The sequence below is a fragment of the Alteribacillus sp. JSM 102045 genome (genome assembly GCF_041949975.1).
Lineage (GTDB): Bacteria > Bacillota > Bacilli > Bacillales > Marinococcaceae > Alteribacillus.
In genome coordinates, this window is the sequence record NZ_JBHFQG010000020.1 from 1 (window position 1) to 57671 (window position 57671).

The 57671-nt window shown below is 37.8% G+C and carries 64 protein-coding genes and 3 pseudogenes (1 of these 67 running past the window's edge); 51 read left to right on the forward strand and 16 right to left on the reverse strand.

The features are described from left to right. Positions 1 to 263: 263 nt before the first annotated feature. The 7 genes and pseudogenes from mltG (at position 264) to ACE1TI_RS13615 (ending at position 6399) form a co-directional block, all read left to right on the forward strand. Positions 264 to 1394, forward strand: coding sequence for an endolytic transglycosylase MltG (mltG, locus tag ACE1TI_RS13585; RefSeq protein WP_375008126.1), 1131 nt, complete (start codon positions 264 to 266; stop codon positions 1392 to 1394). Between the two features lie 132 nt (positions 1395 to 1526). Continuing rightward, complete coding sequence (locus ACE1TI_RS13590; RefSeq protein ID WP_375008127.1) at positions 1527 to 2168, forward strand: O-methyltransferase; 642 nt, start codon at positions 1527 to 1529, stop codon at positions 2166 to 2168. 19 nt (positions 2169 to 2187) lie between these two features. Then, positions 2188 to 3132: pseudogene (locus ACE1TI_RS13595) on the forward strand (peptidase U32 family protein). Between the two features lie 287 nt (positions 3133 to 3419). Continuing rightward, positions 3420 to 4048: pseudogene (locus ACE1TI_RS13600) on the forward strand (peptidase U32 family protein); the annotation flags it as partial. A 159-nt stretch (positions 4049 to 4207) separates the two neighbouring features. Next, a complete protein-coding gene (locus ACE1TI_RS13605) occupies positions 4208 to 4414 on the forward strand; it encodes a U32 family peptidase C-terminal domain-containing protein (protein ID WP_375008195.1) in 207 nt (68 codons plus the stop codon). Positions 4415 to 4601: 187 nt separating this feature from the next. Beyond that, positions 4602 to 5078, forward strand: a complete 477-nt coding sequence (greA, locus tag ACE1TI_RS13610; protein ID WP_375008128.1) for a transcription elongation factor GreA — start codon at positions 4602 to 4604, stop codon at positions 5076 to 5078. 616 nt (positions 5079 to 5694) lie between these two features. Beyond that, positions 5695 to 6399, forward strand: coding sequence for a YrrS family protein (locus tag ACE1TI_RS13615; RefSeq protein ID WP_375008129.1), 705 nt, complete (start codon positions 5695 to 5697; stop codon positions 6397 to 6399). Between the two features lie 132 nt (positions 6400 to 6531). Here ACE1TI_RS13615 and ACE1TI_RS13620 read toward each other — a convergent pair whose 3' ends face one another. Next, positions 6532 to 6756 (reverse strand): DUF2536 family protein, encoded by a 225-nt coding sequence (locus ACE1TI_RS13620; RefSeq protein ID WP_375008130.1) that lies wholly within the window; start codon positions 6754 to 6756, stop codon positions 6532 to 6534. 103 nt (positions 6757 to 6859) lie between these two features. Between ACE1TI_RS13620 and mtnN the strand changes: the two genes are divergently transcribed. Both mtnN and ACE1TI_RS13630 read left to right on the forward strand, forming a co-directional pair. Beyond that, entirely contained in the window at positions 6860 to 7555 is a 696-nt protein-coding gene (gene mtnN / locus ACE1TI_RS13625; protein WP_375008196.1) for a 5'-methylthioadenosine/S-adenosylhomocysteine nucleosidase, read from the forward strand. 99 nt (positions 7556 to 7654) lie between these two features. Beyond that, a complete protein-coding gene (locus ACE1TI_RS13630) occupies positions 7655 to 7876 on the forward strand; it encodes a YrhC family protein (RefSeq protein WP_375008131.1) in 222 nt (73 codons plus the stop codon). A gap of 30 nt (positions 7877 to 7906) precedes the next feature. Here ACE1TI_RS13630 and ACE1TI_RS13635 read toward each other — a convergent pair whose 3' ends face one another. Further along, positions 7907 to 8548: an NUDIX hydrolase gene (locus ACE1TI_RS13635; protein ID WP_375008132.1), complete on the reverse strand. Its 642-nt coding sequence runs from the start codon at positions 8546 to 8548 to the stop codon at positions 7907 to 7909. 139 nt (positions 8549 to 8687) lie between these two features. On the opposite strand from ACE1TI_RS13635, the gene ACE1TI_RS13640 reads away from it, so the two are divergent. Next, a complete protein-coding gene (locus ACE1TI_RS13640) occupies positions 8688 to 8864 on the forward strand; it encodes a hypothetical protein (RefSeq protein ID WP_375008133.1) in 177 nt (58 codons plus the stop codon). Between the two features lie 62 nt (positions 8865 to 8926). Here ACE1TI_RS13640 and ACE1TI_RS13645 read toward each other — a convergent pair whose 3' ends face one another. Beyond that, positions 8927 to 10918, reverse strand: coding sequence for a S9 family peptidase (locus tag ACE1TI_RS13645; RefSeq protein WP_375008134.1), 1992 nt, complete (start codon positions 10916 to 10918; stop codon positions 8927 to 8929). Between the two features lie 343 nt (positions 10919 to 11261). Next, the gene (locus ACE1TI_RS13650) at positions 11262 to 11555 is read right to left on the reverse strand and encodes a HesB/YadR/YfhF family protein (protein ID WP_375008135.1); all 294 of its coding nucleotides are present in this window, start codon (positions 11553 to 11555) and stop codon (positions 11262 to 11264) included. A 428-nt stretch (positions 11556 to 11983) separates the two neighbouring features. Between ACE1TI_RS13650 and sigK the strand changes: the two genes are divergently transcribed. Continuing rightward, the gene (gene sigK, locus ACE1TI_RS13655; protein ID WP_375008136.1) at positions 11984 to 12721 is read left to right on the forward strand and encodes an RNA polymerase sporulation sigma factor SigK; all 738 of its coding nucleotides are present in this window, start codon (positions 11984 to 11986) and stop codon (positions 12719 to 12721) included. Between the two features lie 96 nt (positions 12722 to 12817). On the opposite strand, the gene ACE1TI_RS13660 is transcribed toward sigK, so the two are convergent. The 8 genes from ACE1TI_RS13660 to ACE1TI_RS13695 form a co-directional block, all read right to left on the reverse strand. Continuing rightward, positions 12818 to 13090, reverse strand: coding sequence for an HU family DNA-binding protein (locus tag ACE1TI_RS13660; protein WP_091587116.1), 273 nt, complete (start codon positions 13088 to 13090; stop codon positions 12818 to 12820). 252 nt (positions 13091 to 13342) lie between these two features. Further along, entirely contained in the window at positions 13343 to 13708 is a 366-nt protein-coding gene (gene mnhG / locus ACE1TI_RS13665; protein WP_375008137.1) for a monovalent cation/H(+) antiporter subunit G, read from the reverse strand. Beyond that, a complete protein-coding gene (locus ACE1TI_RS13670) occupies positions 13689 to 13970 on the reverse strand; it encodes a Na(+)/H(+) antiporter subunit F1 (protein ID WP_375008138.1) in 282 nt (93 codons plus the stop codon). The genes mnhG and ACE1TI_RS13670 overlap by 20 nt, the downstream gene beginning before the upstream one ends. Continuing rightward, positions 13970 to 14446, reverse strand: a complete 477-nt coding sequence (locus ACE1TI_RS13675; protein WP_375008139.1) for a Na+/H+ antiporter subunit E — start codon at positions 14444 to 14446, stop codon at positions 13970 to 13972. Before ACE1TI_RS13675 ends, ACE1TI_RS13670 begins: the two co-directional genes overlap by 1 nt. A gap of 5 nt (positions 14447 to 14451) precedes the next feature. Continuing rightward, entirely contained in the window at positions 14452 to 15936 is a 1485-nt protein-coding gene (locus ACE1TI_RS13680; protein WP_375008140.1) for a Na+/H+ antiporter subunit D, read from the reverse strand. Next, positions 15929 to 16270: a Na(+)/H(+) antiporter subunit C gene (locus ACE1TI_RS13685; protein WP_375008141.1), complete on the reverse strand. Its 342-nt coding sequence runs from the start codon at positions 16268 to 16270 to the stop codon at positions 15929 to 15931. Before ACE1TI_RS13685 ends, ACE1TI_RS13680 begins: the two co-directional genes overlap by 8 nt. Continuing rightward, the gene (locus tag ACE1TI_RS13690; protein WP_375008142.1) at positions 16270 to 16692 is read right to left on the reverse strand and encodes a Na(+)/H(+) antiporter subunit B; all 423 of its coding nucleotides are present in this window, start codon (positions 16690 to 16692) and stop codon (positions 16270 to 16272) included. The genes ACE1TI_RS13685 and ACE1TI_RS13690 overlap by 1 nt, the downstream gene beginning before the upstream one ends. Continuing rightward, positions 16689 to 19097 (reverse strand): Na+/H+ antiporter subunit A, encoded by a 2409-nt coding sequence (locus ACE1TI_RS13695; RefSeq protein ID WP_375008143.1) that lies wholly within the window; start codon positions 19095 to 19097, stop codon positions 16689 to 16691. Before ACE1TI_RS13695 ends, ACE1TI_RS13690 begins: the two co-directional genes overlap by 4 nt. A 200-nt stretch (positions 19098 to 19297) precedes the next feature. Between ACE1TI_RS13695 and ACE1TI_RS13700 the strand changes: the two genes are divergently transcribed. Continuing rightward, the gene (locus ACE1TI_RS13700) at positions 19298 to 19504 is read left to right on the forward strand and encodes a hypothetical protein (protein WP_375008144.1); all 207 of its coding nucleotides are present in this window, start codon (positions 19298 to 19300) and stop codon (positions 19502 to 19504) included. A gap of 87 nt (positions 19505 to 19591) precedes the next feature. Here ACE1TI_RS13700 and ACE1TI_RS13705 read toward each other — a convergent pair whose 3' ends face one another. Continuing rightward, a complete protein-coding gene (locus ACE1TI_RS13705; RefSeq protein ID WP_375008145.1) occupies positions 19592 to 19744 on the reverse strand; it encodes a sporulation histidine kinase inhibitor Sda in 153 nt (50 codons plus the stop codon). 421 nt (positions 19745 to 20165) lie between these two features. Between ACE1TI_RS13705 and ACE1TI_RS13710 the strand changes: the two genes are divergently transcribed. Genes ACE1TI_RS13710 through ACE1TI_RS13745 form a run of 8 tightly spaced genes read left to right on the forward strand, consistent with a single transcriptional unit; the run spans position 20166 to position 25237 of the window. Then, a complete protein-coding gene (locus tag ACE1TI_RS13710) occupies positions 20166 to 20687 on the forward strand; it encodes a YqeG family HAD IIIA-type phosphatase (protein ID WP_375008146.1) in 522 nt (173 codons plus the stop codon). Then, a complete protein-coding gene (gene yqeH, locus ACE1TI_RS13715; protein WP_375008147.1) occupies positions 20684 to 21793 on the forward strand; it encodes a ribosome biogenesis GTPase YqeH in 1110 nt (369 codons plus the stop codon). The genes ACE1TI_RS13710 and yqeH overlap by 4 nt, the downstream gene beginning before the upstream one ends. Next, entirely contained in the window at positions 21793 to 22650 is an 858-nt protein-coding gene (gene aroE, locus ACE1TI_RS13720; protein WP_375008148.1) for a shikimate dehydrogenase, read from the forward strand. Before yqeH ends, aroE begins: the two co-directional genes overlap by 1 nt. Before the next feature lies 1 nt (position 22651). Further along, positions 22652 to 22942, forward strand: a complete 291-nt coding sequence (gene yhbY, locus ACE1TI_RS13725; protein ID WP_375008149.1) for a ribosome assembly RNA-binding protein YhbY — start codon at positions 22652 to 22654, stop codon at positions 22940 to 22942. 16 nt (positions 22943 to 22958) lie between these two features. Then, complete coding sequence (locus ACE1TI_RS13730; protein WP_375008150.1) at positions 22959 to 23534, forward strand: nicotinate-nucleotide adenylyltransferase; 576 nt, start codon at positions 22959 to 22961, stop codon at positions 23532 to 23534. Next, positions 23527 to 24111, forward strand: coding sequence for a bis(5'-nucleosyl)-tetraphosphatase (symmetrical) YqeK (gene yqeK, locus ACE1TI_RS13735; RefSeq protein ID WP_375008151.1), 585 nt, complete (start codon positions 23527 to 23529; stop codon positions 24109 to 24111). Before ACE1TI_RS13730 ends, yqeK begins: the two co-directional genes overlap by 8 nt. A gap of 8 nt (positions 24112 to 24119) precedes the next feature. Further along, positions 24120 to 24473, forward strand: a complete 354-nt coding sequence (rsfS, locus tag ACE1TI_RS13740) for a ribosome silencing factor (protein WP_375008152.1) — start codon at positions 24120 to 24122, stop codon at positions 24471 to 24473. Positions 24474 to 24481: 8 nt separating this feature from the next. Then, entirely contained in the window at positions 24482 to 25237 is a 756-nt protein-coding gene (locus tag ACE1TI_RS13745) for a class I SAM-dependent DNA methyltransferase (protein ID WP_375008197.1), read from the forward strand. A 45-nt stretch (positions 25238 to 25282) separates the two neighbouring features. On the opposite strand, the gene comER is transcribed toward ACE1TI_RS13745, so the two are convergent. Beyond that, on the reverse strand, positions 25283 to 26119 hold the full coding sequence (comER, locus tag ACE1TI_RS13750) for a late competence protein ComER (protein WP_375008153.1): 837 nt from the start codon (positions 26117 to 26119) through the stop codon (positions 25283 to 25285). Between the two features lie 108 nt (positions 26120 to 26227). Here comER and ACE1TI_RS13755 point away from each other — a divergent pair, with 108 nt between their 5' ends. The 3 genes and pseudogenes from ACE1TI_RS13755 (at position 26228) to ACE1TI_RS13765 (ending at position 30634) form a co-directional block, all read left to right on the forward strand. Then, positions 26228 to 26854, forward strand: coding sequence for a helix-hairpin-helix domain-containing protein (locus ACE1TI_RS13755; RefSeq protein ID WP_375008154.1), 627 nt, complete (start codon positions 26228 to 26230; stop codon positions 26852 to 26854). An 83-nt stretch (positions 26855 to 26937) separates the two neighbouring features. Continuing rightward, positions 26938 to 28223, forward strand: a pseudogene (locus tag ACE1TI_RS13760) (homocysteine synthase). An 86-nt stretch (positions 28224 to 28309) separates the two neighbouring features. Next, positions 28310 to 30634 (forward strand): DNA internalization-related competence protein ComEC/Rec2, encoded by a 2325-nt coding sequence (locus tag ACE1TI_RS13765; protein WP_375008155.1) that lies wholly within the window; start codon positions 28310 to 28312, stop codon positions 30632 to 30634. Positions 30635 to 30692: 58 nt separating this feature from the next. On the opposite strand, the gene ACE1TI_RS13770 is transcribed toward ACE1TI_RS13765, so the two are convergent. Beyond that, positions 30693 to 30830: a YqzM family protein gene (locus tag ACE1TI_RS13770; RefSeq protein ID WP_158735043.1), complete on the reverse strand. Its 138-nt coding sequence runs from the start codon at positions 30828 to 30830 to the stop codon at positions 30693 to 30695. Between the two features lie 369 nt (positions 30831 to 31199). On the opposite strand from ACE1TI_RS13770, the gene holA reads away from it, so the two are divergent. Continuing rightward, the gene (gene holA, locus ACE1TI_RS13775; protein WP_375008156.1) at positions 31200 to 32258 is read left to right on the forward strand and encodes a DNA polymerase III subunit delta; all 1059 of its coding nucleotides are present in this window, start codon (positions 31200 to 31202) and stop codon (positions 32256 to 32258) included. A gap of 16 nt (positions 32259 to 32274) precedes the next feature. Here holA and rpsT read toward each other — a convergent pair whose 3' ends face one another. Beyond that, the gene (rpsT, locus tag ACE1TI_RS13780; RefSeq protein WP_375008157.1) at positions 32275 to 32541 is read right to left on the reverse strand and encodes a 30S ribosomal protein S20; all 267 of its coding nucleotides are present in this window, start codon (positions 32539 to 32541) and stop codon (positions 32275 to 32277) included. Positions 32542 to 32707: 166 nt separating this feature from the next. Here rpsT and gpr point away from each other — a divergent pair, with 166 nt between their 5' ends. From gpr to recO, 27 genes are all read left to right on the forward strand, one after another. After that, entirely contained in the window at positions 32708 to 33823 is a 1116-nt protein-coding gene (gene gpr, locus ACE1TI_RS13785; protein WP_375008158.1) for a GPR endopeptidase, read from the forward strand. 172 nt (positions 33824 to 33995) lie between these two features. Further along, complete coding sequence (spoIIP, locus tag ACE1TI_RS13790) at positions 33996 to 35156, forward strand: stage II sporulation protein P (protein ID WP_375008159.1); 1161 nt, start codon at positions 33996 to 33998, stop codon at positions 35154 to 35156. Position 35157: 1 nt separating this feature from the next. Next, a complete protein-coding gene (locus ACE1TI_RS13795) occupies positions 35158 to 35451 on the forward strand; it encodes a hypothetical protein (RefSeq protein WP_375008160.1) in 294 nt (97 codons plus the stop codon). Positions 35452 to 35670: 219 nt separating this feature from the next. Beyond that, on the forward strand, positions 35671 to 37497 hold the full coding sequence (lepA, locus tag ACE1TI_RS13800) for a translation elongation factor 4 (RefSeq protein ID WP_375008161.1): 1827 nt from the start codon (positions 35671 to 35673) through the stop codon (positions 37495 to 37497). A gap of 141 nt (positions 37498 to 37638) precedes the next feature. Continuing rightward, on the forward strand, positions 37639 to 38787 hold the full coding sequence (gene hemW, locus ACE1TI_RS13805; RefSeq protein ID WP_375008162.1) for a radical SAM family heme chaperone HemW: 1149 nt from the start codon (positions 37639 to 37641) through the stop codon (positions 38785 to 38787). Positions 38788 to 38908: 121 nt separating this feature from the next. Further along, entirely contained in the window at positions 38909 to 39943 is a 1035-nt protein-coding gene (hrcA, locus tag ACE1TI_RS13810; protein WP_375008163.1) for a heat-inducible transcriptional repressor HrcA, read from the forward strand. 106 nt (positions 39944 to 40049) lie between these two features. Beyond that, positions 40050 to 40646, forward strand: coding sequence for a nucleotide exchange factor GrpE (gene grpE / locus ACE1TI_RS13815; RefSeq protein ID WP_375008164.1), 597 nt, complete (start codon positions 40050 to 40052; stop codon positions 40644 to 40646). Between the two features lie 36 nt (positions 40647 to 40682). Next, entirely contained in the window at positions 40683 to 42527 is a 1845-nt protein-coding gene (gene dnaK / locus ACE1TI_RS13820; RefSeq protein ID WP_375008165.1) for a molecular chaperone DnaK, read from the forward strand. 257 nt (positions 42528 to 42784) lie between these two features. Beyond that, entirely contained in the window at positions 42785 to 43900 is a 1116-nt protein-coding gene (gene dnaJ / locus ACE1TI_RS13825; RefSeq protein ID WP_375008166.1) for a molecular chaperone DnaJ, read from the forward strand. 395 nt (positions 43901 to 44295) lie between these two features. Then, entirely contained in the window at positions 44296 to 45234 is a 939-nt protein-coding gene (gene prmA / locus ACE1TI_RS13830) for a 50S ribosomal protein L11 methyltransferase (protein WP_375008167.1), read from the forward strand. 22 nt (positions 45235 to 45256) lie between these two features. Further along, positions 45257 to 46003, forward strand: a complete 747-nt coding sequence (locus ACE1TI_RS13835; protein WP_375008168.1) for a 16S rRNA (uracil(1498)-N(3))-methyltransferase — start codon at positions 45257 to 45259, stop codon at positions 46001 to 46003. A 6-nt stretch (positions 46004 to 46009) separates the two neighbouring features. Next, on the forward strand, positions 46010 to 47344 hold the full coding sequence (mtaB, locus tag ACE1TI_RS13840) for a tRNA (N(6)-L-threonylcarbamoyladenosine(37)-C(2))-methylthiotransferase MtaB (RefSeq protein ID WP_375008169.1): 1335 nt from the start codon (positions 46010 to 46012) through the stop codon (positions 47342 to 47344). 31 nt (positions 47345 to 47375) lie between these two features. Continuing rightward, positions 47376 to 48044 carry a deoxyribose-phosphate aldolase gene (gene deoC, locus ACE1TI_RS13845; RefSeq protein WP_375008170.1) on the forward strand — a complete coding sequence of 223 codons (669 nt, stop codon included), beginning with the start codon at positions 47376 to 47378 and terminating at the stop codon, positions 48042 to 48044. Positions 48045 to 48270: 226 nt separating this feature from the next. Next, a complete protein-coding gene (gene rpsU / locus ACE1TI_RS13850; RefSeq protein ID WP_375008171.1) occupies positions 48271 to 48444 on the forward strand; it encodes a 30S ribosomal protein S21 in 174 nt (57 codons plus the stop codon). Positions 48445 to 48460: 16 nt separating this feature from the next. Continuing rightward, on the forward strand, positions 48461 to 48904 hold the full coding sequence (locus ACE1TI_RS13855) for a GatB/YqeY domain-containing protein (RefSeq protein ID WP_375008198.1): 444 nt from the start codon (positions 48461 to 48463) through the stop codon (positions 48902 to 48904). 334 nt (positions 48905 to 49238) lie between these two features. After that, positions 49239 to 50450, forward strand: a complete 1212-nt coding sequence (locus ACE1TI_RS13860) for an NfeD family protein (protein ID WP_375008172.1) — start codon at positions 49239 to 49241, stop codon at positions 50448 to 50450. 32 nt (positions 50451 to 50482) lie between these two features. Next, positions 50483 to 51490 (forward strand): flotillin-like protein FloA, encoded by a 1008-nt coding sequence (gene floA, locus ACE1TI_RS13865; RefSeq protein WP_375008199.1) that lies wholly within the window; start codon positions 50483 to 50485, stop codon positions 51488 to 51490. Between the two features lie 31 nt (positions 51491 to 51521). Next, positions 51522 to 52079: a hypothetical protein gene (locus ACE1TI_RS13870; RefSeq protein WP_375008173.1), complete on the forward strand. Its 558-nt coding sequence runs from the start codon at positions 51522 to 51524 to the stop codon at positions 52077 to 52079. Between the two features lie 79 nt (positions 52080 to 52158). Beyond that, on the forward strand, positions 52159 to 52467 hold the full coding sequence (gene yqfC / locus ACE1TI_RS13875; RefSeq protein WP_375008174.1) for a sporulation protein YqfC: 309 nt from the start codon (positions 52159 to 52161) through the stop codon (positions 52465 to 52467). Then, entirely contained in the window at positions 52460 to 53641 is a 1182-nt protein-coding gene (gene yqfD, locus ACE1TI_RS13880; protein ID WP_375008175.1) for a sporulation protein YqfD, read from the forward strand. The genes yqfC and yqfD overlap by 8 nt, the downstream gene beginning before the upstream one ends. 5 nt (positions 53642 to 53646) lie before the next feature. Beyond that, complete coding sequence (locus tag ACE1TI_RS13885) at positions 53647 to 54651, forward strand: PhoH family protein (RefSeq protein WP_375008176.1); 1005 nt, start codon at positions 53647 to 53649, stop codon at positions 54649 to 54651. A 15-nt stretch (positions 54652 to 54666) separates the two neighbouring features. Further along, complete coding sequence (ybeY, locus tag ACE1TI_RS13890; protein WP_375008177.1) at positions 54667 to 55128, forward strand: rRNA maturation RNase YbeY; 462 nt, start codon at positions 54667 to 54669, stop codon at positions 55126 to 55128. Further along, complete coding sequence (locus ACE1TI_RS13895) at positions 55112 to 55507, forward strand: diacylglycerol kinase family protein (RefSeq protein ID WP_375008200.1); 396 nt, start codon at positions 55112 to 55114, stop codon at positions 55505 to 55507. The genes ybeY and ACE1TI_RS13895 overlap by 17 nt, the downstream gene beginning before the upstream one ends. Before the next feature lie 18 nt (positions 55508 to 55525). Then, entirely contained in the window at positions 55526 to 55930 is a 405-nt protein-coding gene (locus ACE1TI_RS13900; protein WP_375008178.1) for a cytidine deaminase, read from the forward strand. Beyond that, positions 55923 to 56825, forward strand: a complete 903-nt coding sequence (era, locus tag ACE1TI_RS13905; protein ID WP_375008179.1) for a GTPase Era — start codon at positions 55923 to 55925, stop codon at positions 56823 to 56825. Before ACE1TI_RS13900 ends, era begins: the two co-directional genes overlap by 8 nt. A gap of 103 nt (positions 56826 to 56928) precedes the next feature. Then, positions 56929 to 57075 carry a YqzL family protein gene (locus ACE1TI_RS13910; protein WP_375008180.1) on the forward strand — a complete coding sequence of 49 codons (147 nt, stop codon included), beginning with the start codon at positions 56929 to 56931 and terminating at the stop codon, positions 57073 to 57075. A 30-nt stretch (positions 57076 to 57105) separates the two neighbouring features. Further along, positions 57106 to 57671 carry the 5' portion of a DNA repair protein RecO gene (gene recO, locus ACE1TI_RS13915; protein ID WP_375008181.1) on the forward strand. The gene runs 181 nt beyond the window's last position, so the window shows 566 of its 747 coding nt (coding positions 1-566); it begins with the start codon at positions 57106 to 57108; its stop codon lies off the right edge, out of view.

Consider the following 57671-nt stretch of genomic DNA (forward strand, 5'->3'; position numbering starts at 1 on the left):
GGCTTCAAGCGTTATGATCGTTTAAGGTTACGTGTCTTATTACATCACCAATATAAAATAACGGAATTTCAAGTAGGATAAAGGAGTAGGAGTAAGGCACTCCTACCCCAACATTTGACATAGAACCGTTTTTATTAGTGAGATTATATTCCCCTTTTCCAAACGCAGAAACAGCATTGTCACTAATAATAAAAATAATATGAAGCAGGTCGAATATTGACAAATGTTGTATAATGAAAGCGGTGGAAAAGGGGGAGGCTTGTATGAGTAAAGATAATTCAAAAGACCCGCTGGAAGAACGGGTCAAACAAGCAAAAATTATTAGAAAAATTGTCCTAATTGTTATTGCAGTAATAGCGCTGGTTATTATTGGAGTCGGTATTGGGGGGTACATATACATAACTTCATCGCTAAAGCCAGTGGATGAAGGAAATGAGGAAACAGTAGAAGTGGAAATACCAATTGGCTCTAGCAGTTCTTCTATCGGGCAGATTCTAGAAGAAGAAGGAGTTATTAAAAACGGTACCATTTTCAGGTATTATGTAACTTACAAAAACGAAAAAGGATTTCAAGCGGGGACGTATGAACTCTCTCCTTCAATGGATATAAATGAAATTATACGTTCATTAAAAGAGGGAACGGTCATACAAGAGCCAGAATTGACGTTCATTATACCAGAGGGCACGTGGTATGATGACATTATTACCAGAATTGCTAAAGAAACTCCCTATGAAGAAGAAGAAATAGAAGAACAGCTTGAAGATGAAGAGTATCTAAAAGAGTTAATAGAACGCTATGAAATTTTAGATGAAGACATACTTCAATCAGATGTGCGTTATCCGCTTGAAGGTTATTTGTTTCCAGCAAGGTATGATTTCGAGGAAGAAAAACCAGCGATCTCTGTGATTATTGAACAAATGATTGAACGCATGGAGGAAAATGTGGTAAAATTCTCAGAACAACTTGAAGCCAGTGATTATTCTGTACATGACTTATTAACGTTGGCTTCCATTGTCGAAAGAGAAGCCCAGCGTCAAGAAGATCGGCCTATCATTGCTGGTGTGCTATTTAACCGGTTAGAAGAAGGAATGAGGTTAGAGGTCGATCCTACTGTAGCTTATGCTATTGGCGAACATAAATATATGACATCTTTCGAGGATTTAGAAACTGACTCTCCATATAATACTTACAGATATGAAGGATTACCGCCTGGTCCAATAGCAAGTCCAGGAGCGGACTCTATAAAAGCAGTAATGATTCCAAATGACAATGATTATATCTATTTTTATGCAAGACAAAACGGAGAGGTTATATATAATGAAGATTATGATGAACACAGGAAAACGCAAGAAACATATAGGAGCGAGTGGGAAGAAGCTGAAGAAACAGAATAATCGATAAGGTTTGTTTCTTTTGTTATAAAACCTATAAGTAAAACTCCAGCGGCTTTCCTGAGAGATGGGAAGCCGCCTTTTATACGTAAATCTTAATAAAGATTACAAAATTTCGAATATAGGTGAAATAAAATGTACGACCAACCGGAAATGAAAAAATATATACGCCAGCTTAACAAAGAACCAGGTCATTTGTTTTATGAGATGGAAAAATATGCAGAGATTAATAATGTTCCTATAATAGAAACGGAAGCTTTAGAGGTGATGTTGCAAATATTAGAAGCACACAACAGTAAACGTGTGATCGAAATTGGAACAGCAATAGGATACTCTGCGCTATGCATAGCAAATCATCTTCCTGAAGCGAAGGTGGTTTCTCTAGAAATAGATGAAGAGCGCTACAATACAGCTCTTTCGTTTAGAAATAAAAGTGATTTAGTGTCTCAAACGGAATTCATTCTTGCAGATGCATTGGATGATACTCTTTCTCTTGATGACCATCCCTTATTTGATGTATTATTTATTGATGCTGCAAAAGGAAAATATGAGAAATATTTTAATAAATATACACCTTATCTAAAACAAAATGGTCTCATTATTACAGATAATGTCTTTTTTAAAGGTTTCGTTATCAATCCTGAAAAATCTCCTAAACGTATACGACCGATGGTTCGAAAAATACATTCATACAATGAATGGCTGGCTGATCATCCGTCTTTTTCTACAAGGTTTCTTTCTGTAGGAGATGGACTGGCTGTTAGTAAAAAAGTATAACTAAAGCAGGTGAAAAGATATGGTAAATAAACCTGAACTGCTCGTTACTCCTCATCAGGCAGCAGACATTCCTGAATTGGTTTCTGCTGGGGCTGATGCCTTTTTAGCAGGTGAAGAAACTTTCGATTACGGCTTGCGGCTTGCAGGGGAGTTTAAGAGAACGGAGTTAGAAAGAGCAGTACAATTGGCTCATGAAAGAGGGGCGAAAGTTTATTCAGCTGTTAATGCTATATTTCATAATGATAATATAAGTAAGCTGCAAGAATATATTAGATTTTTAAAACAAATTAACGTAGACGCGATTGTCTTTGGGGACCCGGCTGTCCTTATGATTGCAAAAGAAACGGCCCCAGCTATACCACTGAATTGGGATACAGAAACCACAGCAACGAATTGGTATTCTGCCAATTATTGGGGTAAGCAAGGAGCAAAGCGAGTGGTGCTTGCCCGTGAAATAAATATGGATTCCATCGTAGAAACCAGTGAAAATGCCGATGTAGAAATAGAGGTGCAGGTTCATGGGATGGGATGGGATGTATGTTTCAGTCTAAACGGAAACTGATTGGAAATTACATGGAATATCAGGCAAAAATTTAAAAGTGGAACGAAGAGACAAAGAACGCAGTATACATTTATATGATCCTGAACGTGACGCTTTATATCCAATTTTTGAGGATGAAAATGGTACGCACATTATGATGAGTCCAAAAGATATGTGTATCATTGATGAACTAGATGAATTGATTGAGAGCGGAGTAAATGCATTTAAATAGATGGTATTTTAAAGGATAAAGAATATCTTAAAGGAATTACTGGTCTTTATAAAGAAGCTATAGAAATGTACGGCCAGCACCAATCGCTGTATAACCAAAAAAGAGATGAGCTGTTAGAAAAAGCCAGGCGGCTGCAGCCAGGTTTTCGGGATATTGACACTGGCTTTTTCTTTAAAGAAACAGTATATTAAGGGGGGGTAAAAAGTGCAGGCTCTTGCTGAAAAAATACAGACAAAGAGACAATATCCTGCCTTGAAAAAACCGGAACTGCTCCTGCCTGCTGGAAATCTCGAGCGAGAAACTAAAAATAGCTGTGCATTATGGCGCAGATGAAGTATATATTGGCGGCCAAGAATTTGGCCTTCGCTCTAATGCCGGTAATTTTTCTGTACAGGAAATGAAAGAGGGAGTGGCTTTTGCTGAAAAATATGGAGCAAAAGTATACGTTACAACAAATATATATGCCCATAATGAAAATATGGAAGGACTCAGTGAGTATTTACAATCGGTTGAAGAAGCGGGAGTAACCGGGATTATTGCAGCGGATCCTTTAATCATAGAAACTGCTAAAAAATTGGCTCCTCTTCTAGAGGTGCATTTATCCACACAATAATCTCTGGCTAATTGGATGGCAGCTAAATTCTGGAAAGAACAGGGGCTGGAAAGAGTCGTATTGGCAAGGGAAGTAAGCCTGGAAGAAATGCTGGAAATAAAGAAACATGTGGATATTGAAATTGAAACATTTATTCATGGAGCAATGTGCATATCTTACTCAGGAAGATGTGTATTAAGCAATTATATGACAGCAAGGGATTTTAATAGAGGCGGCTGCTGCCAATCCTGCCGATGGAATTATGATATTTTGGAAACAAATGGAAATGAAAAGAAATCCCTGCAAACGAATAATAAGGCACCTTTTTCTATGAGTCCAAAAGACTTAACCTAATTCAATCGATTCCTAAACTAATTGAGGCAGGAATTGACAGCTTAAAGGTTGAAGGCAGGATGAAATCTATTCATTATGTAGCAACTGTTGCATCCGTGTACCGCAAAGTAATTGATGAATACTGTAATAATCCAGAACATTTTCACATAAAAAAGGAATGGTTAGAAGAGCTTGGAAAATGTGCGAATCGGGACACAGCACCTACCTTTTTTGAAAACGTGCCAACATACAAAGAACAATTGTGGGAAGAAACCAGTAAAAATACTTCTTATGATTTCACGGGGTTGGTGCTCGATTATGATACGTCCACCCAAATGGTTATGGTTCAACAAAGAAATCATTTTAAACCAGGTGATGAAGTAGAATTTTTCGGACCTGAGGGGAATACCTTTAAACAAACGGTTTATGAAATATTTGATGAAGACGGAAATAAATTAGATGCTGCCAAACATCCGCTGCAAATTGTTTCCTTTCAGGCAGCTCAAGAAGTAAAGCGTTGGGATATGATGAGAAAAAATAAAAAGTAAAAATGGTTTGTATTTTTTCCATACGATGCGTATGATAATGGCAGTAAGAAAATATGTAACATTTAACCAAAGGAAGGCCTGTTCCTTAAAACCTTCGAAAAAATATGCTTAGGAACAGACCTTTCTCATATCTATTATGTGTAGGTAAATTATATGGTAATTATCAGTTAGAGGAGTGACAAATAAAATGGCAGAAGAAAAACAGCATTATATGACAGAAGAGGGAAAGCACAAATTGGAGGAAGAACTTAACTATTTAAAGACAGAGCGTCGGCAAGAAGTTGTTGAACGTATTAAAATAGCAAGAAGCTTTGGAGACCTCTCTGAAAACTCCGAGTATGATGCAGCCAAGGATGAACAAGCTTTTGTAGAAGGAAGAATTAATCAGATTGAAAAAATGCTCAAAAACGCTGTCATTATTGAAGAAGATTCTTCTAATAATACAGAAGTAGCTCTTGGTAAATCCGTTAGGTTTAAGGAGCTTCCAGATGGGGAAGAAGAAGTGTATACCATTGTAGGAAGTGCAGAATCAGACCCGCTTGAAGGAAAAATTTCAAATGATTCACCAATGGCTCAGAGTCTGCTGGGAAGAAAAGTAGGAGAAGAAGTAACGGTTAATACACCTGGCGGCGACATTGATGTAGAAATAATAGAAGTAAATTAGGGTCAAATGGCAATATAAATTTTTAAGCAGCGAGCTGGCTCGCTGCTTTTTTACTGTTTAGGAAATTATGTTTTTACAAGTTGTGGATTATCCGCGTCTAGCTTCAGCGCCCAGCCTCTCGGAGGCCCAAGACGGTTTAAGGAACTTTTGCTAGAATTGCGAACATCGTGTTCGCAATTCTAGCAAAAGTCAGCACATCCTGTGCAAGCTAGTTCGACGTTGGTGACGTTCTTAGTTGAACATCCTTTAGGACCCTTCTGCTAAATACGCACACGTCGACGCACAGGACGTGGCGTTTTTGGCGACGAAAGTGCAACGCAGAAGTCACTACATCCTGTGGAAGTAAGAGCGCCTTTCATGACTGAAGAACATTTACCTGTCGAGGCTGAACAGGGCGCTTGCGCTTTTGTTCTTGTTTAGGAAATTATATTTTTACGAGTTGTGGATAAATATGCGGTAGAATATCCATTTGTTCCTTTCATATAAAAAAATCTATTGATTTGTGTAAAATACTGAAAAAACCACAAAACCCTCTCGATAATCCCTAAAAAATCTTATATTATAAAATAGAGAATGGATCTCACTATGTGCTGAAAGGAATTGCAGGTGATGAAAGGTGAAAAACAATAATAATCGCGGTTTCGGGGAAGATACTCGATATGAAATGCGAAAAAGAAAACGAATGAATCGAATTTTAAACGCTTCGATTGTCGCAGTAGGTGCTCTTATAATATTTTTTGCTGTTCAATTATTTTTTTCCGGTGATGACCAGGCTGTAGAAGAGGAAGAAACAGAAGATGTCGCACAAGAGACGGATACGGAACCAGTTGAAGAGGAATCTTCTCCTGATGATACACCTGAAACGGATACGAATGATTCAGAGGAGAGCGATGATAATAGAGATACTCAAGATAATGAAGAAACAGAAGAAACCCAACAAGATAGAGAAGAGGAAGAGTCAGCTGAAGAAGAGAATGAACAGGATGGTCCTCAAATTCCTGAGGGAGACGGTGAGAATGGAGAATGGGAGCCGATTGGTACAGAGCAATCTGGATCTTTTAGTCACAACTTTTCTGAAAACAGCCAGAACTGGGAAGAAATGCAAATGGCTTTACGGTATGCAACAGGTCTCGATGAAGCAGATGAAGATGATATAATTTACTGGCGGATAGAAAATGGTGGGGACAGCCATACTGTTGTGGGAGTAGTAAGTGATAAAGATAATAAAAATAATCCTTATCAAGTAACAATGGAATTTGTTGAAAATGAAGGTTGGAAACCTCTTGAAGTAGAAGTGCTCGATTCTAACCCTTATAACTAATGAGTGAGAGATGAGCTTCTGTTACACCTTAAAAGTGACAGAAGCTTTTTTGTAAACTCAAAGACAAGATCCCGGTTTTGTCCAGGAAATGTTCCTTCCCCCTTTGGAGCTAGATATTCTTTGTTGAGGAGCTTATTGGGTATTTCCAGGCTGTTTCCCTTTGAAATGTACAACAGCTGTATAAACAGGCATTGATGTGGAAGGGTCATAATGAACTTGATGCTGTACACTGTGTACATTAAGAAGAATAGCTTCGTTATGTTCAATTTTTTTATTAATTTTTTCTTCTAATTTTTGAAGTGATTCCGCTTCAAATAATTCTATTTTGTCTCCTATAGGCTGTAGTTGTATACTCAAAATGGTTCCTCCTTTATGTAATCCTTTCTCTAACCGTGATAGTATTATAATATAAGGAAGGCAGCATGTGAAGAAACTGATAAAACAGAAAGGAATTGTTAGAATGAAAATAGCAGTAATAGGAGCAATGGATGAAGAAGTAGAATTGTTAAAAGATCAGCTAAAAAACCGTAAGGATGAAGAAATTGGCGGGAGTTTTTTTCATATTGGCTACATAAAAGAACAAGAAGTTATACTGGTGAAATCAGGTATAGGAAAAGTAAACGCAGCAATTAGCACGACTGTTCTTCTGCAAAAGTTTAAACCTGATGCCGTTATAAATACAGGTTCAGCTGGCGGGTTCAATCCAGCTTTGGATGTAGGCGATCTGGTGATTTCTAAAGAGGTTCGCTACAATGACGTTGACGCTACCGTATTTGGCTATGAATTTGGCCAGGTGCCTCAGATGCCAGCAAAATATGAAGCGGATGATCAACTTGTACAGGTGGCAGAGAAATGTGCAGCACACGAAAACTTAACAGCATTAAAGGGGCTGATCGTATCTGGAGACTCTTTCATGAGTGACGATACGAGGGTTTCTTTTTTAAAAAATACGTTTGTAGAACCTCAGTGTGCTGAAATGGAAGCTGGAGCTATAGCCCAGGTATGTTATAGGTTTAACGCTCCTTTTGTCATTATCCGTTCTTTGAGTGACATTGCCGGACAGGACGCTAAACTGTCATATGACCAGTTTTTAGAAAAAGCTTCTGTTCATTCTGCAAATCTAGTTCTTTCCATGTTAGAAGAGTTAAACAGATAACTGTACAGCATCTGTCAGAATTGGTTTAAGTCTCCTAATTATACCTCTCATCACCTATGATACAATCACTTATAAATGGGCAGAGAGAGGGGAGAGACGATGGAACAGCATACAGACAAACAGCAGAAGCTGGCCCAGGACTATATTACCTTCAGTAAAATTTTATTAACTTTGGCTTCTTTTTTAAGCTTAGGTTATTTTTTACCAGAAACGTTTTCTGAGCAAAAAGAGACAGCTGCTCTTATAATAATAGGTATACTGTTATCAGTATCAATATTCTTCCATCTGTTTGCGAAAAGAATAAAAGATAAGTCAGCATAGGATGGCCGCGTCTCTAATGGAAAGGCGCGGTTATTTTTCTTTTTTTTCTTTTATATTTAATTCTTCGATAAAATGCTTAATAATCCTCGCCGTTAACCCCCAAATTACATATTGGTTGTAAAAGTAAAAATACTCAGGAATGACCCCTTTTCTCCATGGATAATTTTCTCCTCCCGGTATGTATTTAAATGGAAAAGAAGAAGCCGGTTCTACTTTTAAATAGACGTCGTGACGTTCAGGTGAGGTGTTGAGAAAAAAAGAAACCGGGACGGTAAAGAGTTCATCTACCTCTTCTTGATTTGGTGTCATTGGTGCGGTATCCTCTATAAACCCTACGTATGGGTAAATGATCTGATTAAAAGGTGATATCATTCTATCTAAATTTCCCGTTAAGGTAACATATTCTTTTTCTACACCTACCTCTTCACACAATTCACGAACTGCAGCATCAGCAGGAGAAGGGTCAGAAGAATCAACCATACCTCCAGGAAAACAAATTTCTCCAGGCTGACGGTTCATATGCTTTGCTCTCACTTCAAATAACATATGTAATTCATCATCTAATTCAATCAAAGGAATCAAAACAGCGTAACGGCGCATAAGATTTTCATCAATAATTCCTTGTTGTCTATTCGAAAAGCTTTTAAATACTTTCTGTTTATCTACACTCACTTATTTTATTTCCCCCTTTAACTCCTTTTTTTTATGATAGCAGACAATACTAATTAACTCATCATTAAGGCATTCTGTTTTCACATTTTAGCTTTGTGGTATATACAATAATAACAAGAGAAAGAAGGAGCCTTCATTGATGCCTGAAAATAGAAATAATAATCGAAATAAATCTATGAAGACAGAAAAGGATACGCCGCCAACTGCCCATGAAGACCCAGTACCATTAGAAGATTTAAAATTGGAAGAAAAAGAAATGAAGCAGAAAGATAAAACGAAAGATTCGTCCTCCACTGAGAGAAAGGAGACAAAATAAGCAGCCAGAGATATTTAATGTTCTGGCTGCTTATCAATCAGGAATTAATTTCGTCCTGAGTTTTAGGAGGTAAGGTGTTCTTGGAACCATTCTACCATATGATTCAGACGCTCAAGGCGAAGAGATGGAGGACCGCTCCTGCTTAGCTCATGATTGGCTTCAGGAAAGCGTAAAAATTTAACCTGTTTCTCTAAATATTTTAACGTAATGAACAATTGTTCGCCTTGTTCAATTGGACACCGGTAATCTTTTTCTCCGTGCATAATGAGTAAAGGGGTATTAATGTCACGGGCATATTTAATTGGAGAATGATGCCACAGCTTCTCAGGGTCATCCAAAACATTAGCACCAAGTTCCCAATCAGTAAAAAAGAATCCAATATCACTTACGCCATAAAAGCTGGTCCAATTTGAGATGGAACGCTGTGTGACGGCAGCTTTAAAACGATTAGTATGACTGACAATCCAATTGGTCATAAAACCGCCATAGCTACCGCCGGTGACTCCTAAACGCCTTTCATCAATAAAGTCATACTGCTCAAGAACATGGTCCACGGCGTTCATCAAATCAGAATAATCTTTTCCGCCATAATCATTCCGGCAAGCATTCACAAAGGTTTGGCCGTATCCGTGACTCCCTCTTGGATTTGTATAAAGTACCACATAGCCTTTAGCCGCAAGCAGCTGAAACTCATGAAAAAACGTGTTTGCATACATAGCATGCGGTCCACCATGAATTTCGAGAATCATTGGATATCGCTGACCTTCTTCAAAATTAGCCGGCCTCATAATCCACCCGTGAATTTCCCATCCGTCTTCTGCCTTTGTAACAATCGGTTCTGGAATAGAAAGGTGGATTTCTTTTAAAAATTCTGTGTTTACATCAGTTAAACGTACTTTCCCTTTTTCTCCACGCTTTATCTTGAAAAAATCTCCAGGATTCGAGGGGTCGCTGATCCCAGCGATAAAAATATCAAGATCAGCATGGTAGGAGCAGCCGAATAAATGATTTTCTTCCTCATGAATGGCTGTAATTTCTCCATCCATGTCCATTTGATAAAGTCCAGTATTACCATGATCACTTGCTGTAAAAAATATATGTTCTTGATCACTTGACCACATAGGTCCCGGATTTGGGTGACCTGAACGTAAATCGCCAATAGAGGCATCACCAATTTGAACGTCCCACTTTAATGTCATGCAAGTTTTATCTTTAGTTAAAGGATCTAATATCCACACTTGGTTTAAGGTTGCCGCTTTATACTCTAATTCATGGCCAATGCAAACAATTTTTTTGCCATCGTGGGACCATTTTGCCGAAGAAAAGACACCGGAGGAACTGGTTAATTTCACAATGTCTTTGGTTTCCGTATCGATAATAAAAAGATCTAAAGTATTAGAACTGTCTTCATTTTCATCACGGTTAGCGCTGAATACGATCTGGCAGCTGTCTGGAGACCAATCTGCCGAATGATGGTCAAAATCCCCATCGGTTAATACTTCCATATGATCTTTTTTTAAATCGTATAATGCAAGGTGGGTGCGCTTTCCTTTCCGAAAACCTTTGTCATCGGCTTTATATTTAAGCTTTTCAACTATCAATGGTTTTTTATTATCATTATTGTCTTCGTTGTCATCTTCTGAAGCAGGCATCTCATTTGCTGCTAGGGAGGTAATAAACAGTAAGTATCTGCCATTAGGAGACCAAACAGGCTCGGAAGCACCATTGTTCAAGTCTGTTATTTGACGAGGCTCCCCACCGGTTGCAGACATCATCCATATTTGGTTTTTACCAGAACGAAAAGAAACAAAAGCCAACTCTGAACCATCAGGAGACCAGCGGGGAGAGTGATCTCTCACTTTTCCGAAAGTCCATTGCACAGGAAGATCATCGGTAAGGTTATGAACGAACAAATGGGAATAGTATTCTAAATCTTCTCCGACTTTTGTTTGAACAAAAGCATATTTTTCTCCATCTGCCGCAATCTGAGGATCACTGACAATGTTAATCTGTTTTAAATCTTCAGCAGTAATTGGTCTTTTTTGAATGCCCAAAAAATTTCCCCCTTTATAATAAAGCCATGTTTCTTAGGTTTTGCTATGTTTAAGAAGTCATATCTTAATAAGAGCTTATAAAATAAAACACTGGCAGAATAGTGGAATACGTGAAATCAGTATAGTAAAAAAAAGAAAAAAACTCAAACGTTTTCATATTTTGTTGCAATAAGATAGGAAACTTTAAAAGTTTAAAGGCAGATTATCTGACAAAATCACTGTTATCCTAAACTGCATTTAATTATACTAATGGTGAAGGAAGTCTTTGCCGACTGTATCTCTCCTTGTTGGTATCTCTCTCCACTTTAAGCTGCCTGGCTATATAAAAAGCAGGCAGCATTTTTTATTTTCTCACATATTCATATTCAACTTCGTTATATTTTCTGCTGTATTTTACATGTAAATCATAATCTTTAAAAAACCACTTGTCTTTCTCTTCAATAAAGAACACAATGCCATCTTGTTCTGTTTCAGAAGCTTTTTCCACAGGCTCTGATTTAGAAACACCTAAAGAGAAGCCCGGTTTTATGGAGGAGTGCCCTCCAAAGCGCGCATAAAAACGAATAGAATCTCCTTTCACTGCGTCCATTTCATCTTGAAACCATTTTAAAGCTGGTTGTGTTACTGTAATTTTCATAGCTGACACTCCTGTTAAAGAAGTTAATAAATTTCTTCCCTATTAAATATAGCCGAAACGATTTATTCCGTAAAAAATAACTGTATATACCATTTTACAGGTAAGCTTAATTAATTTTATTTTAAGGCAAAAATATATATGGTAAAATAATTTATATAATAAAGAAATAAAAGGAAATAGTGGAGGGGGCCAATTTGAGACACAATTTTACATATTTTTTATCCCTTAAAAAAAAATTTGAGAAAGAATTGGGAAGACCTTTAAAACAGAAAGAAAAAGAATTGGTGGACGAAATGGTCAGAAAACAATGGAAAGAAAATGTGAACAAGCTTAAATAACATAATTTTAAGAATTTTTTAGGGACAAACAATTAAATTTACCTTCCGCATATACTGATTAAAGAATGTGAAGTGGAAGGAGGCTAGATGGTGTCAAGCCTATTGACTGCCGCCATTTATTTGTTTAAAGAGCTGGCTCTTTTTGTCTCCTACGTAAAAAATAATGCTTTTCCGCAGCCTCTGTCTAAAGAGGAAGAAAAAAAACATTTAGAGAAAATGCAGAAAGGTGACCAAGAATCAAGAAACATATTAATTGAACATAACCTAAGATTAGTCGCACACATTGTAAAAAAATTTGAGAATACCCGTGAAGATACCGAAGATTTAATATCAATAGGAACGATAGGGTTGATCAAAGGGATTGAGAGTTATTCACCAGCAAAAGGGACGAAGCTCGCAACGTATGCAGCGAGATGCGTGGAAAATGAAATACTTATGCATTTAAGAGCGTTAAAGAAAGTAAAGAAGGATATATCGCTTTATGATCCTATTGGCAGCGATAAAGAAGGAAATGAAATCTCTCTCTTAGATGTTCTCCAAGAAGAAGGGCCTGACATTGCTGATCTGATTCAGCTCAAAATGGAGAAAAAGCAAGTGTATGGTTTCATGGATGTGTTAGATGAACGGGAAAAAGAAGTTATTATATATCGTTTTGGGCTGGAAAAAGAAAAAGAAAAAACTCAAAGAGAAATTGCAAAAGAACTAGGTATTTCTAGAAGCTATGTATCAAGGATTGAGAAAAGAGCACTGCTTAAACTATTTCAAGAATTTTACAAGCAGCAGAAACAGGGTTTGTCAGATGGGAAAACTTCGTCTCTGAACAATTAAAAAATAATAAAATGAAAAAGAAGCTTTTCCGTTTATGAAGGAAAAGCTTCTTTATATATACTTTCTTTTATTGAAAGTGAGAAAGTATGTTTCGTTTTAGTTAACAGCATCTTTTAGCTGCTTTCCCGGACGGAAGGCAGGATTTTTTGTTGCTGGAATTTTAATTTCTTCGCCTGTTTGCGGGTTGCGGCCTTTTCTTGCTGCACGCTCGCGTACCTCAAAGCTTCCAAAGCCAACAAGCTGAATTTTGTCACCTTTTTTCAAAGTGTCGGTAATGCTGTCGAATACAGCATCTACTGCTTTTGATGCGTCTTTTTTTGAAATGTCTGCTTGTTCTGCTACAGCGTTAATTAAATCTGTCTTGTTCATGAAAAAACTCCCTTTCATTCCTAATAATATAGAGCATGTACAATACAAATTTACTCATGAAATCCTTGATATGTCAAGTGTTGACGGGGAATTTAAGCAAAATCGCTAATGATTTGGCATTATTGTAACCAAAAATAAAAGATTTCAAACCCCTTGATATAAAAGCATTTTACATTTTTATCCAAAAAATGACTAAAAAGAAGAAAAAATACCGTGAATAGATACAGAAATATCAACAATTCATGATCATTTTTAAGTAGAAGAATGCTGTTTATTTTTCTTACTATAAAGTTCATCTTGTATGCTTGATTCCCATAATGAAACTCCAGAATGATATGCTGCACGTGAAATTAAATGGCCGCCAACGGGAGCGGTAATAAACACAAACACAATCCCTAATAATATTCGTGCACTAACGTACCCCTCTACCACGGTAAAGAAGAGAAACAAGCCGAATAATATACAAAGTACACTCAAAGTTGCAGATTTTGTAGCAGCATGAGACCTTGTATAAATGTCAGGCAGACGAACTAAGCCTACAGCACTTATCAAGCTTAAAAGTGAACCTAACAGGACGATGACACCGATAAATAAGCCGCTAATCTCGTTTACGTTCAATGACAACACCCTTTTCTATAAATTTTGAAAATGCCACCGTTCCAATGAAAGCTAAAATGCCAAGAAGAAGCATTACTTCGAAAAATGCAATCGTCTCTAAAATAAGCGATACAACAGCTACCAAACTAATTAAATTGATACCTATCATATCAAGAGCAATAACACGATCTGGCATGGAAGGGCCCTTAGCAACCCGGTATAATGCTATTAAAATCGATATAGCGATAATAACAGCGGATGTATTAAATAAAAGATTAATCATTACCGGCTCACCTCCTGAATGGCTTTTTCGAACGAATTTTTAATATCACTTTTGGCTTTTTCTACATCAGGTAAATGCATCGCATGTATATAAAGCGTCTTATTATCTGGAGAAACGTCTACTACCAGGGTGCCTGGAGTTAAAGTAATAAGACAAGACAGTACTGTTACTTCCCATTCCTTTTTAAGCTCGATATCCATCGCAAAAATACCAGGCTGAATTTTTAATTTCGGCTGAATAATCTGCCCAACTACTTCTACGCTGGAAAGAATGAGTTCTTTCAAAAAGATTATCATTAACTTGACAATAGCAACGAAGCTGATGAAATAAAACCTTCCCAGGAAAAAACCACGTAGTAAATAAAGGATAACGAGCCCTATTACGAAGCCGCTAACTAATCCCGAAACAGTCCAAGCATTGTTCATGAACATCCAGATAACTGCAATAATAAGGTTGATAATTAATTGAAATGACATAGCCATTACTCCTTTAACACGGCGTCAATATAAATTTCAGGCTGCAATAAAGTCTCTGCCGCAGTTGCAACGAAAGGATATATTACCTGAGCACCTAGACCTAGGAAGACAGACATAGCAACAAGGATTGCACAAGGAAGCAGCAATCCTTTTGTGGTGCCGTACTGGTCTGCTTTCAATAACTTAATCTTACCGTAAAATCCATTTAAAAAGATCCGGATCATGGAGTACATTACAAGTAAACTTGAAAGCATCATTACCGCAACAATCCAAAACTGACCTGAATCAATGCCGCCTTGCACCAGCAGCAATTTACCAACAAACCCGCTCAGCGGAGGTACTCCTACCAGTGCCATAGTAGAAGTGAAAAACATCCAACCGAGTTTTGGATGGTGTTTTATTAAGCCGCCCATTTCTTTTAGGTGGCTTGTCCCCGCAACAGTAACCATAGCACCTATTATAAGAAATAACGCTCCTTTAATAACCATATCATGAATAAGGTAATAAATAGCTCCCATAAAGCCTGCTTCTGTCATCGTTGCTACTCCAAACAGTACGAAACCTACTGCCACAATGACATTGTAAACTAGTATTTTTTTAACGTCTTGGTGAGCAATTGCGCCAATGACACCTGCGAGCATTGTGATAGCAGCAAGTACTGCCAAAATCTGATGGGTATAACCTGTATCGTGTACAAAAATAACCGAATATGTTCTGAAAATAGAATACATACCGACTTTTGTGAGCAGTGCACCAAATATAGCAGCGATAGCAGCAGGAGGTGCAGCGTAGGAACCAGGAAGCCAAAAATATAAAGGGAACAATGCCCCTTTTAAACCGAACACAATTAAAAATAGTATAGCAATGACAGTAAGAATGGGTGCTTCTGTTTCCAGACTCCTAATTCTTTCAGATAGATGAGCCATATTTAAGGTGCCGGTTACAGCGTAAAGATAAGCAACTCCTATAACAAAGAGTGCGGATGAGATTATATTAACGAGTACATATTTAAAAGATTCTCTTAATTGAACTATAGTGCCGCCATGCACAATTAAAATGTAGGAAGCAATAAGCATAACTTCAAAAAAAACAAACAAGTTAAATAAATCGCCAGTTAAGAAAGCGCCAGTAACACCTGTGATTAGAAATTGATAGAACGCGTAGTAGTAATATTTTTCTCTTTCTTGCCCTATAGAGTGAAAAGAGAAGAGCAATACTGCAAAACTTACGACTGAAGTTGCTGTTATAAGTAAGACAGCCAGCATATCTCCAACCAATACGATGCCAAATGGCGGCTGCCATCCACCTAATTCAAGGGTGTTAATTCCATTATTCAAAACATCAATCATAAGAAATACGTTTACGACAATTAATGCTAGTGCTGCTATTACACTTAATATTTTTTGGAAATTTATTTGACTCGGGGTAAATAGAAGAATTACCCCGGTTAATAACGGTATTAATATAGGCAATATCACTAAATTAGTCATACGAATCAGTTCCTCTCAATTTTTCGGTGTCATCTGTTCCTGTTTCCTTATAAGCTCTGTATCCAAGAACAATAAAAAAAGATGTCACACCAAAGCTAATTACAATGGCCGTTAAAATCAATGCTTGGGGGAGCGGGTCGGTATAAGTGGAAGCTTCGAGGCCTAAAAGAGGAGGCGCTCCAGTTTTTAAGCCGGCCATTGTTAGTAGAAGCACATGTGCTCCATGGCTGATTATTGCTGTACCAATGATAATTCGGATCATGTTTTTTGATAATACCATATAAGTGCCGGTCATAAACAAAATGCCGGCAATGACAGACATTAATATTTCCATTATTGATCCTCTCCTATTGTCTGGATAATAGTGAGGGTTACGCCAACTACTACAAGGTAAACTCCAATATCAAATAATAAAGCGGTAGCAAGTTCAAGCTCCCCCAGCACTGGGAAAGTAAAATAGTCGAATGTTTGGGACAGAAAAGGAACGCCGAATAGAAAAGATCCCATCCCTGTACCAATTGCTACAAGTAGTCCAGCAGCTGTTACGAGTTTAAAATCAAAGGGCAGAATGCGTTTTACCATCTCTAAATCATAAGCGAGAAGTAATAATACAATGGCTGAAGCTGTCATTAAACCGCCAATAAAACCGCCCCCTGGTTCATGATGACCGTTAAAAAATATAAACACGGAAAAAGCGAGGATAATAAACAGTACTACCTTCGTAGCTGTTTGTAAGATAACGTCATTTGATTTCACAGCTCATTCCTCCTCGCTAATCTTAATTTAATCATCGTATATATACCTAGCGCTGCTATTCCAAGCACTAAAATTTCCAGCAGCGTATCAAATCCCCGGAAATCTACAAGAATAACGTTAACCATATTTTTCCCTCCTGCTTCATCATAGCTCGCATCGGGGAAGAACCCGGATATCGATTCAAACAACCGATTGCTGTTAGCAGATATACCAATTAAAGTAACCGTTATCCCCACTGCAATGGAAATGATAAGATTTCCGAGGCGAAAACGTACTTTCTCAAGTTCTTGCGAAATTTGCGGAAGATGATAAAAACAAAGCAGAAACAAAGCTACCGAAACTGTTTCAATGATCAACTGGGTCAAAGCAAGATCCGGGGCACGGAATATAACAAAAAACAGTGCTATCGTATATCCTAATACGCCTAAGCCGATAATTGCTTTTAACCTGGATTTAGTGAACATAACAACGAACGCTGTGGTGACAAGTACAATAGCTAATACCGTTTCGTATACACTTATAGGAGCCAGTTCTGCCGCTTCTATGGAAAATGCGTTTTTATTAAACAAAACGAATACAAGGGCTGCAACAAAGAAGGAAAAGATATAGAGCAAATAATCCCTAACAAATCCAGTCATATAGGACCCGGTTAACCGCCTTGACATTCGATCGACACCGACAACTGTTTGATCATATACATGGTTTAAAGTAAGAGAGTCCGGAAAAGCCCGATAAATTGCCACCCATTTTCTTAAGCTTAAGTATAGAAGTGTACCAATCCCTATTACTCCCAGAGTCATAAAGAGCTCAATTGTCCAGCCGTGCCAGAAATAAATATCTACATAAAATTGCTCCCCTTCACCTAACAGAGAAGGAAGAATAGAAGCCATTGCTGGTTCTATTACTGAATAAGATAAAATATTTGGGAAAAAGCCGAAAACCACCACTAAGATAATTAAAACAATGGGAGACAACAGCATCCCAAACGGTGCTTCGTGCGGCTTTGTATCTAATTTTTCAGGCTGCATTTTCCCAGTAAATGTTTTAAAAACAAGCATCATGCTGTAAATAAATGTAAATATGCTTGCAATCCATGCAACTACCGGGAATACAACGCCTATATTATCAATGTTAAACAGGTGAAACGAAGTAATATCAACCATAGCCGTAAAAAACATCTCTTTACTCAAGAAACCATTAAATGGGGGCAGGCCGGCCATAGAAAAGCTTCCAATAACAGCAATGGTAAACGTAATTGGCATTACAGTCATAAGCCCGCCCAGCCGGCGTATGTCTCTAGTTCCCGTTTCATGGTCCACTATGCCTACCATCATAAAGAGACTGCCTTTAAATGTGGCATGGTTAATTAAGTGAAATAATGCCGCAGTTGTAGCTCCTACATATAAGTTATCCTCCATACTGTCGAAGTGAATAGCTGCTGCACCAACCCCTAACATGGAAAGGATCATTCCTAGCTGACTAACAGTGGAAAAAGCAAGAATGCCTTTTAAATCTGTTTGCCTTACAGCAGAGAAGGATCCCCAAAATAGGGTTGTCAGCCCAAAGCCAGCTACAAGCCACAACCATTCTCCGCTAATTGCAAAAACAGGGCTTAAACGGGCAACTAGATAAATTCCTGCCTTTACCATAGTAGCGGAATGAAGGTAAGCACTTACCGGTGTAGGTGCTTCCATGGCATCAGGAAGCCATATATGAAAAGGGAACTGTGCAGATTTAGTGAACGCTCCTAATAATATCGTCAGCATCGCTGGAATAAATAAAGAATGAGAGGCGATTTCCCCAGCTGAAGCTATAATTTCTTGTATTCTGAATGTACCTGTCATGCTGTATAACATCACAAAACCTACAAGCATGGCAAAACCGCCCATAACTGTAATTAACATGGACTTTAATGCGCCGTAGCGCGACTTTTCTCTTTCATACCAATAGGAGATAAGCAAAAAGGATGAAAGGCTTGTGATTTCCCAAAAGGTGTAAAGCACGATTAAATTATCTGACAATACAACCCCCAACATCGCACCCATGAACATTAATAAAAACGTGTAAAAGTTATATAGTGCTTCTTTTTCTTTAGAGAGGTAATAAATTGAATATAAAACTACAAGAATGCCAATTCCTGTAATCAAAAGAGCAAATAAAAGCCCTAATCCATCAACATGAGCAGCAAAATGTATACCTAATGAAGGTATCCAATCGACGACTGCGGTGACTGTTTCTTTATTCGCTGTAATTGGTAAATATTGCAGGAAATAAAGAAACAATAATGCAGGGACTGCTAATACAAACCATCCAGTATGTATGTGAGTGAATTTTTTATAAAGTATAGGAACGAATATAGCCGCAATAAACGGTGCAATAATTGCAAAATGTAAAGCTGTTAACATATAGAACCTCCTTGTCGATTCAACGGGCACAAATTCTTTTCACATTATAACTTATATTAAGAGGGTGTGCATCTTTAAAATCCTGATTTTTCAGGCAATACAAAGAGCTTATATATAGGAAGAAACACGAATTAAGAAAATTTAATGAATAAATATTTTGTCGAATACCTACACTAAATGTAAAAAAGGAAGCGAAAGGAATGACAACAAGAAATTCAATCATTTTTTTTATTATGTTTGCTTTGTTTTTAGCAGGCGGTGCTGCAGCTAATGATTATGTTGAGCAAAAACGTCTGGAAAAATTCTATACCAGACCAGATCTTCTTCCGTTATCGAACCAAGACCAAATAGAGAGGGACGTATTTGAACCAAGAGAATATGTAAAAATAAAAAGCCTTTCCGGTTAAATCGGAAAGGCTGATATTTTTTCATTCAAATTTATAAACAGATTTAATATTAATAATAAAGTATATGTTAATGTGAACGCGAGTGAACTATTGCGTTATAGATATTTGGTGCTTTATCTGTTCTAACAAGGAACGCCTTTTCATTTCTTCTTCTATTAAATATATAAAATCTTTATTCAGCTCCAGACCAAGGGCTTTTTCATAAGCTTCTATTAACAACTCATCCGATAGTTGTTTCATAAAAAGACTGAGCACCTCCTTAACGATTAATTACCGTCCAGTATTGACGATTCTTTTTTTTAAAAGTTCCCAAACTCCCATCACATTAAACAGACATTTCCAATTGAATGTACGTTCAGTTTATCATGTCAGCATAAAGAGAACAACCGTTCGTTTGTCCACAAACAACCGTGGATAAACTGTTTATAAAATTTAACCAAAGAACTTAAATAGTAGTCATGCAAGGATTTGAGATGTTGAGAAAGTTATCCACAATTATAGATTAGGAGGAAATTGTCGAAAAATTTTATGAATATTAAAAAAGAAAAAACATTACATGTAAATGAATTTTTATACTGTGTTTGAAAAAAAATGTTTTTAACGATATACTTTCAGTTTAGCGGTAGATTGTACGGAAAAAATAAATTAAAGGGTGTCCAGCGTGCTCAAGTATTTTATGCCAAATGAATATTTACCTTCTGTGTTTGATCTGAATCTCGAAGATTTACATGAACGCAATATTAAAGGAATCATAACAGATTTAGATAATACTTTGGTGGAATGGGATCGTCCAGAGGCGACCCCTGAACTGCTTGATTGGATGTATTTTGTGAAACAGCAAGGATTTCAGGTAACAATCGTGTCCAACAATAACAAAGCAAGAGTAAGTGCTTTTTCAGAACCAACTGGAATTAAGTTTATTCATTCAGCTAAAAAACCAATGGGAAAAGCTTTTAGAAAAGCTTGCAAGCAAATGGGGTTAAAAAAGAACGAAGTAGTGGTTGTAGGAGATCAGGTAATGACTGATGTTTTTGGTGGAAACCGTGCAGGCTTTTATACTATTCTGGTGGTCCCGGTAGCAGAATCAGATGGGATTTTTACAAAAGTAAACCGAAAGGTAGAAAGAAAAGTATTAAAACGATTAAAAGATAAAGGGCTCATACAGTGGGAGGAATCAAATTGAAGGAAGATACGTTAATATGTGCCGGCTGTGGAGCGGCGATACAAACAGAAGATCAATCAAAAAAAGGATACGTACCACCATCTGCGCTGCAACGCGACATCATTATTTGCCAGCGCTGTTTTCGATTAAAGCATTATAATGAGGTACAAGATGTTTCATTGGAAAATAAAGATTTTACTGATAATCTGCATGAACTTGGAAGAAGAAAAGCTCTTGTTGTAAAAATTGTAGATGTATTTGATTTTGAAGGCAGTTGGATACCGGGCTTTCAAAGATATATTGGCAGAAACGATGTTTTGTTATTAGTAAATAAAACGGATTTGCTTCCTAGATCGGTCAATAAAAATAAATTAAAGGACTGGATACAAAGAACGGCTAAAGAACATGGTCTGAAAGCAAAAGAGATTTTATTTATCAGTGCTGAGAAAAATTACGGCATTCAAGCGGCAGCTTCAATAATGGATGAACTTCGTAACGGCAAAGATGTCTATATTACGGGTGCAACAAATGTAGGGAAATCGACTTTTATTAACAAATTAATTCAGGAATTTGGAGGGGATGAAGAGCAATTAATTACTACCTCCAACTTTCCAGGGACAACCTTGGATATGATCGATCTTCCTTTAGATGACGGCAGCCGGCTTTTTGACACGCCTGGAATAATAAATAATAAGCAAATAGCTCATTACATTCCAAAAAAAGAGTTAAAGCAAATAACACCTTCAAAAGAAATAAAGCCGAGAATTTTTCAATTGAACGAAAAACAAACATTATTCATTGCAGGTCTAGCCAGAATAGATTTTACTAGCGGTCATCCCAATTCCTTTGTAGCTTATTTTGCAAATGATTTACTTATTCATCGAACAAAACAGGATAACGCAGATCAATTGTATGCAGATCATGCTGGCGAACTATTAAGCCCGCCGGGAAAAGAAACTTTACAGGATATGCCTGAGTTTTTGAAGCAATCCTTTACTGTAAAACAGGGAAAAACAGATATAGTAATATCCGGGTTAGGATGGCTGTCAGTTATTGAGCCAGGAGCAGAGATAGAAGTATACGCTCCTAAAGGAGTAGGAGTTTCTTTAAGAGAGGCGATTATTTAATGGCAAATAAATTTTTGAAAGCAGAAAAGCTTTTTGGTTTAATTGGACATCCTGTTGGTCATTCCATGTCACCAGTAATGCATAATGACCAATTTGAAAGACTAGAACTACCATATTTTTATCATGCGTTTGATGTGGCACCAGGAGAGCTTAAAGAAGCGGTTAAGGGAATGAGATCCCTCGGTTTTTCTGGTTTTAATGTGACCGTGCCTCATAAAGTAGAAGTGATGCAGTATATAGACGAAATTAATGAAGAAGCACAAATGATTGGGGCAGTTAACACGGTGGTAAATACAAACGGAAAATGGATAGGTTATAATACCGATGGAAAAGGCTACGTGGAATCACTTCTTTCTAAAACAGGAAAGAAACTGCATGATTATAATATTCTGGTTATTGGGGCAGGAGGAGCTGCACGTGCTGTAGTAACATCTCTTTATCGATATGGGGTAAAAAGCCTTGCCATCACAAACCGAACAATCTCAAAAGCAGAAGACATTAATAAAAATTTAAAAGAAGGTCCTGGGGTAGAAATTTTAAATAAAGAAGAAGCGGAACAAAAAACAAATCATTACGATTTAATTATTAATACAACCTCGATCGGCATGGCTCCAGATATAAATACAACCCCCTGGAAGACGGAAGCTTTGAAATCAGGATGCTTATGCAGTGATTTAATATATAACCCATTAAAAACTACCTGGTTAAAAGAAGCTGAAAATATGGGAGCTGACACCTTGAACGGGGTAGGTATGTTTGTTGGTCAAGGAGCAGTTGCATTTGAATTATGGACGGGTATTTGGCCTGATATAGAAAGAATGACAGATATTGTACTTGAAGAGCTTGGGAGGAAATAAAATGCTAAAAGGAAAACAAAAACGATATTTAAGAAGTAAAGCTCACTCGTTGAAGCCTGTTTTTCAAGTAGGTAAAGCCGGTGTTAATGAAAATTTATTGAAACAAACATTAGATGCATTAGAGGCACGTGAGTTAATAAAAATAAATATTCTGCAGAATTGTTTTGAAGACAAATATTCAGTAGCTGAAGAGTTATCTCAAGGCGCTGATGCAGAAGTTGTCCAAATAATTGGAAATACCATTGTTTTATATAAGGAATCTGTGGAAAATAAAAAGATAGAATTGCCTTAATAAAAGGGGTAAGAAAATGAAAAATAAAATTGGCCTTTTAGGCGGTACATTTGACCCTCCGCATATTGCTCATTTAATAATAGCACAAGAAGCACTTTCCGCTCTTCAGCTTGATGAAGTCTGGTTTATACCTGTTCATACTCCTCCGCATAAAGTAAGAGAAAAAATGGCAGACCCTTCAGAAAGGTATGAAATGACAAAAAGAGCAATTGCAAATAATGAAAGTTTCCAGGCTTCAGCGATAGAATTAGAAAGAGAAGGACCTTCATATACAATCGAAACGATTAAAACATTAATAGAAATGACTGAGGATACGGAGTTTTATTTTATTATCGGCGGTGACATGGCAGAGCAGCTGGATACGTGGAAGGATATTGATACTTTAAAAAAGATGGTAACTTTTGTGGTTGCTGAACGCCCAGGATATCAGGGAGGCCCTGGTGAAAATGACGGAATAAAATATATTGAAGTTCCGCAAATGGAAATTTCCTCAACAGTTATAAGAGAAAGATGTAAAGAAAGCAAAAGTATACGTTATTATGTACCGGAAGAAGTATGGAATTTTATTGAGGAGAGAGATCTCTATGGATAAGAAAAAAGCGCTCGATTTAGTTAAAGCCCATTTAACAGAACACCGTTATATCCATACATTAGGTGTAACAGAAAAAGCAGTAGAGCTTGCTTATAAAATAGGTGTTAATGTTAAAAAAGCGGAGACAGCTGCTATTTTTCACGATTATGCTAAGTTCCGACCCAAAGAAGAAATGAGAGATATTATACGTGAACAGGGCTGGGATGAAAATTTTATACATTACGGAGATGAACTGTTGCACGCTCCAGCCGGTTCTTACTTGGTAAACAAAGAAATTGGAATAGAAGATGAAGAGATATTATCCGCTATTTTCTGGCATACTACAGGAAAAGAAAACATGACCGAGCTCGAAAAAGTTCTGTTTTTAGCAGATTATATTGAACCTAATCGAATTTTTCCGGGTGTGGACGAAGTAAGGGAAGCAGCTGGAAAAAATGTGGACCGTGCGATTGTAATGGCTCTTCGCAATACTATTTGTTTTCTTATGAAAAAAAATCAACGTGTGTTTCCAAAAACACTATATGCTTATAATAATATGGTGCAAAATTTAAAAAAACAGTCCAATATAGGAGGATGATGGGAATAATGCAAGGAAAGGCGCTTTTAGAGCTTGCAGCAAGGGCTGCAGATGAAAAAAAAGCAGAGCAATTAACAGCTCTTGATATGAGAGGCATTTCGCTTATTGCTGACTATTTCTTAATAGGTCATGGGAACTCTCATAAACAGGTACAAGCCATTGCCCGGGAAATAAAAAAGAAAGCTCAAGAACAGGAGCAGGAAGTGAAACGATTAGAAGGTTTTGATGAAGCAAAATGGGTTCTGCTGGATTTGGGTGATGTTATCGTTCACATTTTTCATAAAGATGAACGGCATTATTATAATTTGGAAAAACTATGGGGAGATGCCGCACAGGTCGAACTAGACACTGTACTATCTTAATAAAAATGATGAAACCATACAGCAGTTTTGCAAGTGTGTATGATCGTTTAATGGAAGAAACCCCATATGAAAGCTGGGAAAAATGGCTGCAGAAAGTTTTTGTGAAAGAAACCATAAGTTCACCGGCAATATTGGATGTCGGCTGCGGTACCGGCACAATATTGAACAAATTACTAAAGAAAGGTTTCAAGGCTGCAGGTAATGATCTCTCGGAAGACATGCTGGCAGCTGCAAAATATAAACTGAACAGCCAGGGCTTTGATCCATTACTTTTTTGTCAGGATATGCGAAAGCTGGATATACCGATGAAATTCGATGTTATATTAGTTCTTTGTGATTCATTAAATTATCTTACGAAAGAAGCAGATGTAGCAGAAGCTTTTCAATCTTTTTACAGCCATTTAAATGATGATGGATTTCTTATTTTTGATGTACATTCTCTTTTCTACGTAGAAAATATACTTCACGGTTTTTCTTTTGCAGATACTAGTGAAGACGTTTCATATATATGGAACGCTTTTTCTACTGAACATAAAGGAGAAGTAGAGCATGAACTAACTTTATTTATAGAACGTGAAAACTCAATATATGAGCGTCATGATGAATTTCATGTTCAAAAAACATTTTCTGTGGAAGAATACAAACGTTTATTAAAAGTGTCTAACTTTGAAGTTAGCGGGGTCTATTCAGATTTTTCATTTTCTCCGCCGCAAGATAAAAGTGAACGGATATTTTTTATTGCTAAAAAGGTTTTACATTATTAAAATAAAAGAGTACAATAAATAAAAAAGACGGTAAGACCGTCTTTTTTAACCTTTATTTAAGATGCTCAAAAATTTTTTCATTTCTTCTTTGTCTTTAGCAAATTTATGATGGGTTTGTTGAAAAACTTCTTCGAACATTCCTTCGCTGTGCTTATCTAATACCTTTAAACCTTCTCCCGTGATCCCGCCTGGTACATTTACCTTTTCTCTTAAGCTCCTAAGATCGTAATGGCCTTGCTGCAGTAAATATCCATATGAAATCATCATTTTTTCTGCCAGCTGTTCTGCATCTTCTAATTTGATAGAAGTCTCACCAACAGCAGAATATATAAATCGCTCAATCAGAAAACTGATAAACGCTGGGCCGCAGCTTACGATGTCACTGGATACCCGTAGTATGTCATCTGAAATGGTTACTGGCTGAGAAAATTTACTTAGCCAAGTTTGAAAGGATTTTTTTTCAGTTTCCGTCCATCGCTCTCCAAAAGTTAATAATAATGGTCCTTTACCTGTTTTGTTAACAATGCTGGGCACAGTTCTTACCACTCTTCTAACCGGCAGATTTTCTAAATCCTCAAGCAGAACCGGACTCGTAATTGTAGCTAAAATCTGATCATACGCTAAATGTCTTTGTAAATCATAGAGGATGTCTTTATATTGTCCAGGCCTCATACATAAGAAAACGATATCTACTTTTGTTAATAATCCTGGTAAATCAGCCGCTACATTTAAATGAGGAAAACTTGTTTTAAAATCAAGACTTCTGTCTAATGTCCGATTGTAAATATACATGTTTTTTTCGGGTATGCCTCCACGCTCCATCATAACTTCTGTCAGCATCCCGCCCATATTTCCGACACCAACGATTCCTATGTTTTTCAAATTGTGCTCCCTCCCTGAGGTTCTCCGCTCAAAAATTACTTCCCCATTCACTTTATGCAATCATCCAAAATTCATGTCACATTCAGATAAAGAAAGGAGAAATAAAATATGAATTGGAAGAATCCAGTAATTATTTCCACAGGCATTGGCGTGATATCTTTATTTTTATTTATTGTTTTTACTTATGTACCATCACAGGAGACCATTGAGAAAAACAGTGCGAATAGTGAGGATTTTTTTCAAGAGTTTGCAGAAGAAACGGATGAAGAGGGTTCTGAGAAAGACGAGCAAAACACAACTATAGAGGAAATGATTGTTTTAGTTGATGTGAAAGGACAGGTGCAGCACCCGGGTGTATATGAATTGAAGAAGGACAGCAGAGTGATTGATGCTATTGACTCTGCAGGAGGTTTAAAAGAAGAAGGAGATGCTACGAGTGTAAATTTTGCAGAGCGGGTTCATGACGAAATGATTATATATGTACCAAAACAGGGAGAAGAAAGTATTGAACACCCAAGCCCTGAGATAACAGAAAAAGATAATAAAGTTCGTATAAACTATGCTGATGTAAATGAACTGGAGACACTTCCAGGAATTGGTCCTGCAAAAGCAGAAGCAATTATTTCGTATCGTGAAGAGTTTGGCGGATTTAAAGAATTAGAAGACTTAACCAATGTCTCCGGTATTGGAGAGAAATCAGTAGAACAATTAAAAGAAATAGCGACAGCTGATTGAAAATCGAAGAGAAAATTGTTTCAAATATATGAATCTTTTGATAATGTAAAAGAGAAAAGAGTAAATATTAGGAGGAATGACAAATGGGAGAAGAACAATGGAAATTAGAAACTTTAGCTGTTCACGGAGGACAAGAAGTAGATCCGGCTACACAATCAAGAGCTGTTCCGATTTATCAAACTACTTCATATGGATTTAAAGATACAGACCATGCTGCTAATTTATTTTCTTTATCTGAATTTGGAAATATTTATACAAGGATCATGAACCCGACTCAGGATGTATTTGAAAAGCGGATGGCAGATTTGGACGGAGGAGTAGGCGCATTAGCAACTGCAAGTGGAAGCTCTGCTATTCATCTCGCCATTTTAAACATCTGTGAGACGGGAGATGAAATTGTAGCTTCAAGTGGCTTATATGGTGGCACATATAATTTGTTTGTACATACATTTCCAAAATTAGGAATTAACGTTCATCTTGTAGATGGCACGAACCCAGAAGCTTTTGAAGAGAAAATAAATGAAAGAACCAAACTTATATTTGGAGAAATGATTGGCAATCCAAATGGAGATGTATTAGATATTGAAAAACTTGCCAAGGTAGCACATTCTAATGGTCTGCCTTTCATGGTAGACGCTACTTTGGTTACCCCTGCTTTATGCCGGCCAATTGAACACGGTGCGGATATTGTGGTTCATTCAGCTACTAAGTTTATCGGAGGCCATGGTACTTCCATTGGAGGTGTGATTGTAGATGCAGGTAAATTTAATTGGAATAATGGAAAGTACCCTTCTTTAACCGAACCAGACCCTAGTTATCATGGTATTGTGTATACCAAAGCAGCAGGAGAACTGGCTTACATTATTAAAGCCCGGGTTCAATTATTAAGAGACCTTGGTCCGGCAATTGCACCAATGAATTCATTTCTTCTTTTGCAAGGATTAGAAACCCTGCATTTACGTATGGAACGCCATTGTGAAAATGCAATAAAAGTCGCTGAATATCTTGAAAGTCATCCGTTTGTCGAATGGGTGAGTTATCCGGGTCTTGCGTCTCACCGGAATATGAAAACGCTCAAAAATACCTTCCTAAAGGAAAAGGGGCCATCTTAACATTTGGAATTAAAGGTGGCACAGATGAAGGTAAAGCTTTTATAAATTCGTGCAGATTACATTCTCATGTAGCAAATGTAGGGGACGCAAAGTCTTTAGTTATACATCCGGCCAGCACTACACACCAGCAGTTAACAGAAGAAGCACAAGTATCAGCAGGTGTATACCCCGAATTAATAAGACTTTCTGTTGGTATTGAGCATGCTGATGATATTATTGCTGATATTGAGCAGGCTCTGAAGCACAGCCAAAAATAAATGAAAACAAGAAATGGAAGAAACATCGAATGCAAGGTGTTTCTTCCCCAGCTTAATAATTTGTTTTGTATGATGGAAGTGATGCCTTGGTAAAAAACAAAATATTGTTTTTATTAGGTCCAATAGCAGCAACTAGTTTATCGTTAACTGAGTTTTCAACAGCATCAGCGGCTTTTGCAGCTTTTGTTATTGTTTTGTACATCTATTTACTAAGAATAAAAATGATAGCTTTTGTGGTCGTAGCAATAATTTTTTTCGTTAGGTCTGAAAGTATTATACTTTCAAATGTTTCCGTTTTAACTGGAGAGGAGTCCGAAATAAATGGCATTGTAACAGAAGGACCGTTTACAAATGGAAATCGGGCTCAATTGACCATGAAAATAAATAAAAAAGAGTATGCTCTTGTTAATGTTACTCTTAAACACTCTTCGGATGTTAAATTACTTCGCAATTACTCTCCTGGTATTAGCTGTTCCGTGAAAGGAAAGCTCGAAGCTCCCTCCCCTTCGATAAATTTTCAAGCTTTTGATTATTCCCGATATCTAAAAACCAAGCGGATTCATTGGATTCAAGAAACTACATTAAGTGATTTAAAATGTAAAAACATAGAATTGTCTCCTGGTAATATAATTAAAAACTGGCGTCATTATGGTATTCAACGAATAAACGATTATTTTCCCTTTGATTTAAAGGGCATGGCTGCTGCTCTCATTTTTGGGGAGCGCCATTTTCTTGACCCAGACATTGAAGAAAAATACCAGAAGCTGGGACTTATTCATTTGCTGGCAGTTTCAGGGCTGCATGTTGGACTGGTTTCAGGGGTTTTATATTATGGACTCTTGCGGCTCGGAATTACTAAACAAAGAGCAGAAATAGTTCTACTAATGGTAATGCCGGTATATATAATTGCAGCAGGCGGAGCACCGTCCGTAATTAGAGCGGCTTCTATGGTTATAATATTTCTATTGCTGAAAAAAATAAATATGAAACAGAAATCTTTTGACCTTCTTACTTATTTAGCAGCAGGTTTAATTTTTATTAATCCATATTTTTTATTACACATTGGATTTCAGCTTTCTTTTACAGTGAGTGGAGCTATTCTTTTATCTTGGAAAATATTCCAACAGGTAAATGCTTTTTTCATGAGCTTTATTGTTACAATAGTTGCACAATTGGCAGCTTTACCAATCATTTTATTTCATTTTCATGAATTTTCAATTTTAAGTTTTGTATTAAATTTTATATTTATTCCTTTTATTACATTTATTGTTTTACCTTTCAGTTTTATTTTATTTGCTGTTTCTTTCCTTTTCCCTTATTATATTGCCTATCTTTCACTGCCGTTTGAGTATGCCATAAAAGCTTCTCATTACATTTTAGAAATATTGAGTTCTTGGAACGGTTTACAGGTTGTTTCTGGTAAACCTTCTATTTTTATATTGTGGTGTCTTTCTTTTTGTTTATATTGGATGTTTTATAATTTAGACACAAAAAGTTTTCATTCAAATACCATATGGTCTATAACTCTTATAATAGGCGTGGTGGTTATTCAATGTATTTATCCATATTTCAATAAATATGGATATGTCACCATTCTAGATGTAGGCCAAGGAGATAGTGTGGTGATTGAACTGCCTTACAGGCAAGGGGTTTATTTAATTGATGCCGGGGGTGTCCTTCAATTTTCAAATAAAGATTGGCAGGAAAACAGCAATCCATATGACCCTGGAAAGAAAATAGTGGTTCCTTTTTTAAAATCAAAAGGTATCACTGCATTAGATAAACTAATCATTACGCATGGGCATGTGGATCATTACGGTGGAGCGTATGCGGTTGCAGAAGAGTTCAAAGTAAAACAGCTTTTGTATGGCGAAGGAAGAAATTTTAATAAAGAAGAAAAAGATTTTTTGAATTTTATTGATAACTTAAATATCCCGCTACAACTTGTAAAAAGTGGTGACTCCTGGGAAGCAGGTCAGAGTAAATTTCAATTTTTGCTGCCTGAAGGAAATGAAATGACTGGAAATGATCGTTCTATTGTCTTTAGATCTGAAATGGGAGGAGCATCCTGGTTGTTCACAGGAGATTTAGAAGAAGAAGGTGAAAAGAAGTTACTGACAAAATACCCTCATCTTCGGGCTGATATGTTAAAAGTAGGACACCATGGCAGTAATACGTCTACAACCGACCCATTTGTTGAACAATTAAAAAGCAAAATGGCTTTTATATCTGCCGGAAGATGTAATCAATTTGCGCACCCTCATAAAGAAACGCTGAAAACGCTGAAAGCTCATCATATTCAAGTTTTTCGTACAGATAAACAAGGCGCTGTTGAGGTTGCTTTTCACAATAATCAGCTTATTAAAGTGAAAAAGGCAGTCAGCAATCCAATAGAAGTATCGTGTAATTAAAGGTGCAATGAAAAAACCTTGTTGCTTATAACAAGGTTTTTCCGTTAGGTGCTGCTTTTTAAAAATTACTTGCCACATCTACTACTGTTGCTACGATAAAAATTAACGAAAAGAATACAAAGGATGCTATAAAGGCTACAACGGAATCATTAAAATCATTCCGTTTGCTTTGTACGTCCTTTTCAAACTGATTCACGATGAATCCCTCCTCGCAAGTACACTCTTTTCCTAGTATAAGACAAGCTTCTGCAAAAATCCATATCCACTTAAAAAATCATTCTCCGACATTCATGTAATATAGGAGGACTTTGGCCTTCCTGTAAAGAGTTGTCACCTATAAGCTCAGCTGACATAGGATATCCTAAAAGAGAAAGGATGAACATCGTTGATGGGAAGGGTTCCTAGGCCTTTTTATCAACGTTTATCATAAATGGAAAGTGCTGAAAAAAGCACTTTCCTTTTCTCCATTACAATGTTGATTAAATAATAATCGTTGCGTAAACACAAGGTTATGGATACGATATAAAAAGAAACTATTTTGTATGAACAATGGAGTGCCTTACATATGGATTATATTCAGCTTTCTAAAGAGCTAGATCAAAAAGACACGAAGCCCTTGTATTTATTATATGGCAAAGAAGATTTTTTCATTAAAAATATTACGGAAAAAATTGTCTCGTCTGTATTAACGGAAGAAGAGCGGGATTTCAATTATTCGATTTATGATATGAAAGAAATACCTGTAGAAGCTGCTGTAGAAGAAGGAGAAACTCTGCCTTTTTTTGGAGAAAAAAGAGTCATTCTTTTAAGAAATTGTTATTTTTTAACTGGGGTAAAAGAAAAAGAAAAAACAGAGCATCATTTACCTACCTTTGAAAAATATATGGACAATCCTTCAAGCGAAACGGTTATGATTGTAACCGTTTCGTATGAAAAGTTAGATGAGCGAAAAAAAATCGTTAAAAAGCTAAAAAAACAGGGAACGGTAATGGAAGCTGCTCCATTTGATGAAGCTAAAATGCTTCAATGGATGGATACATATGCACGTGATAATCAGCTCCATATTTCTCAGGAAGCGAAAGAATTATTGATACAGCTAGCTGGAAAAGATATGATGATGCTTGCCTCCGAGATGGAAAAGCTTTCTCTATATGTACAAGAAACCGGCAAAATTACCATTGAAGCCGTAGAAAAGCTCGTAGCCAGAACTCTTGAGGATAATGTTTTTGAATTAGTTGACAATGTCGTTAGAGGGCGCTCAGAAAAGGCATTTCGAATTTATTATGATTTAATAAAGCAAAATGAAGAGCCGATTAAAATATTAACTTTACTTGCTAGACAATTTCGGATGATATTGCTTGTGAAACAATTGAAAAAAAGGGGATATTCGCGACAGAAAATGGCTTCTCAGCTTAAAGTTCATCCCTTTGCAGTAAAAACAGCAGAAGGCCAAATGAAAAATTTCGAAGAAGTAACATTAAAAAATATATTAGCAGAACTGGCGCAAGCTGATTATGAAGTGAAGACGGGAAAAATAGATAAATCTCTTCGGGTGGAATTATGTATTGCCAATTTAGCAAAGTCCTCTATTAACATCATGAGCAATAAAAAAACGACTCTTTAGGGAGTCGTTTTGTTTACTATTGAGCCAGTTTATTTAAGCGCTGCTGCATGTCAGATTTTGTACGCGCTGCTGCGTTTTTATGAATCATTTTTTTATCAGCCGCTTTATCTACTTTCTTTGTAGCAAGTTGGAAGAGATCTTTTGCTCCTTCCAAGTCATTGTTGTCGACTTTTTTATTGAATTCTTTCACTGCAGAACGCATAGATGTTTTAAATGCTTGATGTTTTACACGTCTGTTTTCATTTGTAAGTACACGTTTTTTAGCAGATTTAATGTTTGCCATGTCTGTCACCTCCTTGTAGCGTTCAAATAATCTTATCAGACCAATTTGAACTCAAGAGGATTCTAACAAAAAACACTTGGTGGTGCAAGATAAGAATAAAATGTAATCCCTTTAACATAATAAGAAATAAAATAACAGTGAGTATTGCAAGAAAGCGGGTGCAGCTATGGATGATCAGTTAGATTTGTCTGCCTATTCTGTACGTACAGATCTGGCTATTGAGGAAAAAGAATTATTAGAAGAAAAAGAACTGCAAGGTTCTCCAAAGAAAAAAACAGATAATGGAATATGGATTCAAGAAAAGGAAGAGAATGGGGTTAAAATTACACGAGTAAAAATAAAAGAAGCTGGAGCAGAACAAACCGGCAAAAAGCCAGGGGAATATTTAACATTTGAAGCGCAGGGGATTAGAAAGCAAGATACAAAACTTCAAAAATACGTTGAAGAAACCTTTGCCAGGGAGTTTGCCGCTTTTATGGATCAGCTTAATATTCCAAAAGACGCTTCTTGTCTCGTAACGGGGCTTGGTAATTGGAATGTGACGCCTGATGCTCTTGGACCGATGGTAGTAGATAAACTTGTTATTACTAGACATTTATTTAAAGAAGCACCTGAACACGTACAAGAAGGTTTTCGGCCAGTAAGTGCATTTGCACCAGGGGTAATGGGAATGACCGGAGTAGAGACAAGTGATATTATTTCCGCTGTAATAGATAAAACAAAACCAGATTTTATTATTGCTATAGACGCTTTAGCATCAAGGTCCATAGAACGAGTCAATACAACCATACAAATTTCTGATACGGGAATACACCCTGGTTCAGGGGTAGGCAATAAAAGAAAAGAATTAAGCAAAGAAACACTGGGAATACCGGTTATTGCCATAGGAATCCCCACAGTGGTAGATGCCGTATCTATTACTAGTGACACCATTGACTTTATTTTAAAACACTTAGGAAAAGAGATGAATACTAAAGATACTGCAGGAAGAGCCTTAACTCCTGCAGGAATGACATTCGGAGAGAAAAAGGAATTAACAGAAGAAGATTTACCAGATGAAAGAGAGCGAAAAGCTATGCTTGGAATGATCGGCGGATTAGAGGATATGGAAAAACGGCAATTAATACAAGAAGTACTTGCCCCATTAGGACATAATCTAATGGTAACCCCTAAAGAAGTAGACGTCTTTATGCGTGATATGGCAAATGTAATTTCGGAAGGACTAAATGCAGCCCTTCATGGAAGTATATCACAGAGCAGTACAGGAACATATACAAAATAAAACAAGCCGCTTGAAGGGTGTTCCCCCTTTTTAAGCGGCTTTCACTATTTGGGACTGGTAATAAGTCAACTTATACTAAGCTTTATCATCAAAGGTACTTTCTCCTAAATGAATTTTGAGGGGTTCTAATCTAGCACGTAAGGTTCATAGATTAGAGCAAGGAGGAAGTGCCATGATACCTAATCTAAAGAAAAAAAACCTGGCTCGGAATAGGACAAGTTTCAGGCATGTTCTCATAGCAGGGTTGACAGGATATTTGTTCATTATGTTTTTAATAGCAGTACTAACATCTGTGGATCAGGACCAATATTTTTCATCTCGTAATTTGCATGCCTGGAGTTCTCACGTACAAAATGAGCTGTTAGCAGCTTTTTTTACTTACGAAAACCGATATTTTGCTAATGTAAATGCAGAAGAAATAACAAAACCAGCTGTTTCCAGTATGGTTTTTGAATTTGTTACAAGACTTGATATAAAAGATCCCAGAACGTTACTGGGACGTGAGTTGCCAGGCTTTGCTTCGTTTGATGGGAAAATAATAGTTGCCGGGGACGGTACTGATTTTACAAATATGCCAGTAGAGTCCGCTCCTCCAATGGAAGTTTTAATGGAAGAAAGAGAGGCCACTGCAAAACGACTGGAAATTGCAGAGAACTCAAAGGGAAATGCCAATGAAGCTTCTGGAGAAAATCCGATCGCTCACATTATTCATTCTCACAGCAGAGAATCTTATTTGCCTGAATTAGAGGAAAGAACAGATGTTGCTTTTCATCCGGAAGTCAATATTACTCTTGTTGGAGAACGACTTGGGCAGGCACTTGAGAAACAAGGAATCAGCACAGAAGTAAACAAAACAGATATCGAACAGAAGCTGCATGAGAACGGATGGGACTTTCCCCAATCATATGATGTTTCAAGAGAAGTTTTACAGGAGGCTATTTCTCAGAATGAGGGGTTAGAATTATTTTTCGATCTTCACCGCGATTCTCAATCACGTGACGTTACAACCGTAACTATCAATGGGGAAACTTTAGCCAGAACGATGTTTGTTATAGGAGAGAATAACCCTGATTATGAAAAAAATCTAGAAATGGCGACGGAACTTCATAATAAATTAGAAGAAACTTATCCAGGTTTGAGCAGGGGGGTAATAACAAAAGGCGGAGGAGGAGCTAATGGCCGATATAACCAGGACCTTTCCGAAAATTCTGTACTTATAGAAATGGGAGGTATTGAAAACAGTTTAGACGAGACGTATAGAACTGCAGATATTCTCGCAGAAGTAATCAGTGAGCAATATTTTGAGGCAGAATCTGTGGAAGGGGAGGAGTAATGTGAGATTTATTACCATGTTATTTGGCGCCGGCTTATTCTTTTTAAGCGGTATGATTACTGGTTATCATTACGCTCAAAGCCATTGGCTTGATGTAGAGCATGTCTCAGGCTTAAGTGAGGAAATAGAACAAGAAACTGAAAAAACAGTAGAGAAAGAACAGGAAAGCAGTGGTGATCTTTCTTCAGATCTCTTAAAACGTCAGGAAGTGATAAAAGAGGAAGGAACGGAAAACATGTTTTCCAGGATCGGTCAGTCACTTGATGTTTTTAATCCTTCTTCTAATAGTCAATAAAAGAGAGCTGTACACATATTGAAGTACCTTCCTACCATTGATATAATAGTGATTAATGTCTTAGTACGTAAATCGCTGTAGCTTATTACAGCGATTTTATTCTTAGAAAATTTATATATTTGCGCATTGATGACTTCCTTATAGCGTACAGCTTCAGCACTATAAAATGAAAAGCTGTTCAAAACGCTTGCGCTTTTTATATTTAGGAGTGAATGAAGAATGAACAATAAAGAAAGAAAAGAACGTCAAAACAGGATAAGGAACTTTTCAATCATTGCTCATATTGATCACGGGAAATCTACGTTGGCTGATCGTATATTAGAATCTACGAGCACGTTGACACAACGGGAAATGAAAGACCAAATGCTTGATGCGATGGACCTTGAAAGGGAACGGGGCATAACAATTAAACTCAATTCCGTTCAGCTTAAACATACACATACAGATGAAGAAGAATATATATTTCATTTAATTGACACCCCAGGTCACGTAGATTTTTCTTACGAAGTTTCAAGAAGTTTGGCAGCCTGTGAGGGTGCGCTCTTAATTGTGGATGCAGCTCAAGGCATAGAGGCTCAGACATTGGCCAATGTGTATTTAGCCCTTGATAATGACCTTGATATTATCCCGGTCATCAATAAGATAGACCTTCCAAGCGCTGAACCTGAAAGAGTGAAGCAGGAAATTGAAGATGTTATCGGACTTGATGCTTCTGACGCAGTGTTAGCTTCAGCAAAAAGCGGTATTGGGACAGAAGAAATTTTGTCTCAAATAGTAGAGAAAATCCCAGCACCGACAGGAGATCCTGAAGCACCCCTCCAAGCTTTGATTTTTGATTCCCTTTATGATACATACCGGGGGGTTATCGCCTATATTCGTGTTAAAGAAGGAACAATTAAGGCGGGAAAAAAAATAAAAATGATGGCGACAGGAAAAGAATTTGAGGTGTCAGAAGTAGGAGTGTTTACACCAAAACCGGTCGCATGTAATGAACTTACTGTAGGAGATGTTGGATTTTTAACGGCATCTATAAAGAACGTAAGTGATTCCCGGGTTGGGGATACTATTACAAATGCTGACAGACCAGCTGATGAACCGCTGCCCGGGTATAAAAAAATGAACCCGATGGTGTTTTGCGGTATGTATCCGGTCGATGCTAATGACTATAATACTTTAAGGGATGCGCTAGAAAGACTGGAATTAAATGACAGCTCCCTGCAATACGAGGCCGAAACCTCTCAAGCGCTTGGGTTTGGCTTTCGGTGCGGGTTTTTAGGGCTTCTTCATATGGAAATACTTCAAGAAAGAATTGAAAGAGAGTATGGGATTGAATTAATTACCACTGCACCGAGCGTTGTATACAACGTTTATTTAACAGACGGGGAAATACTTGAAATCGACAATCCTTCAAACATGCCAGCACAGCAAAAAATAGATTCGGTAGAAGAGCCGTTCGTAAAAGCCACGGTAATGGTGCCAAATGATTTTGTAGGGGCAGTAATGGAACTCTGCCAAAAAAAGCGCGGTGAATTTTCAGATATGCATTATATGGATGAAAACCGTGTTAATATTATATACGAATTACCTTTAACCGAAATCGTATATGACTTTTTTGATCAATTAAAATCAAACACAAAAGGGTATGCCTCCTTTGATTATGAATTTATAGGTTATAAAGAATCCAACTTAGTAAAAATGGATATTTTATTAAACGGAGAAGTGGTAGATGCACTATCAGTAATCGTTCATAGAGACAAAGCATATGAGCGAGGTAAAGCTATCGTTGAAAAACTAAAAGAACTTATCCCTCGCCAGCAATTCGAGGTGCCTGTCCAAGCCAGTATTGGACAGAAGATTATCGCCAGGTCCAATATTAAAGCGATACGAAAAAATGTACTTTCTAAATGTTATGGTGGAGATATTACAAGAAAAAGGAAACTGCTCGAAAAGCAGAAAGAAGGAAAACGCCGCATGAAAAGTGTCGGAAAAGTAGACGTACCTCAAGAAGCATTTATGTCGGTCCTTCGTATGGATAACGATGATTAATATCTCCCGTTCTTAAGGGGTTGTCTCAATTAGAAGCGGAACTTGTTTTAAGGAGACAGTTTTAGCTGCTATTTGGGAGAACCTCTCTTTTTCTGCAAAGAAGGCAGGACGCTTAGGCTTTTCAGGAAAGAAGGTGATTAAATGACAGCAAAAGCAATTTATGTTCATATTCCATTTTGCAAGCAAATATGCTACTATTGTGATTTTAATAAATTTTATTTGGACAACCAGCCAGTTGACAGTTATATTGAAGCATTAGAATCGGAGATAAAAGATGCCTTTCTAATTAATCACAACCGTGAATCTATTAAAACTGTGTATATAGGAGGTGGTACCCCCACGGCTTTAAATGGAAAACAGCTGGAGAAAGTTATATTGGCTGTGAAAAAGTACGCTCCTTTACTTAGTGATGAACTGGAATTTACTGTCGAAGTCAACCCCGGTGAAGCAGATCTTGAAAAATTGAAGATTATGCGTAAGCACGGAGTAAACCGGTTAAGTATTGGTGTCCAAAGCTTTGATAATAATCTTTTAAAAAAAATAGGGAGAAGCCATTCTGCTGAAGAAGTATGGAAGACAGTAAAGGATGCCCAAAAAGCAGGCTTTGAAAATATTTCTATTGATTTAATGTTTGGACTGCCCGGTCAGACAAGCGAAATATGGCAAAATACTATCACGAACGCGTTAAAGCTTAATATACCTCATATATCTGCATATTCCTTAAAAATAGAAGAAAAAACAATGTTTTATAATTGGTACCGCCAGGGAAAACTTCGAACACTTCCTGAAGATATTGAAGCTGAAATGTATGAAGAAATGGTTTCACGACTTAACCGCGCAGGGTATGAAGCATATGAGATTAGTAATTTTGCAAAGAGCGGATTTGAAAGCATGCATAACCAGGTATACTGGGAAAATAAAGAGTATTTCGGATTTGGAGCAGGTGCTCATGGGTATTTAAACGGAGTTCGCTACTCTAATATAGCTCCTTTAACTCATTATATTAGAGCTCTGCAAGAGAAAAAGACTGCTGTCAAATACAGCCACCGCGTGTCGAAGCAAGAAATGATGGAAGAAGAGATGTTTATGGGGCTGCGTATGAAAAAAGGGGTAAAAGAAAAAAACTTCAAGCAGAAGTATGGCTGTTCTTATTTTGAAATTTTTTCAAAAGCTATTCAGGAATTAAAGGATAAAAAACTTTTATTGGATACAGGCTGGTCTTTACATTTAACAGAAAGTGGAAGGCTGTTAGGGAATGAAGTATTTGAAAGGTTTTTGCTTACTGAATAATAAAAAAAGAACAAGTCTCAAAAATATAAAGCTTGTGGATTGACAAACACCAAAGCGTTTGATAACTTTACAATAGATTTAGCACTCGTTTAATAAGAGTGCTAACAGAGGTGATGTTGGCATGCTTACAAACCGCCAATTGTTTATCTTACAGGCCATTATAGACAATTATATTCAATCAGCTGAGCCAGTTGGTTCCAGGAGTATTTCTAAACGAGATGGGATTAGTTACAGTCCGGCTACGATTAGAAATGAAATGGCCGATTTAGAAGAGCTAGGTTTTTTAGAAAAACCGCATAGTTCTGCTGGTAGAATCCCATCAGAAAAAGGGTATAGGCATTATGTGGATCATTTGCTGCTTCCGCACCGCCTTTCGAAGAAAGAAATCCAAAATGTAAGATCGCTTTTTGCGGAGAAGGTGTTGGAAGCAGAACAGGTAGTAGAGCAATCAGCTACTATTTTATCAGAATTAACTAGTTACGCATCGATTGTATTAGGGCCTGAGATTTTTGAGTCCAAGGTAAAGCATGTTCAAATTATCCCATTGAGCACACAAGCAGCTGTGGCAATACTTGTAACAGATACGGGACATGTTGAAAACCATACGGTAACTCTTCCGGACTCTTTAAATACCGGTGACCTTGAAAAAATCGCAAACATTTTAAACGACAGGTTAGAAGGTGTACCTTTATATAAGCTCCAAGAAAAAATCAACAGGGAAGTTGCTGGTTTATTGAAACAGCACGTAAGCAGTTTTCATGACGCCTTGCGATTTACAGAAGAAACATTGCAAAAAAGTAAACAAGAAAAAGTTTTTTACGGCGGAAAAACAAATTTGCTTTCCCAACCGGAATTTAAAGATATAGAAAAGGTAAAAATGATTTTTGAACTGCTTGAACAAGACCATACGGTACATGAGCTTTTAAAGCCTGAACAAGATGGTTTAGTAATTCGTATTGGCCAAGAAAATGATAATGAGGCTTTTGAAGATTGCAGTATTATCTCAGCTACGTATTCTTATGACGGAAAACCGGTGGGTACCATTGGAATTGTTGGGCCGACGAGAATGGAATACCCAAGAGTTATCGGATTAATTGAACATCTATCTAAAGGCCTGTCAGATGTATTAACAAACTTGTATACAAACAGCCACTAATGATATTATTTATTTTTGGTTACAGGAGAGTTCATCTCTCCTCTCTTTACGTCTAAAATATTCAGCAATGAATTAAAAAATAAAGCAAACACGGGAGGTGAACGACATGAAAGAAGAAAGTCATTCAATGGAACAAGAAACTGCTGCTGAGGAAGCTACTTCTACTGAAGACAATCACGCTGAGTCTTTAGAAGCAGAAGAGACCAATTCCGAAAAGGGTGAGACGCGTGATGATATAGATAAAACAGAAGAACAACAAGAAATAGAAAAGCTTAAACAAGAGGTAGAAGAGTGGAAAAACCGCTCACTCAGAGCCACAGCGGACCTTGAAAACGTCCGTCGCCGGGCAAAAGAGGAAAAAGAAAAAGCAGCAAAATACAGAGCTCAAGATTTAATAGAGTCTCTTCTTCCTGTGCTGGATAACTTTGAGCGGGCAATTAGTGCTGCTCCAGAAAGTAAAGAAGCATCGACTTTGTTAGAAGGAGTAAACATGGTTTATTCCCAATTTTTAGAGGCCATGCAAAAGGAAGGTCTGGAAGTTATCGAAACCGAAGGAGAAACTTTTGATCCGCACCAGCATCAAGCTGTAATGCAAGTTGAGGAAGAAGGGTTTGAAGCAAATCAAATCGTGGAAGAATTGCAAAAGGGCTATAAGCTGAAAGATAAAGTAATTAGACCAGCTATGGTTAAAGTAAATGCATAACTACATAGTTGATAAGAATAGGAGGCTGACAAGACAATGAGCAGAGTAATTGGTATAGACCTTGGTACAACAAATTCTTGTGTGGCAGTTATGGAAGGTGGAGAAGCACAAGTTATTCCTAATCCGGAAGGAAACAGAACAACTCCTTCCGTCGTTGCGTTCAAAGATGGAGAACGTCAAGTAGGTGAAGTTGCAAAGCGTCAGGCAATTACAAATCCTAATACGATCCAGTCCATTAAACGTTATATGGGAACAGACTACAAAACAGAAGTAGAAGGAAAAGAATATACTCCTCAAGAGATTTCTGCAATTATCTTACAGAAGTTAAAAAGTGATGCTGAAAGTTATCTTGGAGAGACAGTAACAAAAGCTGTTATTACTGTGCCTGCATACTTTAATGACTCTCAGCGTCAAGCTACAAAAGATGCTGGTAAAATTGCAGGGCTCGAAGTTGAGCGTATTGTTAACGAGCCGACAGCTGCATCCTTAGCGTATGGTTTTGAAAAAGAGGAAGACCAAACTATACTCGTTTACGACCTTGGCGGAGGTACTTTTGACGTATCCATTCTAGAACTTGGAGACGGCTTTTTTGAGGTGAAATCTACTTCAGGTGACAATAAGCTTGGCGGAGATGATTTTGACCAGGTTATTATTGATTATCTTGTTTCAGAATTTAAGAAAGAAAACGGCATTGATCTGTCTCAAGATAAAATGGCAATGCAGCGTTTGAAAGATGCTGCTGAGAAAGCGAAAAAAGATCTTTCCGGTGTATCTCAAACACAGATTTCTTTACCGTTTATTACGGCTGACTCAAGCGGTCCAAAACATTTAGAAATTACTTTGACGCGCGCTAAGTTTGACGAATTATCTTCTCATTTAGTAGAGAAAACAATGGAGCCTACACGTCAAGCTCTGCAGGATGCTGGTTTAAGCGCTTCTGATGTAGATAAAGTCATTCTTGTCGGCGGTTCAACACGTATTCCGGCGGTACAAGAAGCAATTAAAAAATTAACTGGAAAAGATCCTCATAAAGGTGTTAACCCGGATGAGGTAGTAGCACTTGGAGCAGCTGTTCAAGCGGGTGTATTAGCTGGTGACGTAAAAGATGTGGTTCTTCTTGATGTAACACCGCTTTCTTTAGGCATTGAAACAATGGGCGGTGTGGCGACTAAATTAATAGAACGAAACACGACCATCCCAACCAGCAAATCACAAGTGTTCTCTACAGCAGCAGATAACCAGCCGTCTGTAGATATTCATGTGCTTCAAGGTGAACGTGAAATGGCTGCGGATAATAAAACGCTGGGTCGTTTCCAGCTCACTGATATCCCGCCGGCACCTCGCGGCGTTCCACAAATTGAAGTAACATTTGATATTGATGCTAATGGAATTGTTAATGTCCGCGCTAAAGACTTAGGCACAAATAAAGAACAATCCATTACCATTACTTCTTCTTCCGGTCTGTCTGAGGAAGAGATTGATAAAATGGTAAAAGAAGCCGAAGAAAATGCTGAAGAAGACAAAAAACGAAAAGAAGCAGTAGAAATCAGAAATGAAGCAGACCAACTGGTATTTACAACAGAAAAAACACTTGAAGATCTTGGAGAAAGTGTAGATCAATCAGAAAAAGAAAAAGCAGAACAGGCTAAAGAAAAAGTGAAGCAAGCGCTTGAAGGCGATGATATGGAAGCAATTAAAACGGCAAAAGATGAACTTCAAGAAATCGTTCAGCAGCTATCCACTAAACTGTATGAGCAAGCTGCACAGCAAGCGCAGGCACAGCAGCAAGGTGCTGAAAATGAGGCCGGAGATAATAATTCAGCAGATGATGTAGTGGATGCAGATTATGAAGAAGTGGAAGATGACGATAAAAAAGATTAATAACCACCACTGTTGGGGAGAACATTCTTCGATACACTGCTGCCGTCTTCTTCCCCCCTGCCCAGGGACTAGTATTATTATGAAGGTAATAGAATAGAGTGATCGGTATCAGGGGCTGTCCCAATGGAAGGTTAAGCTGTGCTTCATTCCGGGTCAGCCTCTTTTTATGTTTTGAAAAAGAAAGACACACGGTTGAATAATTTTAAAAGATAATGATATGATTATCGTTATGGATTAGGGAACGGGAGTGAAGAGTGATGAGTAAACGAGACTATTATGAAGTGCTTGGATTAGATGAAAATGCTTCGGTAGATGAAATAAAAAAAGCCTACAGAAAACTTGCCCGCAAATATCACCCAGATGTGAACAAGGAAGAAGGAGCAGAAGAAAAATTTAAAGAAGTTAAAGAAGCATATGATACCCTCAGCGATCCACAGAAAAAAGCAAATTATGACCAATTTGGTCATGCTGATCCAAACCAGGGATTTGGTGGTGCCGGCGGAGCTGGGGACTTTGGCGGTTTTGGCGATATTTTTGATATGTTTTTTGGAGGCGGACGCAGAGATCCGAATGCTCCGCGGCAGGGGTCTGACTTACAATATACAATGACTTTAACCTTTAAAGAAGCAGCTTTTGGGAAAGAAACTGAAATTGAAATCCCCCGCGAAGAAACTTGCAGCACTTGTAATGGGAGTGGAGCTAAGCCTGGTACTAAGCCTGAAACATGTACAAAATGCGGTGGAGCTGGCCAGCTTAATATCGAACAAAATACTCCATTCGGCCGAGTGGTTAACAGACGTGTGTGTGACCGCTGCCAAGGTTCAGGGAAGATGGTTAAGGAAAAATGCGGCACCTGTGGAGGCAATGGGAAAATCCGTAAAAATAAAAAAATCAGCATAAAAGTACCAGCAGGTGTAGATCATGGCCAGCAGATCCGGGTAGCTGGTCAAGGAGAACCCGGAGCAAATGGAGGTCCTCATGGTGATCTTTTTGTAGTGTTTAACGTAAAGCCCCATGAGTTCTTTGAGCGTGATGGAGACGATGTATACTGTGAAATGCCTCTGACTTTTGCACAGGCTGCACTTGGTGATGAAATAGAAGTTCCAACTCTTCGCAGTAAAGTGAAGCTGAAAATACCAGCTGGAACGCAAACGGGTACTAGTTTCAGGCTTCGCAGTAAGGGTATTCCTAATGTTCATGGCAGGGGACAAGGAGATCAGCACGTTAAAGTTAGAGTTATTACTCCTAAACAGCTTAACGAAAAACAAAAAGAGCTTATTCGTGAATTTTCAGAGCTTAGTGGTGATGAACAAGTAGATGAACAAAGCCACAATTTTTTTGAGAAGGTAAAGCGCGCTTTTAAAGGAGAATAAAGACGACACTCATTTAAAATGGGGCTGTCTAAAAAGGTTAGTTTAGGTCCTCTAGCAACCGGAATATACGAGACTCCAGCGGGAAAAGCGGTGTGTGAAGACCCCGCAGTGAGCTGTTTTTCCTCACGAGGAGGCTGAGCCGCCGCCCGCGGCAAAGAAGACACTACGAGAACGAGCAAAGAGAGTTGGAGTAGGTGTCGCACTTGTGCCCTGAGGGTGAAAGCGAGTATATTCCAGTTGCGGAACTGACTTATGGGACAGCTCCATCTAAATGAAAATTGGCAGTCGAGCGCACAGAAAATATTAGGGACAAGCGCACAAATAAGTCAGGCCCGCTATAATATTTGCGGGCTGGCCATAGCGCTTGTGCTTTTCTTATTGGAGCTGGTGTAGTAGTGAAGTGGATTGAATTTGGTGTCCATACGACACAGGAAGCTGTTGAACCGATTTCTAATATTTTACACGAAGCAGGTGCAAGTGGGGTAGTAATTGAAGACTCGGATGATCTTCAAAAGGACTGGCATGGAACAGAAGACGAAATTTTCGAGCTTTCTGCTGAGGATTATCCAGAAGAAGGTGTATTAGTTAAGGCATACTTTCCGATAAACAGTTTTGCAAAAGAAACTGCAGAAGGAGTAAAGCAATCGATTAATGATTTGCTGCTTCATAATATTGATATTGGAAGAAATGAAGTAACCTTAACAGAAGTGCATGAAGAAGATTGGGCAGAAGCATGGAAAAAGTATTATAAACCTGTAAAAGTCACACAGTCTTTAACCATCGCACCTAGCTGGGAAAATTATAAACCTGTGTCAAGTGATGAACACGTTATTGAATTGGATCCGGGCATGGCTTTTGGAACTGGAACACACCCATCTACAATTCTTTGTTTACAAGCTTTAGAACAAATTATTAAAGGCGGAGAATCAGTAATTGATGTAGGAACTGGCTCTGGAATTCTTTCTATAGCTGCGGCAAAATTTGGAGCAGAAAAAGTACATGCGCTGGATTTAGATTCCACAGCAGTAGAAAGTGCGCAGGCGAATGTTTCCTTTAACCGTACCGATCATATAATTGATGTGAAGCAAAATAATCTTCTAGATAGCACACATGAACCAGCAGATGTAATTGTTGCAAATATTCTTGCTGATATTATTATTCGTATGACAGAGGAAGCATATCACTTACTGAATGCTGGAGGATACTTTATTACTTCTGGTATAATTTCAGGTAAAAAGGAAGAGGTAAAAGAAAAGCTGCTTAAACATAATTTTGTTATTCAAGAAACCATTGAAATGGAAGATTGGGTAGCCTTTGTTGCTCAAAAAAACTAACATCAGCTGGAGTGGCATCCCTATGCAGAGGTATTTCGTGAAACCTGAAAATATGTCAGACTCTCATGTTTTGATTACCGGAGAAGATGTTAAACATATTACGAAGGTAATGAGATTGGACACAGGAGATAAAATTGTCTGCCTGAACAATCGAGGCAGGCAGGTACTGTGCAGTATTAATAAAGTTGAAAAAGATATAGTGAAAGCAGACATTTTGCAAGATATACAAGAGAATAATGAATTACCAGTAGAGGTTACAATTGCTCAAGCACTGATTAAAGGAGACAAGCTTGATTTTGTCATTCAAAAAGGAACAGAATTCGGTGCTGCAGCATTCTATCTCTTTTCGGCAGAGCGATCTGTTGTAAAATGGGATGGGAAAAAAATAAATAAAAAACTAGAACGTTTGGAAAAAATAGCGAAAGAAGCAGCAGAGCAATCAGGAAGGCTTATTATCCCTCCTATTAAATTTTTTCCTCGCTGGGAAGAAATGCTGCAAGAAAGCAGCTGTTTTGAGGCTAATGTTTTTTTATATGAAGAAAACGCAAAGAGAAACATGCATAGTGACCTGTCAAAAGTGATGGAATCTTTACCTGCCTCCATTATGGCGATAATTGGACCAGAAGGAGGAGTAAGTGAAGAGGAAGCTTCGGCTTATAAATACCAGCACTTTCTTAATGTCAGTTTAGGGCCCAGGATTTTACGAAGTGAATCTGCTTCGTTGTATCTTTTGGCTGCTCTATCCTATCAATATGAATTACTGAGGTGAATTGTCATGTCCACTGTCGCCTTTCATACACTTGGCTGTAAAGTCAACCATTATGAAACTGAAGCCATTTGGCAGCTCTTTAAGAAGGAAGGGTATGAAAAGACTGATTTTGAACAACGGGCAGATGTTTATGTTATTAATACATGCACTGTGACTAATACGGGAGATAAAAAAAGCCGGCAGGTTATTAGAAGAGCTATAAGAAAAAATCCAGAAGCTGTAATTTGTGTAACCGGCTGCTATGCTCAGACATCGCCGTCTGAAATCATGAATATACCCGGTGTAGATATAGTTGTCGGCACACAAGACCGTTCTAAAATGATTGGGTATATCAAACAATTTCAAAAAGAACGCCAGCCAATTAACGGCGTCGGAAATATAATGAAAACCAGGGTATATGAAGAGTTGGATGTCCCTAATTTTACGGATAGAACAAGAGCGTCCCTAAAGATACAAGAAGGCTGTAATAACTTCTGTACATTTTGTATTATACCGTGGGCAAGAGGACTGCTTCGCTCTAGAAAACCGGAAGATGTTCTCTCGCAGGCTAAACAGCTTGTAGAAGCTGGGTATAAAGAGATTGTTTTAACTGGTATTCATACGGGCGGGTATGGTGAAGATATGAAAAATTACAGCCTGTCTGATTTACTAAAAGAGTTAGAAGAAGTAGAGGGGCTAAAGCGCATCCGTATCTCATCCATTGAAGCCAGCCAAATAACAGATGAGGTTATAGAAGTTATCGGACAGTCGAAAAAAATTGTCAATCACCTGCATATCCCGCTTCAATCCGGTTCTAACGCGGTTCTCAAGAGAATGAGAAGAAAATACACTACTGAATTTTTTGCAGAGAGATTAGCCAACTTGAAAAAAGCACTCCCCGGTCTTGCTGTTACGTCTGATGTTATTGTTGGTTTTCCAGGGGAAAGTGAAGAAGAATTTAACGAAACCTATAAATTCATAGCTGAAAACAAATTCTCAGAGTTACATGTGTTTCCTTATTCAAAGCGAACAGGCACTCCAGCAGCTCGTATGGAGAACCAGGTGGAAGAGGAAGAAAAAAACCGAAGAGTCCATTCTTTAATTGAACTTTCCAATCAATTAGCTAAAGAATATGCCTCTTCATATGAGGGCAGCGTTCTTGATGTGATTCCAGAAGAAAAAGATAAAGAAACCGGATTGTTGACAGGGTATACTTCTAACTATATGAAAGTTAAATTTTCAGGAAATGAAGAGATGATTGGAAAAATAATTAAAGTAAAAGTAATTAAGTCTGGTTATCCTTTTAATATTGGTGAATTTGTTCGAGCAGCAGATGACCATGAAGAAATGGTATTAGCTTAGTATCCTATAGACAGAAAGGAATAAAAAAATTATGAATTCGTTAGCTCGTTTAATTGATCATACATTGCTAAAACCCGAATCAACTGTAGAGCAAATAATCAACCTTTCAAAAGAAGCAAAACAGTATGAGTTTGCTTCTGTTTGTGTTAACCCATCTATGGTGCCGGCCGCATTTGAAGTGTTAAAAGAAACCAATGTTAAAGTCTGCACAGTCATTGGTTTTCCTTTGGGAGCGACGATGCCCGAAGTGAAAGCTTTTGAAACGAAAAATGCCATTGCCAATGGAGCTTCTGAAATAGATATGGTATTAAACATAGGAGCTCTAAAGAGTGGCCAGGAAGAACAAGTAAGAGCTGATATAGAAGCGGTTGTACAAGCTGCAAAAGAAAAAGCTATTGTTAAAGTAATCATAGAAACAGTATTACTGACAGATGATGAAAAGGTAAATGCTTGTCAGTTAGCCGTGCAGGCTGGAGCTGATTTTGTCAAAACTTCTACAGGATTTGCAGGCGGTGGTGCCACTGTAGAAGATGTGAAGTTAATGAAAAATACTGTTGGTGAAAAAGCAAAAGTGAAAGCCAGCGGAGGCGTTCGTGATAAACAAACTGCACTTGCAATGGTAGAAGCAGGTGCGGAACGGATCGGCACGAGTTCTGGTGCATCTATTGTATCGGGCAAAGAGGGATCAGCCGATTATTAAACAGGTTTGTTAAATTAATAATTCACTCACCCCCTATATTATCAATGTTACATGAAAGGCTTATTGCTTTTTTTGTAGTTTTGTTTTATAATTTGTTAAAATAGCCAATATGTTTCTGTTAAATATGTTCTTTGCTGAGAGCAAAGGAGAGCTGTAAGTGTACAGGCAGTTTCTCATATTTTGATAGAGTATTGGCTGTATTGGTTGTTCGGAGGGAGGGAATCATATGGCTGAGACCCGGGTTCGCAAGAACGAGAATATTGATGCCGCTCTTCGCCGTTTCAAGCGCTCGCTTTCTAAAGAAGGAACTTTGGCAGAAGTTCGTAAACGTAAGCATTACGAAAAGCCGAGTGTGAAACGCAAGAAGAAGTCAGAAGCGGCTAGAAAACGAAAGTTCTAAGAGAGGATGCTTAACACTGGAACTCATGGATCGTTTAAATGAAGATATGAAAAGTGCTTTAAAAGCTAAAGAGAAAAAGCGGCTTTCTGTTATTCGCGGAGTTAAATCTTCCCTTCAAAATGAATCCATTAAATTTGGAAGACCTTTGAATGAAGAAGAAGCGATTAATGTGTTGAATCGCGAACAAAAACAACGGAAAGATTCCCTCCATGAGTTTAAGAAAGCAGGCAGAGAAGATTTAGCACAAGAAACAGAGGAAGAATTACGGATTCTCTCTGAATATTTGCCAAAACAGCTTACGGAAGATGAGCTTGAAAGTATTGTAAAAGAAATGATACAGGAAACTGGCGCTTCTTCAAAAAGCGATATGGGAAAAGTGATGTCTGCTATTATGCCAAAAGTAAAAGGCAAGGCAGATGGTGCAAAAGTTAATCAGCTTGTTCAAAAGCATTTGTCTTAATCAAGGAGCATCTCCTATCCGGAGGTGCTCTTTTTAGTTTTGATAAATTGCCCAATTATGGTAGAGATTCATAAAAATGATATAATAATTAATAATACCTAAGTTATTTTGAAACCTTTTATTAAACCGCTCGTATAATATATCGTCCCTGTCATAATCATTATCATTATGAATTTTAACTGCCTGCCTACATAGAGAATGAAACGCAAACAAAAAGCGAGGGAAGAGAATGTTCAAATATAATAAAATCATAGTCTTCCTGTTTTGTATCATTGTTTTCTTTTCAGGTTCTCAACCTGGGTATTCCCAATCTTCTTCGGAGGATTTAGTATATGTGATTCCAGTAGAACAGACAGTCGAACGAGGACTGGAAGCATTTCTCGAGCGATCTGTGAACGAAGCAGAAGAGGCAGGGGCTGACCATATAATTTTTGAAATTGATACTCCTGGCGGGGCAGTTGATGCAGCAGGCAATATCGCTTCGATTATAAGAAATGCCCCCGTATCTACTACTGCCTTCGTTACAGAAGAAGCTATGTCTGCTGGAGCTTTTATCGCATTAAATGCAGGCGAGATAGCGATGGCACCCGGCACAGAAATGGGAGCCGCACAGGTTATAGATGGATCAGGAAATGCAGCAGGTGATAAAGCTCAATCAGCTTGGATCGCCAATATGAAGGGAGCAGCCGAGTTAAATGGAAGAGATCCAGAATATGCTATAGCTATGGCTGATCCTTCTATTGACCTTGAAGAATACCGTGCTGGAGAAGGAAGTCTTTTATCGTTAACTGCTTCCGAAGCTCAAGAAGTAGGATACGCAGAATACATCGTGGAGGATAGAGAAGAATTACTTTCTGTGCTAGATTATGAAAATGCTGAGGTGCAAGAAGCGGATGTTACTATTGCCGAGCATATTGCACGCTTTGTTACTAATCCCATTATTATTCCAATTTTATTAAGTATAGGAAGCTTAGGTTTAATTCTTGAATTATATTCTCCTGGTTTTGGAATACCAGGTATTATGGGTGCTGGTTCTCTATTTTTATTTTTTTTCGGCCACGCGATTGCTGGTTTTGCAGGGGCTGAGTCGATAGTCCTGTTTGTGGCAGGCTTAGTTTTACTTCTTATAGAATTGTTTGTACCCGGCTTTGGAATCTTCGGAATCTTAGGTATAGGAGCCATTATTGGCAGCATGATACTAGCTTCTTTTTCAACATTAAATATAGTATTGTCTATTTTAATTGCAGCCGTTATATCTATAGCTGCAGCTGCAATTCTATTTACCATGTTTGGAAAAAGAGGTCCTATGAAACGATTAGTCCTTGAGGACTCGGTTAATACGGACGAAGGGTATATATCCAACATCAGCCGGGATGAGCTTATGGGAAAAACAGGAGAAACATTAACTCCTTTACGGCCTTCTGGGTCGATTATGGTGGGGGAGGAAAGGCTTGACGTTGTAACGGAAGGAGGATATATTGAACAAGGTGAGAATGTGAAAATAGTAGCTGTACGTGGATCAAGGATTATTGTACGAAAACTTTAGTCATAATTGAACGAGGAGGAATGGAAGTGGATATGTCTTTTGATTTGACATTAATTATTGTTTTGGTATTGGTTCTAATTGCCCTTGCCGTATTGTTTACTTTTGTACCGGTAATGTTGTGGATTTCTGCCCTTGCTGCCGGAGTAAAAATTGGGATTTTCCAGCTGGTCGGTATGAGGTTGAGAAGAGTTATTCCGGCCAGGGTTGTAAATCCGCTGATCAAGGCTGAAAAAGCAGGACTGGATATAGAGTTGAATAAACTAGAAGGCCATTATCTTGCAGGGGGAAATGTAGATAGGGTAGTTAACGCTCTTATAGCTGCTCAAAGAGCAAATATAGAGTTGACATTCGAACGCTGTGCAGCGATTGATTTGGCCGGAAGAGATGTGCTGGAAGCTGTACAGATGAGTGTAAACCCAAAAGTTATTGAAACACCTTTCATAGCAGGTGTGGCAATGGATGGAATAGAAGTAAAAGCCAAGGCTCGAATTACTGTTCGAGCTAATATCGACCGCCTTGTTGGGGGTGCAGGTGAAGATACAGTAATTGCAAGAGTTGGGGAAGGTATCGTTTCCACGATAGGTTCTTCCGCAGATCATAAGGCGGTGCTGGAAAATCCGGATATGATTTCACAAACTGTACTTAAAAAAGGACTCGATTCGGGTACGGCTTTTGAAATTTTGTCTATTGATATTGCAGATATCGATATCGGCAAGAATATTGGTGCAGGGCTGCAAACAGACCAAGCTGAAGCTGATAAGAAGATTGCTCAAGCTAAAGCAGAAGAACGCCGTGCAATGGCAGTCGCTCATGAACAAGAAATGAAAGCAAAAGTGGAAGAAATGCGTGCAAAAGTTGTGGAAGCGGAAGCTGAAGTTCCAATGGCTATGGCTGAAGCTCTTAAGTCCGGAAACTTGGGCGTTATGGATTATATGAATATCCAAAATGTAAGTGCTGATACAGATATGAGAGAATCAATTGGTAAGGAAACAAATAATGATGATGGTTATAATAACCCAGGATCATCGCGAAACACTTAAAATCAGCTTGTGAGTATAGGGGGTGTAACCCTTGCAGGCAATCATTGAACTGTTACTGAGCAACATTTTTATCATTGTTCTTTTAATTGGAGGACTTATTTCTGTTTTTAATCGAAACAAGCAGCAAGAAGAAACGAACAGGAGAACGAGACAGGGTGGCGAAAATAAGAAAGAAGTGGATTGGAAAACGATCTTTCAACAAGAAAGTGATAAAAGAGACAATCCACAGAGACGTCCGACAAAGCCTGTTCCAGAAGCTGATGCAGAATTAGTCAGACCAGAAAAAAATAATACTACAGAAACAAATAAACAGCTTGATCAATATCAGGAACGCTTAGAGCAATTGAGAAGTAAACAAAAAGCAGCAGAAGAAAAAATGAAAAAAATAGAAAATTCTCCTGTATTTGAAGAAGCAATCGGGGAGGCCCATGCTGGCTCCGATAAAACAGCGTCCTCTCGTTCTCAATTTGTCTCGATAACTCGAAAGGAAGCAATCAATGGGATAATTTGGGCCGAAATTTTAGGAGAACCTAAAGCCCGCCGTCCTCAAATAAATAATTTACAGCGCCAATATCGTAAAAGAAGCTGAGCCATTATGGTTCAGCTTCTTTTAATGGTGATACATAATCTACCTCTGTCATATGAATAAAACAGAGGGGGGCATGTGGATGTTCAACCGCTGGAAGCAATCCGCTAAACATTGGGTAACTGGAAAAATGAACCTGCCAGAAGACGTACTATTGGACGTGCCTCGTCTTACGATGATTGGCCAGCTTCATTTACATGTAGAAAATCACCGGGGGGTTCTCCATTTCTCCAAAGAGTTGGTACGGTTGAAACTTTCTTATGGAGAACTCTTTATTAAAGGGGAAGGCTTTGTAATAAAAACTATTCTTCCAGACGAATTGTTATTAGAAGGAACAATTGAAGAGGTTCGTTATTTAAATGGAAGAGAAACGGGAGGAGCACATGAATAAACACCATGGACCTTCTGATATTTATATCAAATTAACAGGAGATTACACAGAAGCTGTTGTAAATCAGTGTTTAAGAGAAGAGGTAATCATAAAAAATATTACGAAGACTGACAATAAAAGTATGGAATGTTTTATATCCTCTTCTCAGCTATCATTTGTAGAACGAATTGCGGAAGATAATAACTGCGAGGTTACAGTATTAAAAACTTCTCTCACTGAAAGATACGCTATTGTTATGAAAAAAAGAGCAGGATTTATTGCTGGGATGCTTTTATTCATTACCTTTTTAATATTGTTATCGCAAATGGTTTGGAAAATTGAAATCCAAGGAGCAGAGCCAGTTTTAGAACTTGAAATTCAAAAGAACCTTAAAGAGATTGGACTGACTACAGGTACATTTGAATTTTCTCTTCCTTCACCAGAAGAGATTCAAAAAGAAATTCTTGATAAAACAGAGGATGCTACATGGATTGGTGTGGAAAAAAGAGGGACAACCTACCATTTTGAAGTCGTGGAGCAAACGCTTCCAGAAAAAAAGCCAGCCCCTGCTCCGCAGCACATTGTGGCAAAGAAAACAGCAGTGATAGATAAAGTCTATGCAGAAAAAGGACAGGTCTTAGTAAAGGAAAATCAGCTTGTACACGAGGGAGAGATCTTAATATCAGGCTTTATTGGGAAAGATAAGCATGCAAGAACCGTAGCAGCGGAAGGCGAAGTTTTAGGGGAAACGTGGTACAAGGTTTCAGTTGAAGTTCCAATAAATCCGAAAGTTGATACCTTAACGGGCCAAACTGAAAAGAAATACTTTTTGAATTTGTTTGGTTATGAGCTTCCTGTTTGGGGTTTTTCAGCAGAAGAGACATTTGAAATTTACAAAAAAAGTGAGAAAAAATACGATTTGCAGGTGAAAGGATGGGAATTTCCTATTACATGGAGCGTCGTAACATTTCAAGAGAGCAACGTCATCAATCAGTCCTCCAATAATAAAGATGCACTTCAGCAAGCAAAGATTGCAGCAGATAATAAAATAAAAAATCAGCTGGGCGGAGAAGCTGTTATTAAAGAGGGAAAAATTTTGCACGAGGAGTCTCAGAATGGTAAAGTAAAATTAGTTATTCATTACCAAGTTATAGAAGACATTACATCGGAAGCGCCGATCATCCAAGGAGAATGAGAAGATTGACAGAAAAGCAAGTTATTTCACTTGATGTGAAAGATACCAATGAGATACAAATGCTGTTCGGTCCTAATGATGTCCACTTACAGCGTATGGAAGAGAAGCTCGATGTCTCCATTATTACTAGAGGAGAATCATTAATTGTTACTGGCTCGGAAACTAGTGCATTTCTTATAAAAGAAGTTCTTCATGTATTAATAAAAATGCTGAGGAATGGAATGAAGCTGTCTGAGCGAGATATTATATATGCCATACAGTTAGCTCAAGAAGGAAAGCTTGATCAGCTGGAAGATTTATATCAAGAAACGATTGCTGTCAACACTAAAGGTAAACCAATTGTAGTAAAAACACTTGGACAAAAAGAATATATTGATACAATTCGAAAGAAGGATCTCATTTTTGGAATCGGACCAGCCGGTACCGGGAAAACATATTTGGCAGTGATAATGGCTGTAAACGCATTAAAAGATGGTAAAGTAAAACGCATTGTTCTGACTCGTCCTGCAGTCGAGGCTGGCGAAAGCCTTGGATTTTTACCAGGTGATTTGAAGGAAAAAGTAGATCCTTATTTAAGACCTTTATATGATGCCCTTCATGATATTTTTGGAGTGGAGCATACAGCAAGGTTGATGGAGAGAGGCACAATTGAGGTTGCGCCTTTGGCTTATATGCGCGGCCGTACGTTAGAAGATGCTTTTGTCATTTTAGATGAAGCTCAAAATACAACAAAGGAACAAATTAAAATGTTTTTAACCCGTCTTGGCTTTGGATCAAAAATGGTAGTAAACGGAGACCTTACTCAAATTGACTTACCAAAGGGCCAGCAGTCAGGTTTAAAAGCAGCTGTGCAAATATTAAAATCCATTCAAAACATCGGCTTTGTGTATCTTCAGCCAACAGATGTGGTTAGACATACACTCGTTCAGCAAATACTAGATGCATATGAAGAGGCGGAACCCTCACGATTCTCCAGACAGTCTAACCAGAGTAAAAGAACGGAAGCATGAATTAGGAGGATAGCAATGGAGATTGTTATAGACCTTATTGATGAAACGGAATCAATGTCAAAAAAAGAAATATCCTGGCTGCGAGATATTCTACAAAGCGCTTGTGAAAAAGAACAAGTACAGGAAGGCTCCGAACTTTCTGTTACAATTGTAGATAATGAACAGATTCATTCAATTAACCAACAATACCGGGGTGTCGATAGACCTACAGATGTTATTTCATTTGCTTTAAATGAGGACGAAGAAATAGCTGATAACACCGAAGTGCCGAATTTACTTGGCGACATTGTGATAAGTATTGAAAAAGCAAAAGAACAAGCTGAAAATTATGGACACAGTTTAGAAAGGGAACTCGGATTTTTGGCAGTACATGGATTGCTGCATCTGCTGGGCTATACTCATGATACCGCAGAAGCAGAGAAAGAAATGTTCAGCCGTCAAGAATCTATATTGAGTGATTATGGTCTTAAAAGATAAAGGAAAAAAAGGATGGAGACGCTTTTTTCGTTCTTTTAAGTATGCTTCTCGTGGAATAGTTCATGTATTATGTCGTGAGCAAAATATGCAATTGCACACCGCTGCTGCAGTTCTTGTGGCAGTTATTGCTTTTGTGTTGCAAATCCCCCTGACTCATTGGATGATTTTAATACTCGTTATAGGCGGAGTGTTTTCTTTAGAAATTATGAATACTGCCATCGAAAGAACCGTGGATTTGGTGACAGACGAATATCATCCATTAGCAAAGCTGGCAAAAGACATTTCTGCGGCAGCTGTTTTTGTATTCAGCATTGCTGCGGTAATCATCGGCATTTTAATTTTTTACGAGCCTGTTTTGTCCATTTTTACGAATGAATAATAGAAGGAGATACGAATAATGGTTACGGAAAAAGACTTGCTTAAGGAAGCCATTGAGGCTAGAAATCAGGCTTATGTTCCTTATTCTAACTTCCCTGTTGGAGCAGCGGCGGTTAATGGAAATAATAAAGTTTTTAGCGGGTGCAATATTGAAAATGCCTCTTATGGTTTGACAAACTGTGCTGAACGCACTGCTGTTTTTAAAGCGGTAAGTGAGGGCCATCTAGATTTAAAAGCCATAGCCGTTGTTGCAGATACAGACGGCCCTGTATCTCCCTGCGGTGCATGCAGACAAGTGATAATTGAATTTTTACCGCCAGATGGCAAAGTCATTTTAGGAAATTTAAAAGGCGACACTAAGGTTACAACTGCAGCAGAACTATTACCTGGAGCCTTTTTAGCGGAGGATTTTCAAGATGAATAAAGAGTTTAAATCAGGTTTTGCCGCATTAATAGGCAGGCCAAATGCAGGAAAATCAACTTTGTTGAATCATGTTATTGGTGAAAAAATAGCGATTATGAGCGATAAGCCTCAAACGACCAGGAACAAAATACAAGGGGTGTACACAACATCTGATTCTCAAATTGTGTTTATAGATACGCCAGGTATTCATAAGCCCAAACACAAATTAGGAGACTTTATGGTTCAAACGGCAGTACAAGCCTTGCAAGAAGTCGATATTATTTTATTTCTTGTAGACGCTGCAGAAAAATATGGACCCGGTGAAGAATTTATTATAAACAAATTAAAAGGCACCTCCACTCCAGTGTTTTTAGTTATAAATAAAGTGGACCAAATTCATCCTGATAAACTGCTTGAAAAAATTGAGCAATATCGTCAGCTGGCTGATTTCGCAGAAATTATACCTATATCAGCGCTGCACGGTAATAACGTTGAAACTCTTCTTAAACAGATTACCCAATATTTGGAAGAAGGCCCTCAGTATTATCCTGAAGACCAGATAACAGATCATCCAGAACGTTTTGTCGTTAGTGAACTTATTCGAGAAAAAGTACTGCATTTAACCACAGATGAAATACCTCACTCTATCGCGGTAACAGTTGAACAAATTAAAGAAAGAGAAGGCGGAGCTGTTTATATTTCAGCCGTTATAATTGTTGAACGTTCGTCGCAGAAGGGAATAATTATTGGGAAACAAGGGCGGATGTTAAAGGAAATTGGGCAGCGTGCTAGACAGGATATTGAAACTCTGTTAGGGTCAAAAGTATTTCTCGATTTATGGGTTAAAGTCCAAAAAGACTGGAGAAATAGCCAATATCAGCTTAATGAACATGGATATAAAGAGGATGAATATTAATCGTTGTACATTTCTGCAGGGAAAAATTACAGGTCATTCTTTTTAAAAATTTAGCCATTCTAAGAAGTGACAGCAATTATGCTGGAAGAAAGGGTGGCTTACAATGTTTGAAGACCGAGAGTTTTCCTGGAAATATTTTTTCATGACAGGAAATATTAACGCTTATCTTTTAACAAAAGAATTACAACAGGATCAGTATACTGAATCTGAAGAAGAAGTCTACACTTCTCTGGAGGATGAAATGGAATAGATGTACGGTCCCTGTTAAGGAATGGAAGCCATGCTCGAAAAAGCGGAAGGAATCGTTCTTCGCACTATTGCTTACGGAGAAACAAATTTAATATTAAGATTATATACACGTGAAGCTGGAAAAATTTCTGTTATGGCACGTGGAGCTAAGAAACCAAAAAACAGATTGTCAGCTGCAGCTCAGCCATTTGTCTATGGAATGTATTTGTATTACAAAGCATCAGGAATGAGTACACTTAACCAGGGAGATAGTATAGACTCTTTTCGTCTCATACGAAACGATATTGTAAAAACGTCATATGCTTCTTATATGGCTGAGATGCTCGATAAATTAACTGAGGAAAAAGAAAGAAATCCTTATTTATTTGAATTATTTTTGCAGCTGCTGCAAAAAATGAATGACGATAACGACCCGGAGGTTCTTACTAGAATCTTTGAAACAAAAATGACTGCTCAAGCTGGTATAAAACCTGAGCTTGACAGATGTGTTTGGTGTAAAAGAACCGAGGGTACATTTAGTTTTTCTGTTAAAGAAGCAGGGTTTTTATGTGAAGTCTGTAAAACAATAGATGAGTACAGACTGGATATTCAGCCAAA

Coding starts and splice junctions, on each gene's coding strand:
- yqeK (WP_375008151.1), top strand. CDS start 23,527: ATGGATAAGAAAAAAGCGCTCGATTTAGTTAAAGCCCATTTAACAGAA.
- grpE (WP_375008164.1), top strand. CDS start 40,050: ATGAAAGAAGAAAGTCATTCAATGGAACAAGAAACTGCTGCTGAGGAA.
- ACE1TI_RS13675 (WP_375008139.1), bottom strand. CDS start 14,446: ATGTCATTTCAATTAATTATCAACCTTATTATTGCAGTTATCTGGATG.
- era (WP_375008179.1), top strand. CDS start 55,923: ATGAATAAAGAGTTTAAATCAGGTTTTGCCGCATTAATAGGCAGGCCA.
- ybeY (WP_375008177.1), top strand. CDS start 54,667: ATGGAGATTGTTATAGACCTTATTGATGAAACGGAATCAATGTCAAAA.
- greA (WP_375008128.1), top strand. CDS start 4,602: ATGGCAGAAGAAAAACAGCATTATATGACAGAAGAGGGAAAGCACAAA.
- dnaK (WP_375008165.1), top strand. CDS start 40,683: ATGAGCAGAGTAATTGGTATAGACCTTGGTACAACAAATTCTTGTGTG.
- aroE (WP_375008148.1), top strand. CDS start 21,793: ATGGCAAATAAATTTTTGAAAGCAGAAAAGCTTTTTGGTTTAATTGGA.
- rpsT (WP_375008157.1), bottom strand. CDS start 32,541: ATGGCAAACATTAAATCTGCTAAAAAACGTGTACTTACAAATGAAAAC.
- yqfD (WP_375008175.1), top strand. CDS start 52,460: ATGAATAAACACCATGGACCTTCTGATATTTATATCAAATTAACAGGA.
- ACE1TI_RS13680 (WP_375008140.1), bottom strand. CDS start 15,936: ATGACTAATTTAGTGATATTGCCTATATTAATACCGTTATTAACCGGG.
- ACE1TI_RS13895 (WP_375008200.1), top strand. CDS start 55,112: ATGGTCTTAAAAGATAAAGGAAAAAAAGGATGGAGACGCTTTTTTCGT.
- spoIIP (WP_375008159.1), top strand. CDS start 33,996: ATGATACCTAATCTAAAGAAAAAAAACCTGGCTCGGAATAGGACAAGT.
- floA (WP_375008199.1), top strand. CDS start 50,483: ATGTCTTTTGATTTGACATTAATTATTGTTTTGGTATTGGTTCTAATT.
- ACE1TI_RS13900 (WP_375008178.1), top strand. CDS start 55,526: ATGGTTACGGAAAAAGACTTGCTTAAGGAAGCCATTGAGGCTAGAAAT.
- yhbY (WP_375008149.1), top strand. CDS start 22,652: ATGCTAAAAGGAAAACAAAAACGATATTTAAGAAGTAAAGCTCACTCG.
- ACE1TI_RS13705 (WP_375008145.1), bottom strand. CDS start 19,744: ATGAAACAACTATCGGATGAGTTGTTAATAGAAGCTTATGAAAAAGCC.
- mtaB (WP_375008169.1), top strand. CDS start 46,010: ATGTCCACTGTCGCCTTTCATACACTTGGCTGTAAAGTCAACCATTAT.
- rpsU (WP_375008171.1), top strand. CDS start 48,271: ATGGCTGAGACCCGGGTTCGCAAGAACGAGAATATTGATGCCGCTCTT.
- ACE1TI_RS13910 (WP_375008180.1), top strand. CDS start 56,929: ATGTTTGAAGACCGAGAGTTTTCCTGGAAATATTTTTTCATGACAGGA.
- hemW (WP_375008162.1), top strand. CDS start 37,639: ATGACAGCAAAAGCAATTTATGTTCATATTCCATTTTGCAAGCAAATA.
- ACE1TI_RS13745 (WP_375008197.1), top strand. CDS start 24,482: ATGAAACCATACAGCAGTTTTGCAAGTGTGTATGATCGTTTAATGGAA.
- yqfC (WP_375008174.1), top strand. CDS start 52,159: ATGTTCAACCGCTGGAAGCAATCCGCTAAACATTGGGTAACTGGAAAA.
- holA (WP_375008156.1), top strand. CDS start 31,200: ATGGATTATATTCAGCTTTCTAAAGAGCTAGATCAAAAAGACACGAAG.
- ACE1TI_RS13650 (WP_375008135.1), bottom strand. CDS start 11,555: ATGAAAATTACAGTAACACAACCAGCTTTAAAATGGTTTCAAGATGAA.
- dnaJ (WP_375008166.1), top strand. CDS start 42,785: ATGAGTAAACGAGACTATTATGAAGTGCTTGGATTAGATGAAAATGCT.
- ACE1TI_RS13605 (WP_375008195.1), top strand. CDS start 4,208: ATGGTTCAACAAAGAAATCATTTTAAACCAGGTGATGAAGTAGAATTT.
- ACE1TI_RS13630 (WP_375008131.1), top strand. CDS start 7,655: ATGGAACAGCATACAGACAAACAGCAGAAGCTGGCCCAGGACTATATT.
- ACE1TI_RS13670 (WP_375008138.1), bottom strand. CDS start 13,970: ATGATTAATCTTTTATTTAATACATCCGCTGTTATTATCGCTATATCG.
- mtnN (WP_375008196.1), top strand. CDS start 6,860: ATGAAAATAGCAGTAATAGGAGCAATGGATGAAGAAGTAGAATTGTTA.
- rsfS (WP_375008152.1), top strand. CDS start 24,120: ATGCAAGGAAAGGCGCTTTTAGAGCTTGCAGCAAGGGCTGCAGATGAA.
- ACE1TI_RS13755 (WP_375008154.1), top strand. CDS start 26,228: ATGAATTGGAAGAATCCAGTAATTATTTCCACAGGCATTGGCGTGATA.
- ACE1TI_RS13695 (WP_375008143.1), bottom strand. CDS start 19,097: ATGTTAACAGCTTTACATTTTGCAATTATTGCACCGTTTATTGCGGCT.
- ACE1TI_RS13640 (WP_375008133.1), top strand. CDS start 8,688: ATGCCTGAAAATAGAAATAATAATCGAAATAAATCTATGAAGACAGAA.
- ACE1TI_RS13835 (WP_375008168.1), top strand. CDS start 45,257: ATGCAGAGGTATTTCGTGAAACCTGAAAATATGTCAGACTCTCATGTT.
- hrcA (WP_375008163.1), top strand. CDS start 38,909: ATGCTTACAAACCGCCAATTGTTTATCTTACAGGCCATTATAGACAAT.
- ACE1TI_RS13590 (WP_375008127.1), top strand. CDS start 1,527: ATGTACGACCAACCGGAAATGAAAAAATATATACGCCAGCTTAACAAA.
- mltG (WP_375008126.1), top strand. CDS start 264: ATGAGTAAAGATAATTCAAAAGACCCGCTGGAAGAACGGGTCAAACAA.
- lepA (WP_375008161.1), top strand. CDS start 35,671: ATGAACAATAAAGAAAGAAAAGAACGTCAAAACAGGATAAGGAACTTT.
- ACE1TI_RS13660 (WP_091587116.1), bottom strand. CDS start 13,090: ATGAACAAGACAGATTTAATTAACGCTGTAGCAGAACAAGCAGACATT.
- deoC (WP_375008170.1), top strand. CDS start 47,376: ATGAATTCGTTAGCTCGTTTAATTGATCATACATTGCTAAAACCCGAA.
- ACE1TI_RS13685 (WP_375008141.1), bottom strand. CDS start 16,270: ATGGAAATATTAATGTCTGTCATTGCCGGCATTTTGTTTATGACCGGC.
- gpr (WP_375008158.1), top strand. CDS start 32,708: ATGGATGATCAGTTAGATTTGTCTGCCTATTCTGTACGTACAGATCTG.
- ACE1TI_RS13730 (WP_375008150.1), top strand. CDS start 22,959: ATGAAAAATAAAATTGGCCTTTTAGGCGGTACATTTGACCCTCCGCAT.
- ACE1TI_RS13700 (WP_375008144.1), top strand. CDS start 19,298: ATGACAACAAGAAATTCAATCATTTTTTTTATTATGTTTGCTTTGTTT.